The organism is Acinetobacter sp. ANC_7512, from assembly GCF_056779935.1.
This window is the reverse complement of record NZ_JBWYIX010000012.1, coordinates 57672-115342: the sequence shown is the minus strand read 5'-3', so window position 1 is coordinate 115342 and position 57671 is coordinate 57672. Positions and strand designations below refer to the sequence as shown.

General features: G+C 38.5%; 51 protein-coding genes (2 of these 51 cut by a window edge). 33 read left to right on the top strand and 18 right to left on the bottom strand.

The genetic code is table 11. The annotated features are described in order from the left end of the window. Nucleotides 1-122, top strand: the 3' end of a protein-coding gene (locus tag AC1M9H_RS12055) for a sodium-dependent transporter (protein WP_481613486.1). Its footprint begins 1363 nt before the window's first position; only the last 122 of its 1485 coding nucleotides appear in the window; its start codon lies beyond the left edge, outside the window; the stop codon is at nt 120-122. A gap of 1 nt (nt 123) precedes the next feature. Next, on the top strand, nt 124-234 hold the full coding sequence (locus AC1M9H_RS12050) for a methionine/alanine import family NSS transporter small subunit (protein WP_081403317.1): 111 nt from the start codon (nt 124-126) through the stop codon (nt 232-234). A 94-nt stretch (nt 235-328) separates the two neighbouring features. On the opposite strand, the gene rsmB is transcribed toward AC1M9H_RS12050, so the two are convergent. Both rsmB and fmt read right to left on the bottom strand, forming a co-directional pair. Next, the gene (gene rsmB, locus AC1M9H_RS12045; protein ID WP_481613485.1) at nt 329-1624 is read right to left on the bottom strand and encodes a 16S rRNA (cytosine(967)-C(5))-methyltransferase RsmB; all 1296 of its coding nucleotides are present in this window, start codon (nt 1622-1624) and stop codon (nt 329-331) included. Further along, a complete protein-coding gene (fmt, locus tag AC1M9H_RS12040; protein WP_481592125.1) occupies nt 1621-2583 on the bottom strand; it encodes a methionyl-tRNA formyltransferase in 963 nt (320 codons plus the stop codon). The genes rsmB and fmt overlap by 4 nt, the downstream gene beginning before the upstream one ends. A 381-nt stretch (nt 2584-2964) precedes the next feature. On the opposite strand from fmt, the gene ilvD reads away from it, so the two are divergent. From ilvD to AC1M9H_RS12020, 4 genes are all read left to right on the top strand, one after another. After that, nucleotides 2965-4794 (top strand): dihydroxy-acid dehydratase, encoded by a 1830-nt coding sequence (ilvD, locus tag AC1M9H_RS12035; protein WP_081403313.1) that lies wholly within the window; start codon nt 2965-2967, stop codon nt 4792-4794. 258 nt (nt 4795-5052) lie between these two features. Next, nucleotides 5053-6375 (top strand): hypothetical protein, encoded by a 1323-nt coding sequence (locus tag AC1M9H_RS12030; protein WP_180028931.1) that lies wholly within the window; start codon nt 5053-5055, stop codon nt 6373-6375. Next, nucleotides 6368-6655: a chorismate mutase gene (locus tag AC1M9H_RS12025; RefSeq protein ID WP_481613492.1), complete on the top strand. Its 288-nt coding sequence runs from the start codon at nt 6368-6370 to the stop codon at nt 6653-6655. Before AC1M9H_RS12030 ends, AC1M9H_RS12025 begins: the two co-directional genes overlap by 8 nt. A gap of 171 nt (nt 6656-6826) precedes the next feature. Then, nucleotides 6827-8530 carry a putative bifunctional diguanylate cyclase/phosphodiesterase gene (locus AC1M9H_RS12020; RefSeq protein ID WP_481613484.1) on the top strand — a complete coding sequence of 568 codons (1704 nt, stop codon included), beginning with the start codon at nt 6827-6829 and terminating at the stop codon, nt 8528-8530. A gap of 56 nt (nt 8531-8586) precedes the next feature. On the opposite strand, the gene AC1M9H_RS12015 is transcribed toward AC1M9H_RS12020, so the two are convergent. The 3 genes from AC1M9H_RS12015 to AC1M9H_RS12005 all read right to left on the bottom strand — a co-directional run bounded on the left by AC1M9H_RS12015 (nt 8587) and on the right by AC1M9H_RS12005 (nt 13610). Then, on the bottom strand, nt 8587-9882 hold the full coding sequence (locus AC1M9H_RS12015; RefSeq protein ID WP_481592128.1) for a solute carrier family 23 protein: 1296 nt from the start codon (nt 9880-9882) through the stop codon (nt 8587-8589). 303 nt (nt 9883-10185) lie between these two features. Next, on the bottom strand, nt 10186-12876 hold the full coding sequence (gene ppc / locus AC1M9H_RS12010; RefSeq protein WP_481593771.1) for a phosphoenolpyruvate carboxylase: 2691 nt from the start codon (nt 12874-12876) through the stop codon (nt 10186-10188). A 116-nt stretch (nt 12877-12992) separates the two neighbouring features. Then, nucleotides 12993-13610 (bottom strand): TetR/AcrR family transcriptional regulator, encoded by a 618-nt coding sequence (locus AC1M9H_RS12005; RefSeq protein WP_481613483.1) that lies wholly within the window; start codon nt 13608-13610, stop codon nt 12993-12995. A 142-nt stretch (nt 13611-13752) separates the two neighbouring features. Here AC1M9H_RS12005 and AC1M9H_RS12000 point away from each other — a divergent pair, with 142 nt between their 5' ends. The 4 genes from AC1M9H_RS12000 to dnaJ all read left to right on the top strand — a co-directional run bounded on the left by AC1M9H_RS12000 (nt 13753) and on the right by dnaJ (nt 19722). Continuing rightward, on the top strand, nt 13753-14868 hold the full coding sequence (locus AC1M9H_RS12000; RefSeq protein ID WP_481590647.1) for an efflux RND transporter periplasmic adaptor subunit: 1116 nt from the start codon (nt 13753-13755) through the stop codon (nt 14866-14868). Then, nucleotides 14865-17999: an efflux RND transporter permease subunit gene (locus AC1M9H_RS11995; RefSeq protein ID WP_481613482.1), complete on the top strand. Its 3135-nt coding sequence runs from the start codon at nt 14865-14867 to the stop codon at nt 17997-17999. Before AC1M9H_RS12000 ends, AC1M9H_RS11995 begins: the two co-directional genes overlap by 4 nt. A gap of 135 nt (nt 18000-18134) precedes the next feature. Beyond that, nucleotides 18135-18512: a hypothetical protein gene (locus AC1M9H_RS11990; RefSeq protein WP_481613491.1), complete on the top strand. Its 378-nt coding sequence runs from the start codon at nt 18135-18137 to the stop codon at nt 18510-18512. Between the two features lie 94 nt (nt 18513-18606). After that, entirely contained in the window at nt 18607-19722 is a 1116-nt protein-coding gene (gene dnaJ / locus AC1M9H_RS11985) for a molecular chaperone DnaJ (protein ID WP_035268804.1), read from the top strand. Nucleotides 19723-19970: 248 nt separating this feature from the next. Here dnaJ and AC1M9H_RS11980 read toward each other — a convergent pair whose 3' ends face one another. From AC1M9H_RS11980 to ubiG, 3 genes are read right to left on the bottom strand one after another with little or no spacing between them, the layout of a single operon-like run. Further along, nucleotides 19971-20717: a YciK family oxidoreductase gene (locus AC1M9H_RS11980; RefSeq protein ID WP_035268812.1), complete on the bottom strand. Its 747-nt coding sequence runs from the start codon at nt 20715-20717 to the stop codon at nt 19971-19973. 24 nt (nt 20718-20741) lie between these two features. After that, nucleotides 20742-21428 carry an HAD family hydrolase gene (locus AC1M9H_RS11975; RefSeq protein ID WP_035268813.1) on the bottom strand — a complete coding sequence of 229 codons (687 nt, stop codon included), beginning with the start codon at nt 21426-21428 and terminating at the stop codon, nt 20742-20744. Beyond that, nucleotides 21425-22141 (bottom strand): bifunctional 2-polyprenyl-6-hydroxyphenol methylase/3-demethylubiquinol 3-O-methyltransferase UbiG, encoded by a 717-nt coding sequence (gene ubiG / locus AC1M9H_RS11970; RefSeq protein ID WP_035268814.1) that lies wholly within the window; start codon nt 22139-22141, stop codon nt 21425-21427. Before ubiG ends, AC1M9H_RS11975 begins: the two co-directional genes overlap by 4 nt. 182 nt (nt 22142-22323) lie before the next feature. Here ubiG and AC1M9H_RS11965 point away from each other — a divergent pair, with 182 nt between their 5' ends. Beyond that, nucleotides 22324-22941 carry a thiol:disulfide interchange protein DsbA/DsbL gene (locus tag AC1M9H_RS11965; RefSeq protein ID WP_180000355.1) on the top strand — a complete coding sequence of 206 codons (618 nt, stop codon included), beginning with the start codon at nt 22324-22326 and terminating at the stop codon, nt 22939-22941. A 27-nt stretch (nt 22942-22968) separates the two neighbouring features. On the opposite strand, the gene AC1M9H_RS11960 is transcribed toward AC1M9H_RS11965, so the two are convergent. Then, complete coding sequence (locus AC1M9H_RS11960; protein ID WP_180000353.1) at nt 22969-23613, bottom strand: TetR family transcriptional regulator; 645 nt, start codon at nt 23611-23613, stop codon at nt 22969-22971. A 176-nt stretch (nt 23614-23789) separates the two neighbouring features. Between AC1M9H_RS11960 and AC1M9H_RS11955 the strand changes: the two genes are divergently transcribed. Both AC1M9H_RS11955 and AC1M9H_RS11950 read left to right on the top strand, forming a co-directional pair. Beyond that, nucleotides 23790-24812, top strand: coding sequence for a flavin reductase family protein (locus AC1M9H_RS11955; RefSeq protein ID WP_481613481.1), 1023 nt, complete (start codon nt 23790-23792; stop codon nt 24810-24812). Nucleotides 24813-24851: 39 nt separating this feature from the next. Continuing rightward, complete coding sequence (locus AC1M9H_RS11950; RefSeq protein ID WP_481613490.1) at nt 24852-25988, top strand: fatty acid desaturase family protein; 1137 nt, start codon at nt 24852-24854, stop codon at nt 25986-25988. A gap of 15 nt (nt 25989-26003) precedes the next feature. Here AC1M9H_RS11950 and AC1M9H_RS11945 read toward each other — a convergent pair whose 3' ends face one another. Together AC1M9H_RS11945 and AC1M9H_RS11940 are read right to left on the bottom strand one after the other, a co-directional pair. Beyond that, complete coding sequence (locus AC1M9H_RS11945; RefSeq protein WP_481613480.1) at nt 26004-26243, bottom strand: transposase; 240 nt, start codon at nt 26241-26243, stop codon at nt 26004-26006. Continuing rightward, nucleotides 26191-26586 (bottom strand): transposase family protein, encoded by a 396-nt coding sequence (locus tag AC1M9H_RS11940; RefSeq protein ID WP_481613479.1) that lies wholly within the window; start codon nt 26584-26586, stop codon nt 26191-26193. Before AC1M9H_RS11940 ends, AC1M9H_RS11945 begins: the two co-directional genes overlap by 53 nt. A gap of 142 nt (nt 26587-26728) precedes the next feature. Between AC1M9H_RS11940 and AC1M9H_RS11935 the strand changes: the two genes are divergently transcribed. The 3 genes from AC1M9H_RS11935 (at nt 26729) to AC1M9H_RS11925 (ending at nt 30769) form a co-directional block, all read left to right on the top strand. Then, entirely contained in the window at nt 26729-27307 is a 579-nt protein-coding gene (locus AC1M9H_RS11935) for a DJ-1/PfpI family protein (protein WP_481610187.1), read from the top strand. Between the two features lie 204 nt (nt 27308-27511). Further along, nucleotides 27512-28228, top strand: coding sequence for a ribonuclease PH (rph, locus tag AC1M9H_RS11930; protein WP_035270511.1), 717 nt, complete (start codon nt 27512-27514; stop codon nt 28226-28228). Nucleotides 28229-28537: 309 nt separating this feature from the next. After that, nucleotides 28538-30769: a phosphocholine-specific phospholipase C gene (locus tag AC1M9H_RS11925; protein ID WP_481613478.1), complete on the top strand. Its 2232-nt coding sequence runs from the start codon at nt 28538-28540 to the stop codon at nt 30767-30769. Nucleotides 30770-30829: 60 nt separating this feature from the next. Here the strand turns inward: AC1M9H_RS11925 and AC1M9H_RS11920 are convergent, their stop codons facing one another. Beyond that, nucleotides 30830-33160: a DUF6351 family protein gene (locus AC1M9H_RS11920; protein ID WP_481613477.1), complete on the bottom strand. Its 2331-nt coding sequence runs from the start codon at nt 33158-33160 to the stop codon at nt 30830-30832. Nucleotides 33161-33594: 434 nt separating this feature from the next. After that, complete coding sequence (nadC, locus tag AC1M9H_RS11915; protein ID WP_481613476.1) at nt 33595-34440, bottom strand: carboxylating nicotinate-nucleotide diphosphorylase; 846 nt, start codon at nt 34438-34440, stop codon at nt 33595-33597. A gap of 145 nt (nt 34441-34585) precedes the next feature. Between nadC and ampD the strand changes: the two genes are divergently transcribed. Continuing rightward, complete coding sequence (gene ampD / locus AC1M9H_RS11910; RefSeq protein ID WP_092767969.1) at nt 34586-35155, top strand: 1,6-anhydro-N-acetylmuramyl-L-alanine amidase AmpD; 570 nt, start codon at nt 34586-34588, stop codon at nt 35153-35155. A gap of 68 nt (nt 35156-35223) precedes the next feature. After that, a complete protein-coding gene (murJ, locus tag AC1M9H_RS11905; RefSeq protein WP_481613489.1) occupies nt 35224-36777 on the top strand; it encodes a murein biosynthesis integral membrane protein MurJ in 1554 nt (517 codons plus the stop codon). Nucleotides 36778-36848: 71 nt separating this feature from the next. On the opposite strand, the gene bamJ (AC1M9H_RS11900) is transcribed toward murJ, so the two are convergent. From bamJ (AC1M9H_RS11900) to AC1M9H_RS11880, 5 genes are all read right to left on the bottom strand, one after another. Next, nucleotides 36849-37538: a BamJ family beta-barrel-assembly machinery protein gene (gene bamJ, locus AC1M9H_RS11900; RefSeq protein WP_035267761.1), complete on the bottom strand. Its 690-nt coding sequence runs from the start codon at nt 37536-37538 to the stop codon at nt 36849-36851. Nucleotides 37539-37585: 47 nt separating this feature from the next. Further along, on the bottom strand, nt 37586-38293 hold the full coding sequence (gene bamJ / locus AC1M9H_RS11895; protein WP_481613475.1) for a BamJ family beta-barrel-assembly machinery protein: 708 nt from the start codon (nt 38291-38293) through the stop codon (nt 37586-37588). 182 nt (nt 38294-38475) lie between these two features. Further along, the gene (locus AC1M9H_RS11890; RefSeq protein ID WP_481613474.1) at nt 38476-40668 is read right to left on the bottom strand and encodes a polysaccharide biosynthesis tyrosine autokinase; all 2193 of its coding nucleotides are present in this window, start codon (nt 40666-40668) and stop codon (nt 38476-38478) included. Nucleotides 40669-40685: 17 nt separating this feature from the next. After that, the gene (locus AC1M9H_RS11885; RefSeq protein WP_092767959.1) at nt 40686-41114 is read right to left on the bottom strand and encodes a low molecular weight protein-tyrosine-phosphatase; all 429 of its coding nucleotides are present in this window, start codon (nt 41112-41114) and stop codon (nt 40686-40688) included. After that, complete coding sequence (locus tag AC1M9H_RS11880; RefSeq protein WP_481613473.1) at nt 41114-42217, bottom strand: polysaccharide biosynthesis/export family protein; 1104 nt, start codon at nt 42215-42217, stop codon at nt 41114-41116. The genes AC1M9H_RS11885 and AC1M9H_RS11880 overlap by 1 nt, the downstream gene beginning before the upstream one ends. Nucleotides 42218-42487: 270 nt before the next feature. On the opposite strand from AC1M9H_RS11880, the gene tviB reads away from it, so the two are divergent. The 15 genes from tviB to pgi all read left to right on the top strand — a co-directional run. Beyond that, on the top strand, nt 42488-43765 hold the full coding sequence (gene tviB / locus AC1M9H_RS11875) for a Vi polysaccharide biosynthesis UDP-N-acetylglucosamine C-6 dehydrogenase TviB (protein WP_481613472.1): 1278 nt from the start codon (nt 42488-42490) through the stop codon (nt 43763-43765). Between the two features lie 24 nt (nt 43766-43789). Continuing rightward, the gene (locus AC1M9H_RS11870) at nt 43790-44824 is read left to right on the top strand and encodes an NAD-dependent epimerase/dehydratase family protein (protein ID WP_481613471.1); all 1035 of its coding nucleotides are present in this window, start codon (nt 43790-43792) and stop codon (nt 44822-44824) included. Next, nucleotides 44808-46070 carry an oligosaccharide flippase family protein gene (locus AC1M9H_RS11865; protein ID WP_481613470.1) on the top strand — a complete coding sequence of 421 codons (1263 nt, stop codon included), beginning with the start codon at nt 44808-44810 and terminating at the stop codon, nt 46068-46070. The genes AC1M9H_RS11870 and AC1M9H_RS11865 overlap by 17 nt, the downstream gene beginning before the upstream one ends. Continuing rightward, nucleotides 46063-46572 (top strand): acyltransferase, encoded by a 510-nt coding sequence (locus AC1M9H_RS11860; protein WP_481613469.1) that lies wholly within the window; start codon nt 46063-46065, stop codon nt 46570-46572. Before AC1M9H_RS11865 ends, AC1M9H_RS11860 begins: the two co-directional genes overlap by 8 nt. Before the next feature lie 32 nt (nt 46573-46604). Beyond that, entirely contained in the window at nt 46605-47717 is a 1113-nt protein-coding gene (locus AC1M9H_RS11855) for a glycosyltransferase family 4 protein (protein ID WP_481613468.1), read from the top strand. A gap of 2 nt (nt 47718-47719) precedes the next feature. Further along, on the top strand, nt 47720-48943 hold the full coding sequence (locus AC1M9H_RS11850) for an O-antigen polymerase (RefSeq protein WP_481613467.1): 1224 nt from the start codon (nt 47720-47722) through the stop codon (nt 48941-48943). A 1-nt stretch (nt 48944) separates the two neighbouring features. Then, complete coding sequence (locus AC1M9H_RS11845) at nt 48945-50096, top strand: glycosyltransferase family 4 protein (protein WP_481613466.1); 1152 nt, start codon at nt 48945-48947, stop codon at nt 50094-50096. Between the two features lies 1 nt (nt 50097). Next, nucleotides 50098-50724, top strand: a complete 627-nt coding sequence (locus tag AC1M9H_RS11840) for a sugar transferase (RefSeq protein ID WP_481613465.1) — start codon at nt 50098-50100, stop codon at nt 50722-50724. Beyond that, entirely contained in the window at nt 50702-51235 is a 534-nt protein-coding gene (locus AC1M9H_RS11835) for a GNAT family N-acetyltransferase (protein WP_481613464.1), read from the top strand. The genes AC1M9H_RS11840 and AC1M9H_RS11835 overlap by 23 nt, the downstream gene beginning before the upstream one ends. Before the next feature lie 4 nt (nt 51236-51239). Continuing rightward, a complete protein-coding gene (locus AC1M9H_RS11830) occupies nt 51240-52247 on the top strand; it encodes an ATP-grasp domain-containing protein (protein ID WP_481613463.1) in 1008 nt (335 codons plus the stop codon). Between the two features lie 17 nt (nt 52248-52264). Further along, a complete protein-coding gene (locus tag AC1M9H_RS11825) occupies nt 52265-53440 on the top strand; it encodes a DegT/DnrJ/EryC1/StrS family aminotransferase (protein WP_481613462.1) in 1176 nt (391 codons plus the stop codon). A gap of 94 nt (nt 53441-53534) precedes the next feature. Beyond that, nucleotides 53535-55409: a polysaccharide biosynthesis protein gene (locus AC1M9H_RS11820; RefSeq protein WP_481613461.1), complete on the top strand. Its 1875-nt coding sequence runs from the start codon at nt 53535-53537 to the stop codon at nt 55407-55409. 51 nt (nt 55410-55460) lie between these two features. Next, the gene (gene galU, locus AC1M9H_RS11815; protein ID WP_481613460.1) at nt 55461-56339 is read left to right on the top strand and encodes a UTP--glucose-1-phosphate uridylyltransferase GalU; all 879 of its coding nucleotides are present in this window, start codon (nt 55461-55463) and stop codon (nt 56337-56339) included. 13 nt (nt 56340-56352) lie between these two features. Then, a complete protein-coding gene (locus AC1M9H_RS11810) occupies nt 56353-57609 on the top strand; it encodes a nucleotide sugar dehydrogenase (protein WP_481613459.1) in 1257 nt (418 codons plus the stop codon). Then, on the top strand, nt 57609-57671 hold the beginning of the coding sequence (pgi, locus tag AC1M9H_RS11805; protein ID WP_481613458.1) for a glucose-6-phosphate isomerase. Its footprint extends 1611 nt past the window's final position; only the first 63 of its 1674 coding nucleotides appear in the window; it begins with the start codon at nt 57609-57611; the stop codon falls past the right edge of the window. Before AC1M9H_RS11810 ends, pgi begins: the two co-directional genes overlap by 1 nt.

The window sequence follows — 57671 nt, the reverse complement described above, 5'->3', positions numbered from 1 at the left end:
AAGGTTATGGCGGTTATCCAATTGAGATTCTATTGCCAATTGGTGGCGGTGTAGTTGCAATCTTTGTATTCTGTGCGGTTGTTTTTAGTCGTCTAAAAGACAATGGACCTGAGGAGAAATAAGATGAATACTTCTGCTTTAATGATGCTTATTATCTCAACAGTGCTGTTATGGGGTGGTCTTATTTTAGCAATGATTCATTTGGCAAAAAACCCAGATGAGCTTGAAGATTAAACCACTTTAGATCAATATTAAAAAAGCCATGATATGAGTCATGGCTTTTTTAATATGTCGATAAATTAGAAATAAACTATCTTAAAAAATAGCATTAAATCTTTTGAATTAAACAATAATAGAATCCATCCCCATGACCTTGTTGTGGCAATAACTGACGGCCGTGGATTTGTTCAATTCCCCAATTTACATTTAATTTGATTTCTTGAGCATCTGCATGCGTGTTGAAGAAATCAATCATTTGGTGTTCATTTTCAGCTTTCAAAATCGAGCAGGTAATATAAAGCATTGACCCGCCAACTTTGAGTTGTTGCCACATATGATTCAGAATCTGTTTTTGAAGAGCAACCGTTTGTTGGATATCGGTAGATTGGCGAAGTAAACGAATATCTGGATGACGTCGTACAACTCCAATAGCAGAACACGGTGCATCAAGAATAATACAGTCAGCCTGTTCAGGTGCAGACCATACCGTAGCATCAGCAGTCAGTATTTCCACTGGTGCATACTGATTAAGAGCAAGACGCTCTAAGTTTTCACTTACGCGGCTTAAACGCTTTGTGTCGTGATCGATCGCATACAGCTTTTTAGGACGATAACACTCTAAAATATGTGCTGTTTTTCCACCTGGAGCCGCACATGCATCAATTACGATCTTATCATCAAGATTCGGCAACAAGGTCGCGCAAAGTTGAGCATGTTCATCCTGAACAGAAAAACCACCTTCTTCAAAGCCAGGGAGGTGAGGAATATGCACGGATTGATCTAAGATAATGCCTACATCGGACCATTCACATGGATGAGCATCAATCCCTTCTTCATCAAGAATATCTAAATATTCCTCACGGCTTACCTGTCGTTCATTTACACGTAGTGTCAAAGGCGCAGCCAGTTTAAGCTCAGCTGAAAGCATTTGAAGATGCTCTGGCCAATCTTTTTTCAAGCGTTTAAATAGCCAACTAGGTAAACCATGGGCTTGGTCTAATGCTTCGCCGAATTCTTCAGTTTCACGTGAAACACGACGTAGAATCGCATTCACGACGCCACTTAAAGCTTCAAAACCAAGTTGTTTGGTGGCTGTTACCGTTTCTGAGATAGCCGCATGTGCTGGAATACGCGTGCAAAGCAGTTGATATAAACCTAAATATAGGCAGCTTTCAACGGTTTCGTTGTTGAGCGGTTTAGTCAGAAGAGGGAGAGTAATTGCTTTAAGTGCATGCCATTGGCGTAAAGTGCCTAAAGTCAATTCATGAAATAAGGCCCGATCACGCTCACCAACCAATGAAAGATGTTGGGAAAGAACAGAGGTGAGGGATTGCCCATTCTGAACGGCCAGTAATGTTTTAATCACATGTCCGCGTAAATTTAAATGAGAAGATTGTTGGCTCATGCGAAGATCTGTCCTGGCTGCAATTTTTGACTTTGTAGAATTTGTGCAGCATTGAGCGCTTTACCGCCTGGCCACTGAAGTTGAGTGAGGCAAATCACTTGATGATCACCACACACAACGTGAACACCATCCTGATCGACACCGATGATTTCACCGACTTGTTGAGTTGATGGAGTGAGTGAAGAAAGTTTCGAATTCCAAATACGTAAATTGTTGGTTTCATCAATAGGAGTGAAAGCTACGGGCCAAGGATTGAAAGCACGGATATTTCGATCAATCGTCACAGCATCATTTGCCCAGTTAATTTGAGCTTCAGCCTTCGACAGTTTATGTGCATACACTGTAAGTGATTCATCTTGAACTTCACGTGTATCTAAATAATGCTTTAAAGTGTCTTCACTTTCTAAAACAGCGAGAGTGGCTTCAGCCCCTTGTTGAGCCAGTTTATCATGTAAGGTTGCGGAAGTATCTTCAGCCGTAATAGGACAGATCGTTTTAAACATCATGTCACCAGTGTCTAGACCAGCTGCCATTTTCATGATCGTAATACCTGTTTCAGTATCACCTGTCGCGATAGCACGTTGAATAGGGGCTGCACCTCGCCAGCGAGGCAATAAGGAACCATGAATATTCAAGCAGCCGTATTTAGGTGTATCTAAAACGACTTGAGGCAAGATTAAACCGTATGCTGCGACCACCATCACATCAGCATTGAAAGACTTGAGTTCAGCTTGAGCAGCCAAACCTTCCTCAGTCGACGATTTAAAATGTAAAGGTTGGTAAACAGGAATATTGTGCTCAAGCGCCAATTGCTTTACCGCTGACGCTGTTAGTTTTTGTCCACGTCCTGCTTTACGGTCTGGCTGCGTATACACAGCAACAATTTCATGAGAAGTCTTTAGCAAAGCTGCTAATGCACTCGCTGCAAATTCAGGGGTTCCCGCAAAGATGATTTTCACTCAGACACTTCCAAAACAATATAAAGAACATTATATGCCAAAAGCGATTTTCGCCCAAATAAGGTCGTAATTTGAAACGTTTTCATGTGCATTTTGTGCTTAAGGTGTGATTAATAAAATTTATGTATTTTTAAAAAAAGATTCATGAAAGTTTTGTATTACGATTTCAGATAAGGGTTTATAGTAGATCATATCTCTTACATCGATTTAGATCGTTGAGGGCAAATCAGACCTATACGAACAATTGCAAGCAATGGTTAACTGTTAATCAGAAAGCTGTCATAATAGAAGTAAGGTTCAACTGATTTAGCCTTATATTTCAGTATCATTTAGCCAGATTGAATACATATTCATCGAGCTCAGCTTAAGTTGGAAATAAAAATGCCTGACTATCGTTCGAAAACATCAACACACGGAAGAAATATGGCGGGTGCACGTGGCTTATGGCGTGCAACTGGAATGAAAGACGAAGATTTTGGCAAACCAATTATTGCAGTAGTCAACTCATTCACACAATTCGTACCGGGTCATGTGCATCTTAAAGACTTAGGTCAGCTTGTTGCACGTCAGATTGAACAAGCGGGTGGTGTAGCTAAAGAATTTAATACAATCGCAGTAGACGACGGTATTGCAATGGGTCACGACGGAATGTTGTATTCATTACCATCGCGTGACTTGATTGCTGACTCAGTTGAATACATGGTCAATGCACACTGTGCAGATGCAATGGTTTGTATCTCGAACTGCGACAAAATCACACCGGGAATGTTGATGGCAGCAATGCGCTTAAACATTCCTGTTGTGTTTGTTTCAGGCGGTCCAATGGAAGCTGGTAAAGTCCAAATTCGTGGTGGTGAACAAGCAATTGACCTTGTGGATGCCATGATTGTTGCTGCAGATGACAACTACACAGATGAAGAAGTAAAAGCATACGAACGTTCTGCATGCCCGACTTGCGGTTCATGTTCAGGGATGTTTACTGCAAACTCAATGAACTGTTTGACAGAAGCATTAGGTTTATCATTACCGGGTAATGGTTCAACACTTGCAACGCATGCCAACCGTAAAAAACTATTTGAGCGTGCGGGTCAGTTGATTGTTGAAATCACAAAACGCCATTACGAACAAAATGATTACAGCGTATTACCACGCAACATTGCCCCTAAAGCTGCTTATGAAAATGCCATGACTTTAGATATCGCGATGGGTGGTTCTACCAATACAGTACTTCACTTATTAGCGGCTGCGCATGAAGCAGAAGTTGATTTTACAATGGATGATATCGATCGTTTATCACGTAAAGTGCCTGTACTGTGTAAAGTTGCACCTGCGGTTAAAAATGTTCACATGGAAGATGTCCACCGTGCAGGCGGTATCATGTCGATCCTTGGCGAACTAGACCGTGCAGGTTTGTTAGATACTTCTGTACCAACCGTACACGAAAAAACATTAAAAGACGCTTTAGATAAGTGGGACATTATTCGTACTGAAAATGAAGAGGTATATAACTTCTATAAATCAGCACCGGGCGGTGTACCAACACAAACAGCATTCTCACAAGACCGTTACTACACACGTCTTGATGGCGACCGTGAAAATGGCGTGATTCGTAATGCAGAACATGCTTTCTCTAAAGACGGCGGTTTAGCAGTCCTTTACGGTAACATCGCACTTGATGGTTGTATCGTAAAAACGGCTGGTGTAGATGACTCGATTCTGAAATTCAACGGTACAGCACGCGTATTTGAAAGCCAAGATGATGCAGTAGAAGCAATCTTAGGCGGCAAAATCGTAGCAGGTGACGTGGTTCTGATTCGTTACGAAGGTCCACAAGGTGGTCCGGGTATGCAAGAAATGCTGTATCCAACAAGCTACTTAAAATCAAAAGGCTTAGGTAAAGACTGTGCGCTTGTGACTGATGGTCGATTCTCGGGTGGTTCATCAGGTCTTTCAATTGGTCACGTGTCTCCAGAAGCGGCTGAAGGCGGTGCAATTGCATTGGTTGAAGATGGTGACCGTATCGAAATTGATATTCCAAACCGTACGATTCACTTAGCAGTTGCTGATGATGTATTGGCTGCGCGCCGTGAAGTACAAGAAGCTAAAGGTTGGAAGCCTGCGAAAGAGCGTCCACGTAAAGTATCTAAAGCACTGAAAGCGTATGCAATGCATGCAACAAGTGCTGCAAAAGGTGCGGTACGTGACATCTAATCTAGTTATAAACTAGATCCATCATGATTCAAAAGCATCCTTCGGGATGCTTTTTTAATCACGAAAAGTTTGAATTTCATCTGAAAGCGTCAATTACATTAATGACAATATTTGATAGAAAGGTCATAAATATTGATCAATTCTCTTTGTCTTGATATAAGTTTTGCTCGCGTTCAAACTTTTTTAGTTTTAAAAAAAGCGATGAATTCGATACTTTGAGCACATAATTTACCAGTAAAATCATCTGAGGCACATCTCATGTCATTGTTACGCCGTTGGTTTGATCCGCTACGATCGAGTTGGTTTTATCAGAAACCAAATCGTCAAGAGGTCTTGTCAACTGAGCAGGGTTTAACGATCTATCTTCGTTTAGATGATGTGTATAGTTATCTTGCAGTCCAGCAATTGGCACAATTAAATGACATTTTAAAAGATGAAATTAAGCCTTTAAAAATTGTTATCTCAGATACTGCTGCTGAAGCTCCAAATGATATGAGTCCTGAAGAGTGGCAAGATTACAGTCTACGTGATGCCCAAATTTTAGCGTACCAGCATCGTTTCGGATTCGATAATGAAAAGCCTGAAATACCAAGTGCTGAAGCGATTCAACAGGCAGAAACGATTTTACGAAATACCCCATTAACAGGTGAAAATTTTCTCTATTTATTGGAAGATGTCTTCCATATGTTGTGGCAACAGCAGTATGGAAAATTACGTACTTTGTATGTCATGGCTAGTCGACATCGAAAAGAACAACAAATCGCTGAGCGAACTTTTGATCACACGCCAGTTTTAGCAAGTTTTTTTGAGCTCGGTAATCGTCGGTATCATGCGGTAGATGATTTATTAAGATTGACCCGCCGTTTAAAACAACAAAGACTCTTGACCGGTAATCCTATTTTTCTCATCAATCATATTGAGTGGCGGGAACACCTAATGAATGATGCTGAAGAATTATCTGAGATTCAGGCGATGAATCCTGAGTTGGACCTCTATATTGCATTAGAAGATCCGATCTCTTGGTTATTATTAGCTTATATTAAAGAGGAACTTGCCGATTATTACGATATCCAACTTACCGTTTATCCATTGCAATATCAGGGACGAGATTTATTTGATTGGAGTTTGGCAACGCGTTTATCTAAACGAACAGAAGTAAAATTTACGCCGTTTTGCCGACCGACTCAGCAGGCGACATATGAAATAGCACGATTGTTTTACAGTGTGCCTGAGGATCAACGCCTTGATGCAATGTATGAAATCTTGCAGGCTGTATGGAGTAAAGGTAAAGATCTATCGTATCGACCTCATATTCAAGCCTTAAAACAGAGCTTGAATATCACGACGCTCACTGAAGAGTCGATCAGTCAAAAGCTGGAAGAAAATCAATTACTCTGTGAGATGAAATCACAACCTGATTTACCAGTGCTTGAGCTTCGTATCGATGGAAAGAGTTATGTGTTTAATAGCTTATATCGTGTATGGATGATTGAAAGTATTTTCAGTAATGTGTTAGAACAAAAGTACAAAAGTGAAAATGAATCTGAACACAGGGATACCGAATCAATTGAAAATCAATAAAGAAAAATGCGAAACCCTTCAGCAAGCTCGAGCACAAATAGATTCAATTGATCAAGCTATAACAGAATTAATTGGTTTACGCCAATATTACGTAGATCAGGCAGTGCGATTTAAAAGAACTATCCAAGATGTACAGTCACCTGAACGTGTTGAAATAGTGATTGAAAAAATACGTGAATTGGCTACAAAAAATGGTGTGGATCCATTACTCATGGAAAAAATATATCGAGAGATGATTCAACACTTTATTCAAAGAGAGTTAAAAGAATTACGACCATAACAGTCGGAATTCTTAATAAGAATGAGGAACTTAGTTTCCTCTTTTATTCATTGAAATTTACAAAATATATAGCCGATTTGTGAACTGGTTCAACAAAGCTTAGTGTTACAAAAAATAATATTAAGTTAACATTTGGATACATCACTTTTTAGACTGACGGTCGAAGGCGCTATGGATACCCAGTTACAATTAGAAAAAATAGTCAAGGATCTTGAAAACTACAAAGTAGCCATTGATGCACATTCAATTGTAGCCATAACAGATGCACGTGGTGTCATTACTCATGTCAATGAGAAGTTTTGTAATATCTCACAGTATTCTTATGAAGAACTGGTCGGATCGACACATAAAATTATTAATTCAGGCTATCACCCGAGAAGTTTTTTTAAATATATGTGGAAAGCCATTTCGAGTGGAGAAATTTGGAAAGGCGAAATTTGTAACCGAGCTAAAAATGGTTCTTTATATTGGGTTGAAACCACGATTGTGCCGCTTAAAGATAATAATGGCGTTTTACAAAACTATATCTCCATTCGAACTGATATCACACAGCTAAAAAATTCCGAAGACCATGCACGTTATATGGCATTACATGATGAATTAACGGGATTGCCTAACCGCCGTTTTATGCAAGAACGCATGTTGGCGGTGATTGAATCATGTAAACAAAATGGTACACATAGTGCACTCATGATGTTGGATTTGGATAACTTCAAAAATATTAATGACACGTTAGGACACGATCGTGGAGATGACCTACTCAAAATGGTCTCGGTGCGTCTTATGGAGTGTGTGGCACAGCAGAATGCAATTGTCCGTCTTGGTGGAGACGAGTTTTTAATTATTCTTTCAGATTTAGATCCAGATGAAACGATTGCTAATCAAGCAGTGATGCAAATCGCTGATAAAGTTCGTGCTGCATTAAATGAGCCTTTCGTATTAAAGGATAATAAAATTCATACTAGCTCTAGTATCGGAATTTTTATTTTCCGTAATTCAAAATTGCCAAAAAATGAGTTGCTTAAGTACGCCGACATGGCGCTGTATCAAGCTAAAGAAAATGGTAAAAACTGCATATGTGTTTTTGATCCTGAAATGGAACAAAGTGTTATTGCTAAAGCTGCTTTATTAAATGATTTAAGATTAGCTTTATTACGAGATGAGTTCCAACTTTATTATCAGATTTTAGTAAATCGCGAAGAGGAAGTGATCGGGTATGAGGCTTTGCTACGTTGGAGTCATCCTGAACACGGTTTAATTTTACCAGGTCGATTTATTGAAGAAGTGGAGAAAACTGATCTCATACATGATGTTGGTAATCGTGTATTAGTATTAGCATGCCAACAGTTAAAAGATTGGAGCCAATACCCAGAATCTTCAAACTGGACGATTTCAGTCAATATTAGTGTCGAACAATTCCGTAAGACTGACTTTGATAAAAATGTGCTTCGGATTATTGATGAAGCAGGAATTGATCCAACATTATTACGTTTAGAACTCACTGAAAGCATGTTCTATACCGATATGCATAACTCAATTGAGAAAATGAAAAAGCTCATCGAGCGTGGATTAAGATTCTCTATGGATGATTTTGGAACAGGATATTCTTCATTGAATTACCTCAAAATGCTTCCACTGGATCAACTCAAAATTGATCGTTCATTTGTAGAAAATATTGTCGGTAATCCACGTGATATTGCTATTGTGAAAACGATTATTGATTTAGCACAAATTCTTGATCTGAATGTGGTGGCAGAGGGTGTAGAAACTGAAGAGCAGTTCCAAGTTCTAAAAGAAAATGGTTGTAATACGTTTCAAGGCTATTATTTTGGTCGACCTAAACCCATTGAAAAAAATCTTAAAATACTTAATTAGAATAAAAAATTAAAAAAGAGAGCATTAAGCTCTCTTTTTTTATATGCGATAGATTTTTAGTTAGACTTTCCACCTAAGCTAAAGAACCAATTCAGGAATAATGCAGCAAAGGTAGCCGTTCCAATACCACCTAAATTGAAGCTACCAAATTGAAGCGCAAAGTCACCAGTACCTAAGATCAGCGTGATCGCAGCAATCATGAGGTTTTTATTTTTAGAGAAATCGACACGATGTTCGATCCAAATTTTAGCACCAGCGATGGTAATTAAACCAAACACCACAATTGATGCACCTGCAAGAATCGCAGTTGGAATGGTTTGAATAATTGCACCAAATTTTGGTGATAAGCCAAGGAAAATTGCGAATACACCTGCGATGGCAAAAATAATCGTGGAATAGACACGTGTCACAGCCATCACGCCAATATTTTCCCCATAAGTGGTCATGCCTGGAGCACCTACACCACCGGCTAATGATGTTGCAACACCATCGGCTACAAACGCTTTACCAATATGTGGGTCTAGATTTTCACCAGTCATGGCAGAGACTGCTTTGATGTGACCTAAGTTTTCAGCCACTAAAATTAAAGCTACAGGAGCAATGATGAGCATCGCGTTCATACTGAACTCAGGAGCATGAAAGTTAGGCAGACCAAACCATGCAGCTTGTGTAATCGGCGTGAAGTTAATTGGAGTACCGTAACCCATGATATTCGTAATAACAAAGTATACGATATAAGACAGCACCAAACCCACAAGTAAAAGTAGGCGTTGTAGCATCCCTTTGGTGAATACTGCAATTGAAGCCATACAAATGACAGTAATCAATGCCATCCACATATTAAATGGATTACCCGCGACACTTTTTACCGTTACCGGTGCAAGATGCAGACCGATGATCATGACCACAGAACCTGTTACGACAGGAGGCATGAGCTTTTCAATCCATCGAGTACCTGTTGCCATCACCAGAAAACCAATTAAGGCATAAAGTACACCACAGGTAATAATTCCCCCAGCAGCTAATGCAATATTCGCATTTGCTCCAGCACCGGCATATCCCGTTGCCGCGATGACTACACCAATAAAAGCAAAGCTTGAGCCTAAATAACTGGGCACTCGACCGCCAGTGATGAGGAAAAATAACAGGGTACAAATACCTGACATTAATATGGCAAGATTAGGATCAAAACCCATTAATAATGGTGCTAAAACTGTCGCACCAAACATGGCAAAAGCATGTTGAATGCCAAGAACTACACTTTGCGCAGGAGGTAAATATTCGGTCGTGCCAACAGGACGCGTATCAATATCATCCGTAAAGGGACGCCATTTAGGAAACCAACTGGTCATAAAGTGAGCACTCAATAGTTAAATTGTGCACATCATACGCCTGTTTTATGAGAAATCATCTGTTTCTTGCAAAATTATTAAAACTAATGGTCTGACTTTTATTGAATTTTTACCCATCGGTAAAAAAAATATGTTTTAAAAATAAAGTAAAATCAGCCTATTGCAATTCAGCTATATCAAAAAAATCTATATCCATATTGAGTAAAAAATTTATAGGTGCTTCGTTGTCATTACTGAAAATTAGAATAAAGTCTCTAAATTGCTCAAGCCCATAAAGGTACTTGAGCATAGGCAGTCGTGAAATCAACCCGTATTACGTAATCCAGCAGCAATACCTGCAATACTTACCATTAATGCATGGTCAACCTCAGTTTGTTCGACAGTTCGTTCAGCTAAATATTCGCGACGTCTTTTCATGAGTTCTGCTTGTAACAGGTGTAATGGAAGAAGATAGGGTTTACGAATCTTCATGGCTTGATCAAGAACTTCATTAGAACTGAGTAATTTAGATTCACCTTTCATTGCCAATAAAGTTTGTACTGCGTCATGTAAGCGTTGGCGTAGTTCCGCACCCAATACTTTAAGATTTTCATCTTGGGTGAGATGAGATTCATAATACAATGCGACATTGCTATCTGATTTAGATAGCACCATCTCCAACATATCAATTAAAGTTTGGAAATAAGGCCATTGTTCTAACATTTCATCTAGCTCAGCTTTGTGACCTTCTGAAATGACTTGATTGATGGCTGCACCAGTACCTAACCATGCTGGAAGCATTAATCGAATTTGAGTCCATGCAAATACCCATGGAATTGCACGTAAGGATTCAATACCACCGCTGATTTTTCGTTTCGCTGGTCTTGAACCCAAAGGTAGCATCTGTAATTCAAGCTCTGGCGTCACGGTTCTTAAGTATTGGACAAAATGAGGGTTTTCGCGGACTGTTTGACGGTAAACATTCACAGAGAGTTCCGTCATCTTGTGCATCAACTCGCGCCATGCTGCCTTGGGTTCTGGTGGTGGGAGTAAAGTCGCTTCTAAGGTAGCTGCGGTATAAATTTCTAAATTTTGCAGTGCGATTTCTTCTAATCCAAATTTGAATCGGATCATTTCGCCTTGTTCGGTCACACGGATTGCACCTGAGATTGAGCCAGGTGGTTGTGAAAATAGTGCTTGTTGGGTTGGAGCACCACCACGACTAATTGAGCCACCACGACCATGGAACAAAGTGAGTTGTATACCATGTTGTTTGGCAATAGCTGTTAACTCTTCTTGTGCACGGTACTGAGCCCAATTCGCAGACATGAAACCTGCATCTTTTGCTGAGTCAGAGTAACCAATCATGACCTCGTGCTTGTTTTGAATATGTTGTTTGTACCAATGCATACTGAATAAAGTATTCATGGTCGAAGCTGCGCCATCTAAATCTTTTAACGTTTCAAATAATGGAACTACACGCAGAGGTTGCTTAATACCTGCTTCTTTTTGGAGTAATAGAACCGCCAAAACGTCACTTGGATATTCCGCCATTGAAATAATATAAGCACCTAGACTCTCAGCAGGTTGTTCTGCCAAAGTTCGCATGGTAGCGAATACTTCTTGAACATCAGGATGCTCAATAAGACTTTGAGCAGATTCATTAAGATGTTTAGGAAGTAAAGGGCGTTTGCTTTGCAGTTCTTGTAATAAGAAGTTTTGACGGGCTTGTTCAGTCCATGTCTCAAAATTGCCAAGTCCAAGATACTCAGTAATCGCTGAAATTGCTTGACGATGACGACCTGACTCTTGGCGAATATCTAGTTTTAATAACTCAATACCGAAACAATTCACGCGATAAATAAAATCGAGTAACTTTCCTTGAGCAATACCGGAAAGGTTTGAATCGACTAATGAGCGATAACATAACAATAATGGCTGCAACAACTCATCTTTGTGATGAATAATCTGGCTACGATCCACATCAGAATGTTGACCTTGTAATTTTGCAGTGAGCCATTCTCTTGTAATTTTTAAGCGTTCACGTGTTGTTCTTAAATATTCACGATAAGGCTCTGGATGAGGCTGACCTAAGGCAGTCTTTAGTTCATCACTGCACGCCTGAACAGAAAGCTCCCAACGTAAATCTTCAATATCTCGGAGGTAGAGATCCGCGGCTTTCCATCGAGATAACCATAAAACTTCTTGAGTCACTTTGTGTGTGACATTTGGGTTTCCATCTCGGTCACCACCCATCCAAGATGCAAACCGCACAGGTGCAATATCTAAAGGTAAAGCTTGAGAACAATGCTCTTGAACCAATTGATTCAATTCACGGACAAACTTAGGAATAGCGTTCCATAAAGTTTGCTCAATGGTAGTAAAACCCCATTTTGCTTCATCAATTGGGGTTGGACGATGTTGGCGAATTTCATCGGTTTGCCATGCTGAACAAACCAATTGTTTTAATTCAGAAAGAACTTGAGCGCGCTGTTTGGGGGTCAGCTTTTGCTGATCAAACTTAGATAAACACTCGTTGATCCCATCATATTTTTGGATCAAGGTGCGACGACTAACTTCCGTAGGATGTGCGGTGAGTACAAGCTCAATATTTAGCTCACAAATTTGTTGATAAAGGGTTTCCGCTGAAATCAGCTGTTGTTGAAATTTTTCAAAAAGGGGAATAAGGACATTTGCTGCAGCACCGTTTTCATCAAACTCATTTTGGCGACGGCTACGTACCACATGATATTGTTCTGCAATATTGGCAAAGTTCAGAAAATGTGAAAAAGCGCGTGTCAGTGGAAGAATCTCATCATCTTTTAAACTTAAAAATAAACTTTCTAATTGTTTTTCAGCTTCGCTATCACCATCACGTGCACCTTTCGCGAGTGCACGAATTTGTTCAACTTGATTAAACAAATCTTGTCCAGCTTGTTCTTTTAAAGTCTCTCCTAAAAGATTACCGAGTAAGCGTACGTCTTCACGTAATGGAGCATCAATTTGTTGAATCATTTTTTTCTCCTTTTCTTGTTCTTTTGACTATACCGCTTATTCATGACATGCCAAGCGATTGCAAAATAATTTAAAGAAAATTAGGTGAAAAATACGCCATTTAAGAATGGAGAGAGCTATTTTTTGTATTTCAGCATAAATAATTCGATGGCTTGATGAATAATTTCATCACATTCTGCTTCATTGGGAACCTGACGAACACCTAACAATACTTCATGATGTCGATGCCCTAAGAGTAAAGAAAGGAGCAAATGTGTTTGCTTTTCAGCATCATCTTTCTGGATAAATCCGTGCTCAATCGCTTGAGCAAAAAAATCAGTCCAAACCACAAATAACCGCTTATGAGATGCATTATAAAAAGGTTCAGCCAAAGGATTTTGCTCTGCTGCCAATTCTAATAATAAATGCTCAAGCTTAATGGCTTCAGGAAGATTGACAATTTGCAGCGCTAAACTACACACCTGATAGAAGTCTTCTAAAAAATTGGATTCAGGGTGTAATTGGATTCGCCGAGCATTGATTGATTCTTCGCACGTTTCTGCAATTGCATAGGTAAATAACGATTCTTTATCTTGAAAATGGTTATACACCGTCAGTTTAGTCACGCCAGCTTCTTTGGCAATTTGATTCATGCTTGAACCATGAAAGCCCTGTTTTAGAAACAAACGTTTAGCTGCCTCTAATATTTGTTTCTTTTTAACTAAATCCTTAGGACGTCCAATATTCATTTGCACAAAAAAATCCAAAAAAAACAGTTTAGGTCATACCTTGAAAAATGATTTTTAATTACTGTACCATGCGGTATATTAATTAAAAAATAATCAAATTAATATCCCTAATTTGATTTGCCTAAAAATTGACATAAGAGCAGTGCACATGAGTCCTCAAAAATTTGCCACATACAGTCTAATGCTCATTTGTAGCGTGATACTCACCGCGTGTAGTAAGGATAAACCCACAGAGGAACAAATTCCATTTGTGATGGTTGCCCAGCCGAATACCTCCCAAGATGAACTGAAAAGTTATGCAGGAGAAGTTCAGGCGAGACAGCAAACGGCATTGGCTTTTCGTGTTGGAGGACAAATTACTGAACGCTATGTTGATGTAGGGGATCGAGTCAAAGTCGGGCAAGTCTTAGCAAAATTAGATGTGAAAGATGCTCAACTGCAGCTAAATGCTTCAAAAGCTCAGTTAGAAAGCGCGCAATCTGCAGCCAAAATTGCCGAAGAAGAATACAAACGCTTTAAGCAGTTATTACCTATTAATGCGGTGAGTCGTTCGCAATATGATGCCGTAGAAAATCAATATAAATCGGCCATGTCCAATTTAAAACAAGCACAATCAAATTATGCAGTGAGTAGTAATCAGACGGGATATAACCAACTCATTGCCAATAAAAATGGCGTCATCACTGAGCGTAGTATTGAAGTTGGTCAAGTGATCGCAGCAGGGCAGGCAGCGTATCAACTGGCGATAGATGGTGATCGTGAAGTGGTGATTGGTGTGCCAGAACAAGCAGTATCAGAAATTAAAACAGGTCAAAAAGCTTGGGTTACGCTATGGTCAAAACCAGAGGAGCGTTTCGCCGCATATGTGCGTGAAATTTCACCTGCTGCCGACCAATCTAGAACATTTAGTGTCAAAGTTGCTTTGACTGAAGGGCGTTCAGCAATTCAACTTGGACAAAGTGCGCGAGTATTTTTTTCAAATACCAGTTCAAATGTGATTAATGTTCCTTTGACCAGTGTATCTGCAACAGAAGATCAGCCTTATGTTTGGGTTGTGAATCCAGATCACAGTATCCGTAAGGTGAATGTTCAAATAGGTGCTTATGGTCGTGATACGGTACCTGTGACCCAAGGTTTAAAAGCTTCTGATTGGGTCGTGGTTGGCGGTGTACACTTACTGCGAGATAAACAAAAAATTAATCCGATTGATCGTCAAAACCGCGCAGTGAATGTAAAAGCAGGACAAGTTGGAGCGAAAATATGAACTTTAACTTGTCAGAATGGGCGTTAAAAAATAAGGGACTGATCCTTTATTTCATGATTTTGATGGGAATATTGGGTGTTTATTCCTACTCAAAACTATCACAAAGTGAAGACCCTCCATTTAGTTTCAAAGTAATGGTGGTTCAAACCTATTGGCCAGGTGCGACAGCGGAAGAAGTTTCATTACAAGTAACTGATCGCATTGAAAAAGAATTAATGAGTACGGGGCTCTATGATCGTATTGCAGCCTATTCTCGTCCTGGTGAATCAATGGTGACCTTTGTTGCCAAAGACTCGCTGCGTTCCCATGAATTACCGAATGTTTGGTATCAGGTTAGAAAAAAAATTGGAGATATCAAACACCAACTTCCTAGCGGTGTTCAAGGTCCATTCTTTAACGATGAATTTGGTGACACCTTTGGGAATATTTATGTCTTAACGGGTGATGATTTTGATTATGCCGTGATGAAGGAATATGCCGATCGCTTACAGCTGCAACTACAACGTGTACAAGATGTTGGTAAGGTTGATTTAGTTGGCTTGCAAGATCAAAAAATTTGGATAGAAATTTCAAATACAAAAACCGCTCAATTGGGTATTCCAGTTTCTGCAATTCAAGAAGCACTACAAAAACAAAATACCATGGCGAGCGCAGGTTTCTTTGAAACAAGCTCAGATCGTATTCAAGTGCGTGTCAGCGGACAATTGAAATCAGTCGAAGATCTCAAGAACATGCCATTACTGGTTGGTGATAAGACCATTCAATTGGGCGATGTGGCTGAAGTTTACCGTGGCTTTAGTGAGCCAGCTCAACCACGTATGCGCTTTATGGGCAAAAATGGTATTGGTATTGCGGTGTCTATGCGTAAGGGTGGTGATATCATTGCGCTAGGGAAAAATCTAGAAAAGACCTTTAATGATCTACAACAAACTTTACCTTTAGGGATGGAACTTAAAAAAGTTTCAGATCAGCCTGTAGCGGTGCAACGCAGTATTCACGAATTTATCAAAGTGCTCGCAGAGGCCGTGATTATTGTCTTATTGGTCAGCTTCTTCTCTTTAGGTTTCCGTACAGGATTAGTGGTCGCTTTCTCTATTCCCTTGGTCTTGGCAATGACGTTCGCAGGCATGAATTTCTTTGATGTTGGACTGCACAAGATTTCTTTAGGCGCGTTAATTTTAGCACTTGGACTTTTGGTTGATGACGCTATCATTGCAGTTGAAATGATGGCCATTAAAATGGAACAAGGATATAGCAGATTAAAAGCCGCAGGTTTTGCTTGGAAGTCGACCGCATTTCCAATGTTAACGGGGACGCTGATCACTGCAGCTGGATTCTTGCCGATTGCCACTGCTGCGTCGAGCACAGGTGAATATACTCGCTCAATCTTCCAAGTTGTAACCATTGCTTTAGTGGTGTCATGGTTTGCAGCGGTACTGTTTGTTCCTTATTTAGGTGACAAATTACTGCCTGATTTTAATCAAATGAATCAGAAAGCTCCGTGGTATCAACGCTTATGGGCAAGATTACGTCAACAACCAGAGCCACAACCCGTCGTTCAACACCATGGTGAGCATCACGATCCATATCAAACTAAGATGTATCAAAAATTTAGATCTTGGGTTGAGTTATGTATTACTTATCGTAAAACCGTCATTGCTGCGACGGTTGCGATATTTGTCTTGTCAATTTTGATGTTTAAATTTGTTCCACAACAATTTTTCCCACCATCAAACCGTGCTGAAATATTAGTGGATCTAAAACTAGAGGAAGGTGCTTCTCTAACAGCGACAGAAAATGCGGTTAAAAAAGTAGAAAAATTCTTGTCGACTCAAAAAGGGATCGATAATTACGTCGCTTATGTTGGTACAGGTTCTCCACGTTTCTATTTACCACTTGATCAACAATTGCCTCAGGCGAGTTTTGCACAATTTGTGGTTTTGGCTTCCTCATTAGATGAGCGAGATGAGATTAGAAAGAATCTGAGTGAAGAAATTAGTAAGTTATTGCCTGAAGTACGGACACGTGTATCGCTATTGGAAAATGGGCCACCAGTCGGTTATCCAATTCAATACCGTGTTTCTGGTGAAGATTTAAATACTGTTCGCCAACGAGCACAATTAGTGTCACAAGCAATCAGTGAAAATCCAAATACCGCCAATGTTCATTTAGATTGGGGTGAGCCGAGTAAAATTATTTCACTTGAAATTGATCAAGATCGTGCGCGTCAGTTAGGCGTATCTAGCTTAGATTTGGCGAATTTCTTAAATAGTTCAATAACAGGCGCTGCGATTAATCAGTATCGTGAGAAACGGGAGTTAATTGATATTCGTTTACGTGGCGATCAAGCGGAACGTGTTGATGTAGCATCGTTACAAAGTCTCGCTGTACCGACGAGTCAAGGTACAACAGTTCCATTGGCACAGATTGCGAATATCCAATATAAGTTTGAAGATGGTCTGATTTGGCATCGTAACCGTTTGCCGACGATTACTGTACGCGCAGATATTCGGACTAAACTCCAACCAGCTACTGTGGTTGGTGAATTAACTGAATCTATTGAGAAAATTCGTGCCGAACTTCCAAGTGGTTATCTGGTAGAAGTGGGAGGCACTGTGGAGGAATCTGCACGTGGGCAAACTTCAGTAAATGCTGGCATGCCGTTATTTTTGGCTGTGGTCTTTACCTTGCTCATGATTCAGCTCAAGAGTATTTCACGTTCGTTTATTGTTTTCTTGACCGCGCCTTTGGGTTTAATTGGCGTGGTATTGTTCCTGTTAATATTCAATAAGCCTTTCGGGTTTGTGGCGATGCTAGGTACCATTGCTTTATCTGGAATGATTATGCGTAATTCGCTTATCTTGATTGATCAGATCGAGCAAGATATCAAAGCGGGTCATTCTCAATGGGAAGCGATTTTAGAAGCGACAGTACGCCGTGCCCGTCCAATTATTTTGACTGCATTGGCTGCTGTGTTGGCGATGATTCCGCTTTCACGCAGTATCTTCTTTGGTCCAATGGCGGTAGCAATTATGGGTGGACTCATTATCGCAACATTATTAACGCTGTTCTTCTTGCCAGCACTCTATGCGGCATGGTTTAAAGTAAAAAAAGAGTCAAAAACCGCGTAGTTTTATGTGAATACTAGGTGCGAAGCATTGAAAAATTCAATATAGTAGTCCCTAGTTTTTAACACAAAATAACACAGTGGGCTGAGTACATAAAAAAACTGAATGTGCACTCGGTTGAGGTATAAAAAAGCATCCATGGGGCGAGACAATTTAACAAGACATCGTCGATTAATTACGATGTCTTATGTATTCATGTTTCTTGCATTGTTCACTGGTATCAGTGCTGCAATCGCCTATTTTTTAGCGCAAAAAGTGGCTCAAGCGCAAGACGCTGAAGTCTGGATCCATGCTCAAGCATTATGGATTGCACGAAATGTTGTGCTATTCATGATGATGGCCGCATTTGCTGCTCTTTGGTTTATTCCTGCCTGCTTTATCTATTGGGATAGTGTGTTATGGGTGAAAGGGTGTACGGTGATTGGTGTCATTTTTACCACAATTGCATGGCTATTTCTCCTAAATGCATGGCTTAAAGGCTTAGTTAAGTATATCCAGAAAAAAGCCGCTTTTTAAAATAATGATTTAATTTACTTGTAATCTCGGAATATGACCCCAACATATTCCGCAGAGAAGTCATATCAAATTTTTTTGTGGAGCATCGCCAGACATGGCTAAACGTGATTATTATGAGGTTTTAGGGGTTTCTAAAACAGCTAGTGATGATGAAATTAAAAAAGCCTACCGTAAGTTGGCGATGAAATATCATCCAGACCGTAACCCTGATAATGCTGAAGCAGAAGAAAAATTCAAAGAAGCTGCTGAAGCGTATGAAGTTTTATCTGATAGTGAAAAACGCAGCATGTATGACCGCATGGGACATAATGCGTTTGAAGGCGGCTTCGGTGGCGGCGGCGGTGGTTTCGGTGGCGGTTTTAGCGCTGAAGACATTTTTAGTCAGTTTGGTGACATTTTCGGTGGCGCGTTTGGTGGCGGCGGTCGCCAACAGCGTCAAAGACGTGGTTCAGACTTACGTTATGTGCTTGAGCTCAGCTTAGAAGAAGCTGTACGTGGCGTAAAGAAAACAATTACTTTTACTGCGCCAGCACCATGTGAAGTGTGTGATGGTAAAGGTTCTAAAAACCCGAATGATGTTGAAACCTGTAAAACTTGTCACGGGGCTGGCCAAGTCCGTATGCAACAAGGTTTCTTCTCAGTTCAGCAAACGTGTAGCACTTGTCGCGGACAAGGTAAGATTATTAAAAATCCTTGTGGCACTTGTCATGGTTCAGGTGTTAAAGATCGTCAACAGACACTTGAAGTTACCATTCCTGCAGGCGTAGATAATGGCGATCGCGTTCGTTTAACTGGAAAAGGTGAAGCGATTCGTGATGGTCAATCAGGTGATCTATACGTAGAAGTTAATGTTCGTGAACATGAAATCTTCCAACGTGATGGCGCGGACTTGTATATGGATGTGCCGATTAGTATCGCTGATGCTGCATTGGGTAAAGAAATTGAGATTCCAACCCTTGATGGTCGTGTGAACTTGAAAGTACCTGAGGGAACACAAACAGGTAAAATGTTCCGTCTACGTGGCAAGGGTGTAAAACCAGTACGCACAAGTATGCAAGGTGATTTACTTTGCCGTATCGTGATTGAAACACCAGTCAACTTAACTGCACGTCAACGTGAACTTTTAAAAGAGTTACAAGAATCTTTAGATGGTGCGGACAGTAAATCTTCACCTAAAAAGAAATCATTCTTCGATCGTTTATTTGACTGATCAGAATGAAATAAAAGCCCGACATTATTGTCGGGTTTTTATTAAGTTATAAATACTTAAGATGCTTAAAGCAAAGTAAGTGATACTACCATTAGATAATTTCTTAGTTTATGGGTGTATTCAAAAGTTGTTGAGACTTATTTGTTTAAGCTTTTAAAATCTAAAGGTAAATTTTTTAATAGGTTTTGTTAGAACTATAATTTAAAAAAAGAGGATCTGACGATCCTCATCATGTAATTTTGAAAAAACTAATCCTGAGCATCAATACTCTGACCATTCATACCTATACTGTCTTCGCCCATTAAATATAAATAAGCTGGCATGATTTGTTCAGGCGTTGCCAATACTTTCGGATCTTCATCAGGATATGCTTTAGCACGCATAGCTGTTCGTGTTGCACCAGGATTAATGCAGTTATAACGGATATTTGGATAGACATTTTCTTTTGCAAAAATTTGACTGACCGCTTCAATGGCAATTTTTGAAACTGAGTATGCGCCCCATTTCGCACGTGCTTCACGACCGACACCTGAGCTTGCAAAAACAACAGAGGCATTTTGAGATTTTTCTAATAATGGAAGTAAATGTTGAGTAAGAACAAAAGGTGCTCTTAAATTTACAGCCATTACATCATCCCACACTTCAGCAGGGTAGTGGGCCAATTCAACGCGCTCACCTAAAATCCCAGCATTGTGCAAAATCCCATCTAAACGACCAAATTGTTGGTCAAGCGTTTCCACAAGACGTTCGTAATCATATGCTGTTGCAGTAGAAAGTTGCAGTGGCAAAATTGCAGGTTGAGGAGCACCTAAACTTTCAATTTCGTCATAGATCACTTCTAACTTGTTCAGCGTTCTACCATGAAGAACGACGGTCGCACCATGTAAAGCATAGCTCAACGCTGCTGCGCGTCCAATGCCATCACCTGCACCCGTAATTAAAATTACTTTATCTTTTAATAAGTCTGGGCGAGGTTGATATTCTGAATATTTCATTTGCGACCTCCTTCATTGTTCTAATTAAGCTGTTTTTTGGTGAGATTCGATCAATTCGATTAAGTGTTGATGTAATTCTTGTACATCATTCACTATACAATCTGCCTGCCAAGAATCTAAGTCATCTTTGTGTTCTAATGGTAAATATCCGTAAGCAGCCAAAATCGTGTACATATTTGCGCTTCGACCTGCATCAATATCACGTGGATGATCACCAACATAAATGCATTGTTCAGCTGGAACATTAATTTGTTGAGCAGCGAGATACATTGGTTCTGGGTCAGGTTTAGTGTGCTTAACATCTTCTGGGCATACGAGAACGGCACAACGTTCAGTTAAGTTTAAGGCTTGAAGTAGTGCCTCACTCAGCCAACGAGGTTTGTTTGTCACAATTCCCCATGGAATATCCCGTTGTTCCAAGTCCTCAATTAAAGGATACATTCCTGCAAAAAGGTCTGTATCCACAGCAATATCAGCACCATAGATATCTAGAAAGCGCTGACGATGTGCAAGGAAAATAGGATCATCAACCTGTAATTCAGGATAAACCAATTTCACCATCGCCCGAGCCCCCTCGGAGACCTGAGTTCGGATCAGGGCTGCATCTACGATCTCTCGACCTTCTTCACGACACATTGCTTGAATAATACGAATAAAATCCGCAGCAGTGTCAATTAAAGTCCCATCTAGGTCGAAAAGTACGGCCTTCATTCATTCACCTCATTATGGGTGTAAACCATATAGTTCACATCGACATTTGGGGCTAACCAATAATGTTTAGTTAATGGGTTGTAATGTAAGCCTGTCATATCTTTAAGTTTTAAACCTGCGTTACGAATATCATGCGCTAATTCAGAAGGTTTAATAAATTTATGATAGTCATGAGTTCCTTTTTTCAAAAGACGTAACACATACTCTGCACCGATAATCGCAAATAAATATGATTTTGGATTACGGTTAATTGTGGAGAAGAATACATGACCGTTTGGTTTCACCAGTTTTTGGCATGCTTGAATGATTGACGCTGGATCTGGTACATGTTCCAACATTTCCATACAAGTTACGACATCGTATTGACCAGCTTGTTCTTCAGCCAATTGCTCAACTGGAATTTGACGATATTCGATATTGGTGACATTTTCTTGTTCTGCATGCAGACGTGCGACATTTAATGGTGCTGCGCCCATATCGATACCGAGGACATCGGCACCACGGCGTGCCATACTTTCAGCCAAAATGCCGCCGCCACAGCCCACATCTAGGACTTTTTTGCCACTAAGACCACCTGCATGTTCATCAATCCAATTCAATCGTAATGGATTGATTTGATGGAGAGGGCGAAACTCAGAGTGTTGATCCCACCATACTGCAGCAAGTGCTTCAAATTTAGCAATTTCTTGTGGGTCAACATTCAGTTGAGTCATTACAGCCACCTTAGCAAAGTTCGTTTTAATGGGTAGAATTTATATCAGATCTTAGTGTATCGCTAATTCCAAAAAAAGCGATAAATCTTGTAAAAAAGTTCACAGAATCAAAACGATTTTCTCATATTTGTTTTATAGTGAAACCATATGCTAATCAGAATGATTTAGAGGATAAAAACTTAATGAAAAAGGTGGTTTTTAGTGGCGTTGCCGCTGCGGTGCTGATGGCACTTTCAACAGGTGCAATGGCGAACTTTGTTGAAGGCAAAGATTATACGGTCGTGCAAAACCCAGGAAAGGTTGATGTCGCTGGTAAATTGGAAGTACGTGAGTTCTTTTGGTATGGCTGTGGTCATTGCTTTACTTTAGAACCTCATATGCAATCTTGGTTACGTAAAATTCCAAAAGATGTGAATTTTGTCCGTACACCTGCTGCAATGAACAAAGTATGGGAACAGAATGCACGTGGCTACTACGTTTCTGAAGCACTTGGTGTTCGTAAACGTACCCATTTGCCTTTATTCCACGCGATCCATGACAAAGGTCAGCAGATTTTTGACCAAAAATCACAAGCGCAATTCTTTACGAAGTATGGTATCCCAGAAGCGAAATTCAATAGTTTATATAATTCTTTCGCAATTACTGCCAAAGTCTCTCAAGCAAATAAATTAGCACAACAATATCAATTGACGGGTGTGCCAGCTGTTGTAGTAAATGGGAAGTATGTCGTACAAGGTGATAATGGCCGTGTGTTACAAGTGGTTGATTATCTATTGGATAAAGAGCGCAAAGCTAAATAATAGAAAACCCGCATTGAGCGGGTTTTTTTATGCCTCAGTAGTATTCCAATTCAAAATCCCTTTAAAGATTAATCGTATTTGGGTAATGGACTGTTTTTTGAGTACCAGTTTTTGTAATTCAAGCTCCATACCTGAATATTGACGGCCCAAGCTAATCCAAGACATTGCCCATGTGAAACATAAATTAATTAAAATATTCGACAACATTTTTAGATCATCAGCTTGATGAAAATTTTGTACGATTTCGAATTTTTGTAGGTCATTGGCCAAATCAGAATTTAGAAACTCAATTTCACGAGCAATCGCACGTCTTACCACTTCAGACCCCCCCCAGCGCTCTGCGATCATAAAAATCCAAGGTTGGGTATTTAAATCGATGGCTTCAAAAAAAAGTTCCATGCTGGTTTCGGCTTTCGCATCAGGGTGGGCTAAACCTTGACCGAGCTGATGAAGTACGGTTTTCAAATATAACGCGACTTGATCCACTAACTCTTGGCCTAATTCATCCATATCTTGAAAATGTCGATAAAAGGCTGTTGGGACCAAACCAACCTCACGTGCAACTTCACGCAGACTAATACTGCTAAATGAACGGCCAGATGTGCTTAAACGCAAAGCGGCATCTAGTAAAGCCTGACGACTTTGTTGTTTACGTTCATCGCGTATAGACATCTTAAAACCTGAGAAGTGAAGTCGAGATGAGTCTATCAAAAAAATATAAAAATTAAACGACGAATGTCAGTGAACATGTGTTGACTCAATTTCAAAATCAATATAGTGTACACATGTTCACTATTAGAACACTTGTTCACTCAATTAAATTGAAATACAAAAGAGGAACGTTTGAGATGAGTAGTTATCTGTCATATCGTCCTGAATGGATTCGAGAAGATTTCGTCGATTTTATCGCTGAAAAAATACATCCCACTTTGGCTTGGAAAAAAGTCAAAGCATCGCTCGTGAGTCGTCAGGCACTTAGTCACGATTTCTATGAGATTCATTTATGTCCAAATCACAATTTCGATTTTCAACAGATTGAGGCAGGGCAAAGTGTTTTAGTCACAGTCGTAGTTGCAGGCGTGCGTCTACAACGTAGTTATTCGATTGTGGAAATTTCTGCGACAGGTAATCTGGTGATTGCTGTCCGAGCTCAAGGAGTAGTGTCGAATTGTTTAAGCCAATTGGAGATAGGTTCTGTCGTGGAAATTTCTCAAGCGCAAGGTGAATTTACGCTTGAGCCGACTCAACAGCCAATTGTGTTATTGGCGTCGGGGAGTGGCATTACCGCCATTTATGCATTGCTTACGAAGGCTTTAAACACATTATCTGTACATATCTATTTGATTTATTTCTGTCGAGATGACGCGTTCCACGTGAAACTACAACACCTCGCTTCAAAACATGATCATTTTAATTATCACTATTTTAATACACGCCAACATAAACAATATCTGACATTGGCGTTGTTAGAGCAGTTAATGCCAAGTTTTAGGCAAGCACAGATTTATGCATGCGGTGCAACTTCGATGATGCAAGCTGTAAATCAAATTTGTCATGAAGAGGGGATCAGCAATCAGCTCAAACAAGAGTTTTTTCAAATCCGTGTAGATGAAGAAATTGAAAAACAATCTGTCACGTTTATCCGCAGTCAGAAATCGTTTGAAGCTCAAAAAAGTTTATTGGTGAGTGCTGAAGAGGCTGGATTAAGACCCGCTCATGGATGCCGAATGGGTATTTGTAATGCATGTGTCTGTAACAAAGTGAGTGGCGCTACTAAAAATATGCTCACAGGTGAAATTGAACATGAGCCAAATCGACAAATTAAATTATGTATTAGTCAGGCAGTAAGCCCTGTTGTGATTAATTTGTAATTTAACGGTATCGTATAAGACTGGAGAAAAATAATGAATATGTCACTTAATACAACATGGCAATCAAAATCTAAACATCTGACCGCTGAGCAAATTGAAGCATTTGGACAACGCGTTGAGCAGATCCGTCTCAGTATTATGAATAATTTGGGTGAACAAGATGCCAAATATATTTATAAGATTCGCAACTTTGTTCGCTATAGCGAGATTGGCTCACGTGCATTGCTGATGTTTGGTGGTTGGATTCCACCTGTTTGGTTGGTAGGTACAGGATTACTGGGCGTGTCCAAAATTGTTGAAAATATGGAACTTGGACATAATGTGATGCATGGTCAATTTGACTGGTTGAATGATCCTAGTTTAAACGGTGCGACATATGACTGGGACACCATCTCAACAGGCGATGACTGGAAATATACCCATAACTATGTACATCACACCTATACCAATATTGTGGGGATGGATCATGATGTAGGTTATGGTCTACTTCGTGTTTCAGCATCTCAACCTTGGGAACCAAGATTTTTGTTTAATATTCCATTAGCGATTCAATTGATGGTGTTTTTTGAATGGTATGTCGGTGTTCAAAACCTACACTTGGAAGACGCGCTTGTTTATAAAACCAAATCTTGGAAACAAGTGTGGAAAGATGCTGAAAAATTAAGAAAAAAAGTAAGACGTCAGGTGGTGAAGGATTATGTCTTTTTCCCGATTATCGCTGGTCCAAATGCGCTTCCTGTCTTCGCAGGAAATGCAGTTGCAAATGTGATTAGAAGTTTATGGTCATCTGCAGTGATTTTTAATGGTCATTTTACTGAAGATGCAGAAACATTTGAGATGGATAATACCGAAAATGAAACGCGAGCAGAATGGTATTTACGTCAAATTCGAGGTTCAAGTAACTTTACGGGAACATCATGGCTGCATATTTTGAGTGGTAATTTGAGTCATCAAATCGAGCATCATTTATTCCCTGATATGCCTGCAAATCGCTATGCAGAAGCTGCGCCAAAAATTAAAGCATTATGTGAGGAATATGGCATTCACTATAATGAAGCTAACTTTATGAAACAATTCTGGAGCGTTTGGGTTCGTTTAGCTAAATGTTCTTTACCAAATGATAAGACAGCTAAAATTTCTCAATCTATAAGAAAATTAAGAGGAATATTTGCTTGAGTACCACTATTTAGTTTAATTCATGAAAGGCATGGAGCATTGATCTGCAAGAATAAAAGCACCTTTAGGAATCTGATTCAGGTTGCGTTTGAAAAGCTCGAAATCATGTACAGCACCACAACTCGTGCATAAACTCAGAACTTGCTGTGTTCTATAATGGATAAGGGCTTGTACTTTGAAAGTATGAGCTTTCTTCTTACCACTATAGCTTTTCTTCTGTTTTTTTAGGTCTTTGTATTGGAATTTCTGTAGCATCTACGATCACCACATTCCAGTCGATACCTTCGCCTTCAGGCAAACTCTTGGGTAAATTAAATAGATTGGACTTGATCAGGCAATCCTCTACGTGGCGGACGATTCTTGAAGCAGTAGGCTCTGATACACCATAACTCGTTGCGACATGAAACAATGTTCGATATTCACGCCAATAGCTTAAGCACAGAAGGATTTGATCTTCTACACTTAACTTAGATAGTCTACCTTTAGCAGGTACAAGCATTTTTAGCTGTTCAGCCATCAAATCAAAGGTTGACCATGAGATGCCTGTATATCGCTTAAACTGTGTTTCAGAAAGCTTATTTGAGTCGATGTATTTCATTCGCAAATTATGCATGAATATTTAAAATTATTCGGTATAAATAGTCAGCAAGGGATAGATCTTTTTTTGATTTATGAAAGAGATCTAGTATCTTATTTCTGAGTACTATTATTTCGAAAATTAAAAGTATAGATGTGAAAAAATGAATATTGGAATTTTATTATTTGATGAGGTTGAGGTCTTAGATTTTGCAGGGCCCTATGAAGTCTTTGCTATTACTACAGATAATCATAATAAAAAGCTTTTTAATGTGTTTACTGTGGCACAAAAACATGAAATTAAAGCAAGAAATGGTCTTGCAGTAAGAAGTGATTACCTCTTAGACAACTGTCCATCTATAGACATTCTCGTGATCCCTGGAGGATATGGTGCTGAAACAGTCGAGCTATATAATACTCATCTATTGAATTGGATAAAATTAAAACACGAAACGTCAAATATCACATTCTCTATTTGCACAGGAGCATTCATCTTAGCGGAGGCAGGGCTACTAGATGGGCTAAATGCTACTACTCATTGGATGGATATTTCACGTTTAGAGGCTGAATACCCTAAAATTACAGTTATGAAAGATGTTAGGTTTGTAGATGAAAATAAGATAATAACTTCTGCTGGGATATCATCAGGGATCAATGCTTCTCTATATATCGTATCTAAAGTAACGAATAGAGATGTTGCATTGAATACAGCAAGAAGAATGGAATTTGAAACTGACTTATAGATTTTCTAAAATTAAAATAAGACACCTTATGCGAAGTTGGATTAAATCGCTTTTTCTTTTGCTCTCAATGAGCTTTTAGGTATGACTTAATTCTTTCAAAATTTAAGTTTGTCAGATTTAAAACACGGACTTATAACAAAGTTAGATGCCATCAATCTGCTATAATGTGCCTAATCTTTTTTTAAGTAAAAATTAGGACGTATTATGCGTATTGACCAGCGTGCATTAGACCAGTTACGTGACGTTAAAATTACTCGAAACTATACACGTTATGCAGAAGGTTCAGTTTTAGTTGAATTTGGTCATACCAAAGTTCTTTGTACTGCCAGTGTTGATAATTCAGTACCGCGCTTCTTGAAAGGAAAAGGCCAAGGTTGGGTGACTGCTGAATATGGTATGTTGCCACGTTCAACCCATACACGCAGTGACCGTGAGGCAGCTCGTGGTAAACAAAGTGGACGTACTCAAGAAATTCAACGCTTAATCGGTCGTAGCTTACGTGCTATGGTGGATTTGAAGAAATTGGGTGAAAACACGATTACAATCGACTGTGATGTTATTCAAGCCGATGGTGGTACACGTACAGCGTCTATTACAGGTGCTGCGGTAGCCTTGATTGATGCTATGAATTCATTACTTGAGAAAAAGAAAATCAAACAAGATCCACTCAAAGGTTTGGTGGCTGCAATTTCTGTTGGTATTTATCAAGACGAAGTACTACTCGACTTATGTTATGAAGAAGATTCAAACTGCCAAACAGACTTGAATGTGGTGATGACTCAGGCGGGTGAGTTTATTGAAATTCAAGGTACTGCAGAAGATAAACCGTTCACGCGCACGCAATGTAACGCAATGCTTGAAATGGCTGAGAAAGGCATTCAAGAGTTAATTCAAAAGCAACAACAAGCACTAGGCTGGTAATTCGCATTTGATTGCATGCGTTGATTGTAAAAAAGCACCTTGATAGAGGTGCTTTTTTTTATTTCATAGATTTGCAATTGAAGCTTCATTGCAGCGTCACGAAAAAAGCGTATCACTGAGTTCGCATAAAACGAGAAGGATAACTACATGCGAGCTTATTTTTTTATACTCATCCTTACACCGAGTATTTTGTTAACAGCTTGTGGGGGAGATGATGATAACCAAACATCCAAACCGCAACCTTCAGATCCAAGCTGTGAAATCCACTGTGCTCCATAACCATAACAAGAATAAAAACAGGATAATTGTATGAACCGTCGTGACTTTATTTTAAATTCGACCAAGACATTATTGGGTGCATCTGCATTAGCGAGTTTTCCGCTGAGTATTCAAAAAGCTTTAGCAATTAATGCAAAAGTCGAAACTGGCACTATTCAAGATGTGAAACATGTGGTGATTTTGACTCAAGAAAATCGTTCTTTTGATAACTATTTTGGAACATTCAAAGGAGTACGTGGTTTTGGTGATCGATTCACCATTCCATTGAGTGGCAAAAGAGCGGTGTGGGAACAGTATGATGCCAACAAAAATAAAATTTTGCCTTATCACCTAGACAGTTCATTGGGCAATGCTCAACGTGTTTCGGGCACACCTCATTCATGGAAGGATGGTCAAGCCGCTTGGGATTGTGGGCGTATGGGCAATTGGGTGGAACATAAACAACCCCAATCCATGGGCTATTTTAAGAAACAAGAGCTCGAGTTCCAGTTTGCACTAGCAGAAGCATTTACTTTATGTGATGCCTACCATTGCGCTATGCACGCGGGAACTAATCCCAATCGTAAATTTATTTGGACAGGGACCAACGGGCCAACTGCTGCAGGTGTCGCGAGTGTAGTCAACGAGTTTGATAGTATTGGCTCATCAATGATCGGCTACGACTGGACCACGTATCCTGAACGATTACAGCAAGCTGGGATCAGTTGGAAGGTTTATCAAAATATGCCCGATAATTTTACGGATAATCCTTTGGCTGGATTTAAGCAATATCGCAAAGCCAATGAATTATCTGGTAAGCTGGTTAGCCATGCCAATATTTTGTCGCCTGAATATGATGAGCGTATTGATCAACGACAACCTCTCTATAAGGGTATTGCCAATACGATGCCTAAGGATGGCGGTTTATTAGGACAATTTAAACAAGATATCTTAGAGGATAAATTGCCACAGGTGAGCTGGGTGGTCGCACCGGCAGCGTATAGTGAACATCCGGGACCATCAAGTCCTGTTCAAGGCGCGTGGTACATTCAAGAACTGTTAAACACTTTAACGGCAGATCCAGAGTTATGGAGTCAGACGGTTTTACTGGTCAATTTTGATGAAAATGATGGTTTCTTTGATCATGTACCATCGCCATCTGCACCATCAAGAGAAATCAATGAAGTAGGTGATATCGTTAAAGTTCATGGTAAAACCACGTTATCAGAACAAGAGATATCATATGAATATTTCAATCACCCACGTGTATCAGGTTCGACAGCACAGCCTGAATTAAAATTTAAAAATGGTAAGAATGAAAACTTCTGGCATGGTGTGTATGGTCCAGGAGTACGTGTTCCTATGTATATCATTTCACCATGGAGTCGTGGGGGATGGGTCAACTCTCAGGTATTTGATCATACTTCAATTATTCAATTTCTTGAGCAACGTTTTGGCGTGCAAGAGCCTAATATTAGCCCTTATCGTAGAGCGGTCTGTGGTGACCTTACGTCGGCGTTTGACTTTAAGACACCTAACTTTAATATTCTGCCAACACTCAATGGGCAAAGAACAAAACAAGAAGCTGACAATACGCGTCATTCGCAAGAGCAACTTAGCAAGGTTCCAGTCCCAGCAAATCAACAATTTCCTATGCAAGATTCTGGAATACGTCATTCTCGAGCATTACCTTATTTATTACATACCAGCGCGCGCGTACAGGTTGCAACCCGAAACATACAATTGATTTTCGCAAATGGTGGAGAACAAGGTGCGGTTTTCCATGTCTATGACAAACTAGATTTAAATGCCATTCCTCGACGTTTTATGGTGGAGGCAGGCAAACAGCTTGAGGATGTTTGGGAGCTAGTAGATGATCAATATGATCTTTGGGTACTTGGACCAAATGGTTATCATCGAGCATTTAAAGGAAATCTTCACCATCAAATTGAAAGAGATCATTTGCCAGAAATTCGAATTTGCTATGAAGCCTGTCAACCTAAAATAATTTTAAAAATACGGCATGATGGTGCTGAAGCCATTGAGATGATGGTCAAGGACAATGCGTACTACAATCAAAAAATGTGGACTGTCAAAACTCAAGCGAATGAGGCTGAACTTCATCTAGATTTAACGGAGTCTTGGGGATGGTATGATTTTAATGTGGTAATCGCCCAACAGCAGGGAGAGCAGGCTTATGAACGTCGTTTTGCTGGACGTATTGAAACAGGGCAGCATACATGTACCGATCCTATGATGGGATTATTGCAACCTAAATCTTAAACACGAAGTAAAAAAGCCGTGAATGTTCACGGCTTTTTTCAGAATTGAAAAATTCAGGTATTAAGACAGTCGAAATGAATTAGAGATCCAACCTTTCGGAAGTTGAGGCATTATAAGCTCCTCAGGGCGATTTGGATCTTCATCCAGTTGCTTACCACCATAAATGACATCATTGATCTGTCCATTTTGATTTTGATAGGTTAACCAAGGATAGGTTTTACCAAACCCAACAGGATCTTGGGTGTAATCACAAACACCATCTGGAAAAACTTTTTGTAATCGAGCCCATTGCTCATCTGTAAAGTTAATATTGGGGTAAAGACGACGTGTGAGTGGTTGTAGTTTACATTTATTGGCGTAGGTACTAATTTGATCACCTGCTACCATTCGCGGTGTTTTATAGACCGGTACACGAAGGTTATTGCAGAACCCAGATCTTCGAATCGTTCCTAATGTGATACATGAGTCGTTAAGATTTACTTTATTGCGAGTGAGTTTCTGTGGCAGAGGTAAATTGCTTGTATCATTTTTTACGCGATCCAACCATTGGTTCATATCATCGAAACTGATTTCTAAACATTTAAGATCGCCAATCATAATGGTATCACCTCCATAAAGAAGCTGATTGTTATGATGACCGTGTGCTTTGTCTAAACGTGCTCTAATCGCGAATGCTCGGTAAGCATCATGGAATATCGCTGGATCTGGACCACGACAATCAATAATCGCCACTTGATCTAAATTATTGGCAACATTGATTAAACCAGTTCGATAAGCATTTTTTAAACCTTGCTCCGTGGCATATAACCGTTCGGGAATTGGATTAATATCAATATCAACTCCACCGAGGCGTTCATTTAATAAAACAAATTTTTCAGCATTGATCACACCATCAAATAAGGTTTGAAGCCCGTATTGCACACCGACATTATCAATTGGTAGGTTAGCAAACCCAATATTTCGCTGGTTTTCGACAGGACTCCAAATTTGTCTAAGCTGTTGTGTATTTGGATCAACTTCAGTTGGATTTCTGAGACCCAACAAATTTACAGCAGCCTCTTGAATTGAACAGCGTGTCCCATTCGGATTTGAGGTGGCATTGTACAGTTGTGTTTCTGATATTCCGCTACAAATTGTATTTGGTCGAGCAACATCGAATTGCGCAAGTTCACTGACATAACCATTAATCTCAGAAATATGACCTTGAATATGGTTAATTTGATGAGGGAGGAAAGAGCGGCCTTCTGCTGTTTTAAAATAATTGATCATAATATGATAATCAGCAAACTGAGATGCTGTACTCCATGCATCAGGGAAGGAGCAAGTTACTAACAAACCTTGGTATACACCTGGATAAGCGTTAGCTACCCATTGAGATGCGAGCGCGCCACCTGAGCAGCCTTGTCCAATCGTGTAGTCTAAAGTGCCGTATTGTTCGATAAAACGTTCTTTGGCCATAATGATTGATTCAGCTTGAACCGCCAAATTACAGTTATGTCCACTGTTGGATAGCGCCGTAGACATGACGCCATAACCTTTGCCCAAAGCCTTGATGGTAATATCTGGCAAAATAGAAGTTGATGTCGCAACCACGGTAGGTGCAGTTGCAGACTGATAATCATTTCCGCAACTTTGCCCATGGGTTACTAACAGCTTATTATTAAATTGGGGTTGTGGATTCAGCGCAGTCCAAGGCTGATTAGGATTAAACAATACAGCAAACCGATATTCATCACGATTTTGATAGCCGACTTCTTCTCGAATGATAAATGGTACTTCTACGCCTGTATCGGTCTTAATTTTGGAAATTAGACCCGCCGAAGGTGGTTTCTCAGGATTATAGGTTTGTAAAGTTCCGACTAAATTCCGATAGTAGTAATTATATTGAACAGGTTTACGGCAAAATAAATCAGTCGAGCCGTTGGTACAGGTCCATGGATTAATTTGAGGTCCAGATAAAAGAGGGCCTGTGGTACTGAAATTTTTTAAATATAAATTTTGAATTTCATTTGGTGTTTCAATTTTAAGTAGATTTTCCCCTAACTGTAATCCATCTAATAGCACTCTATTCTGAGCATTAGAAAAGCGAGATTTGATGTCCTGTCCATTTAAGTGAATGCTTATATTTGCGTCATTAAAATTAATAGATGGGTCTAATTCGATTAATACATCATTATCTGTCACAAGATCGGGGCGAGTTGATAAAACAGTCACGAATTCTTTTTCAAGTTTATTCGTTGGATTGTCAGGATCAGTTGGATTGGTCGGAGTTGGCTGTGATCCATTACCACCGCCTGAATTCCCCCCAGATTCGCTGGAGCTTTTACAACCGACGAGTAAGCTGCTACTAATCGCGACGCTTAAAAGCGTATAGATCATTTGCGTTTTCATGTGATTTCCCTAATGTACAACATGGTGGATGCAATCGATCCGATGACTGCATTTCTTTTTATTTATTCACTGACATTCAGCATGGTCTATGCGTTGACACCCTCCTATTATTTAGACAATGCGAACTCATGGTTTAATTGTATTTATTGGCTTCACTATGAATGAAAATTAGGCAGCATTCCATGACAGAAAATTGAATAATTGTAAAATTAAGGCGAATAAATAGTTGAAATTTAATGATTTACTTTGCATTCTATGGATTTAGCATGATTTTGATTAAAAAATAATCTTAAAGCGTGGAAGGTATCAACTAGGACCATATAAATTCAAATTTTTTTGTATTATTGCGATAAAGTTAATGTAGCATCACAGTTTTAAGCAAATAAAAAAAGGAGCAAAGCCCCTTTTTTTATTGAGAGATAGGAATGAATCAATTAAGCGTTAAAGCGCATAGATAAATCGATGGCTTTGACATCTTTGGTGAGTACACCCATTGAAATAAAGTCGACGCCTGAAGTAGCAACTTCACGTAAGTTGTCGATGGTAATATTACCTGATGCTTCTAATTTACAACGACCAGCCACATGCTTGACTGCATCAATCATTTGTTGTTGGCTGAAATTGTCCAACATGACGATATCGGCACCAGCATCTAAAGCTTGGTTTAACTCATCCCAAGTTTCAACTTCGACTTCTACAGGTTTACCTGGTGCAATGGCATGTGCTTTGTCGATTGCTTGCTGAATGCCTCCTGCAGCCATAATATGGTTTTCTTTAATTAAGAAAGCATCGAATAAACCTAAACGATGGTTTTGACCACCACCTACACCCACCGCATATTTTTGCGCAATACGTAAGCCAGGTAATGTTTTACGTGTATCCAGTAGTTTGGTATTTAAACCTTCTAAATGTTTCACATATTCAGCCGTTTTTGTAGCAACAGCAGAAAGGGTTTGTATAAAATTAAGTGCTGGGCGTTCAACGGTTAACAGACTGCGTGCTGAGCCGGCAAGTTTTAAAAATGCCTCATTGGCTTGAACTTGATCGCCATCTTGCTTTAACCAAATCACATCAACGCTTGGATCATAGGCTTTAATTAAAGCATTCACCCACGGTTGCCCTGCAAGAATCATCGTTTCGCGACTGATAATGGTTGCTGTTGCTTGTTCATCTTCAGGTGTCAGCAATGCGGTGATATCACGCTCACCAATATCTTCTTGCAATGCTTGTTGGATATTGATTTGAATTGATTGTTCAAGCAAAGATTGCGGTATGCTCATAAAATCCCTATTGTAGGCACCAGAAAAATGAGCAATATATTACCATTGCACCTCAAGTAATGGTGCTGTTTTTTTCGTCCAAGTCTTTTCCAAAGATGAGCGTGGATGAATTGTCATAAGTTGCAAACACGGATTGAGATCACACATGTCGAATGTACCCAAGCTTCAAGTGGTAGATGGTGTATTACAAGGTGCAAGATTTATTGCTTCACCAAATTTTAATCAAAGACCAGACCATACTGACATTCAACTGGTGGTCATCCACAATATTAGCTTACCGCCCTCACAGTTTGGAGGAGGCTATATTGAGCAGTTTTTCCAAAATAAATTAGATTGGAATGCACACCCTTATTTTAAAACCATTGAAGGGATGCAGGTCTCAGCACATTTATTGATTTTAAGGTCAGGCGAAATTTTACAGTTTGTTAATTTTAAAGACCGTGCTTGGCATGCGGGACGCTCTACGTACATGGCAAATCCAGAATGCAATGATTATTCTATTGGCATTGAACTCGAGGGTAGTGATGATCAAGATTTTACGGAACAACAATATCAAGCTTTAGTTGAGGTCGTGGCAACACTTCAACACGCTTATCCTAAAATTAAAAGTCATATCGCAGGGCATTCAGATATTGCACCTGGACGAAAGACCGATCCAGGACCGCATTTTCAATGGTCTTATTTTAGAGATCAATTAAAACAACGAAAAATATGATGCTTTATCGAATGAAATAACAATTTAAAAGCGAAGTTTTATTACAATATCGTCAATCTTTTTAAGTGGTGAATATGATGGCGCTTTGGCGATCCACCTTTATTGTGAGTGCAATGACCATGTTGTCTCGTGTCATGGGGCTTATTCGAGACATGGTGCTGTTAAATGTGTTCGGGGCAAGTAAAGACTTCGATACTTTTGTCGTAGCGTTTCGTATTCCCAACTTTTTTAGGCGTCTTTTTGCCGAAGGTGCATTTTCCCAAGCATTTATTCCTGTTCTCACAGAATATAAAACCACCAAACTCCATGCTGAAGTTCAGATCCTAATTAGTCGGGTATTTGGATGTTTGCTTACCGTGATGACTGCATTAACTTTGCTGTGTATGATTGTTGCACCTGCGATATTGTATGTTTATGCGCCAGGATTTCATGCCGATGCAGCCAAATTTGATTTATCAGTCGACTTATTCCGTCTCACCATTCCCTACCTGATGTTTATGTCGCTGACGGCATTTGCCAGCAGTATCTTAAACAGCTATGGCTCATTTACCACACCCGCATTTGCGCCAGTATTGTTGAATATTGCAATGATTGCAGGGGCTTTGTGGCTGTCTCCACATATGGAAACACCCATTATGGCATTGGGTTGGGCAGTGGTGTTTGCTGGCATTTTGCAATTAGCCCTACAAATTCCGGAACTGTGGCGCAAAAAACTCCTGATCCCACCCAAAGTTGATTTTAAGCACGAAGGTGTCGAGCGCATTTTAAAATTAATGTTGCCTGCACTGTTTGGGGTTTCAGTCACACAAATTAATTTGCTGCTCAATACCATTTGGGCGTCTTTTATGCAAAATGGTTCTGTGTCATGGCTTTATACAGCAGAACGGATGACCGAATTGCCTTTAGGCTTAATTGGTGTAGCCATCGGAACGGTGATTCTGCCTGCACTCTCTGCGCGTAAAGCTGAACAGGATCAAACTAAATTCAAGGCCATGTTAGATTGGGCTGCACGTGTCATCGTATTTGCTGGTATCCCAGCCAGTATCGCTTTATTTATGTTGTCTACACCCATTATTCAAGCGCTGTTCCAACACGGTGCTTTTGATGCACGAGCGACAGAAATGACCGCTTTGGCATTACAATGTATGAGTGGTGGTGTCTTGGCATTTATGTTGATTAAAGTCTTTGCTCCTGGATTTTATGCGATTCAAGATACCAAAACCCCAGTACGTGTTGGCCTAATGGCAGTTGCAGCCAATGCCATCCTCAATGTAGTTTTTATTGGTATCTTCAAATGGATGGGCTGGGAAGAACTCCATATGGCATTGGCGTTGTCATCTACAGGTTCTGCTTTAGTCAATGCCGGGATGCTATATTTCTATTTACACAAACGTGAAATATTCCGATTTGGTCCGCATTGGAAAAAGTTATTTTTCCAATTTATGGTGGGCAACGCCGTGATGATCGCAGCCCTATGGTATGGCCTAAGCTGGTATAACCCAGATGTAGCGCCCTGGATTCGTGTATTTGAAGTGCTTGCTCTTTGTGTATTAGGTGTGGTTGCCTATGTATTGGGTTTATTTGCGACTGGCTTTAGACCAAGACAATTAAAACATGGCTAGTGCTTTAAACAGACCCTAAATAATACAAAAAAACATCGCTTCCGCGATGTTTTTTATAAATTATGTGAACCTTAAGGCAAAACTTTTAAAAGTTCGACATCAAAGATTAAGGTGCTGTTCGGCTCAATCGCATCGCCCGAACCGATCTCACCATAGGCCAAATCAGCAGGAATAAAGAAGCGGTATTTAGCACCTTCCTTCATGAGTTGTAAGCCTTCAGTCCAACCCGGAATGACTTGACTCACTTGGAATTCAACCGCTTGATTACGCGCGATCGAACTATCGAATACCGTCCCATCGATCAAACGCCCTTCATAATGAACTTTCACTTTTGACGTCGCTTTAGGCGTTTTGCCTTGACCTTGCTGAATCACTTGATATTGCAGACCTGTTGGTCGTGTGACGATACCTGCTTTCTTGGCATTCTCTTGTAAAAACTGCTGCCCAGATTTTAAATTTTCTGCAGCCAATTTTTGAAATTCGATCAGCTGTTTGGATTCACTCTGCTTTTTGTATTTGGTTAAAGCCTGCGCCATTTCTTGATCGGTTAAACTCGATTTTTGACCTGTTGAGCCTTGTTTCAATCCTTCAATAAAGGCATCCAAGTTAATATCTTTCAATGTATCCGCATTAGTGCGTCCCATCACATAGCCATAGCTATATCCGAGCTGATCTTTCTCAGTACTTTTATTGCTTATGTTTGCCGCAAATGAGGCAGAGCTGAGGATCAGCAGACTACTTAATATAGAGATTTTTTTCATCATTCAAATCCAAAAAAGGAGAGCTGAGGGCTCTCCTTTTGATTAACTTATTTGACTTCGATTAATTCAACATCAAAAATGAGCGTGCTGTTTGGTGGAATAGTACCAGGAACACCCTGTTCACCATAAGCCAGATTTGATGGAATATATAAGGTTGCTTTACCGCCTTCCTTCATCAATTGTAGGCCTTCGGTCCAACCAGGGATGACCTGATTCAACGGAAATTCAATCGGTTCACCACGTTCAACCGAGCTATCAAAGACTTTGCCATCAAGTAATTTACCGGTGTAATGCACTTTAACCACAGAGTTTGCAGCAGGTTGTTTTCCTGTACCTTCTTTGCTGACGAGATACTGCAAACCAGAAGTAGTTGTTTTAACATTCGGTTTTTTTGCATTTTCAGCAAGGAAGCTATTGCTTTGTGCATTGGCAGCTTTAGAGTCTTCGACTTTCTTTTCTTCTAATTCTTTTTGTAAAGCCACATAAGCAGTTTGTAGTTCTTCATCGGTATAGGCACGTTCTTTTTTAGCATGCGCTTCACGGACACCGACAATAAACGGATCAATGGCAACTTCAGGAGGAGTTTGGCTGGCAACTTCATAACCCAGTGCATAACTGATTTTATCAATCGGTTTTGCATCAGCAGTCATGCTAGAAACTGTCGCAGATGTTGGATATTGACTTGCATAATAAACAGGGACGAGCGCAGCACCGCCTAAAACGACAGCAACAGCGATGGGTAAAGCTTTACTCATGAGATTTCCAATTTTTTTCAATTATATGTGCGACATTCTAAAATCGCGGAACCGAAACAGCATAGCGTCAATTCACTTTCAGCGATATAGAATTTCAATGAAATCAACAAAATTTCACAAATATACAGTGCGTGAAAGGCATAAAAAAAGCCTGAATAGATCAGGCTTTTATTCGACAATAATTAATCATTGTCTTTCGAAGCTTTATACGCATAAGCATAGTTATAGCCATATCCGTAACCATAACCGCCAGCACTACGTTGAATGTCATTTAGAATAAAGCCATTCACTTTAACACCGGCTTGTTCAAAACGATTGACTGTGATTTCGAGTTCTTTCATTTGTGTCTTCGCATAGCGAGCAATGACCAGATTTACACCTGCATATTGCGAAATGATAATACCGTCAGTCACTGCAAGTACAGGTGGCGTATCAATGATCACATGATCAAACTGTGTTGCAAGCTGTTCAAGCAACTGTTTGAATTTTTCAGAACTCAACATCTCAGATGGATTGCTCGGACTCTTACCACGGGTGATCACACTTAAACCAGCGACTTCAGTGTCTCGAATAATATTTTGTAGAGAGTGCTGATCTGTCATGTAATCAGTCAAACCTGGCTGTGTTTCAATATTGAAATATTTGTGTAGATAACCACGACGTAAGTCAGCATCAATAATCAAAACACGTTTGTCGGCTTGCGCCAATATTGTTGCTAAATTGGTTGAAATAAATGATTTACCCACTTCAGGTGCAGGACCAGAAATCATAATCACATTATTTCGAGCTGAACTCAGCGCAAAATGAATCGCCGTGCGCATACTGCGTAAACTTTCAATCGCAATATCATCGCTATTCTTAATCGCCAGAATTGGGATTTTCTTATGCTTTTTCAGCATCTTAATTCGGCTTTCTTGTACTGACGAACGCGGTACTGTTGCATACACTGGCAGATCCAATTCATTTTCAATTTGACTTGAGTCTTTAATGCCTGAGCGCATCATATTACGTAACAGCGCCAGAAGTGTCCCGAGGAAACCACCAAGGAAGATCGACAAAATTAGGATCTGTAATTTTTTAGGTTTAATCGGTTCAATCGGCTCTACAGCAGTATCAACAATACGAACATTGCCAATTTCCCCTGCTTTCGCAATACGAAGTTGTTGGTACGAATTGAGCAAAGCTGTATATAACTGTTGTTTGACTTCAACTTCGCGGAATAACTGTAGATAGCGACGTTGCAAGTCAGGGAGTTGTTTTAATGTGCCATCCAATTCATTAATTTTTTTATTGATCGCACCAAGTTGAGCGTTCATTTGTTGCATGATTGGATGTTCATTGGTGTATTTCGCACCCGCTTCAGCGACTTTTTGCTCAAGTTCTGCTTTTTGTGTTTCTAAGGCAACACTTTGCGTTAAATACAATTCAGATTCTTTGGTTACATCAACCGTATTAAAGCCTTGACGGAATTTGTTAAATTCACGTTCGGCGACATCAAGTTGTTGTTTTAGTTCTGGGAGTTGTTCATCCAAGAATTTCAACGTTTGCGCAGTTTCGGCAGAGCGACGTTCTACATTTTGCTGACTATACGCATTTAAAATCGTATTCAGGACTTTTGTAATATGCTCTTTATCTTGACCTTGATAGTTTAATCCTAAAACACCAGTCATTTTCCCTTTTTCAGCCACAGAATAGTTGGCCAAAAGTGATTTCATTGCAGCAGGCAAAGACTGTTTAGTTATGATATAGCGGTCATTTAATTGATCTTGTGTGCGAATCTCAACTTTCCATACGCCATCACGCGTAGAGATTTGATTGAGTTGGTTTATTGAACCTTTCAGGACCACTTCTTCGGTTTTTATATCCGTAAGGGTAAATTGTTTCTCAGTAAAATTAAGTTCTAATGCACGGTCACGAAATTTTTGAGGAACATGGAAATGGGGAATAGCAAAAGATTTTTCGTCATCGTTAAAAATCACAGATTGACGTGAATAACTGGTCGAATAGTCATGTGGTGAAAATAAACGATCAAAGAAAGAGTTTTGCGTACCAGACACTCTAAGATCTAAATTTAAACTCTCAATCACTGAACCGAGGACTAATCGAGATTTCAAGATTTCAATTTCTGCTTGAGCTGGCTGTTTCTGCTCAATCATGCTTGAAAGATCACCCAAAAGCGCAGTTGAAGTCCCTTTATTTTCTTCAACTTGGACTAAAGCATCGACAGCGTAGGTATCCGGCGTTGTACGCAAGTAGAGTAGGGCACAGACCAAACTCAGAATTACACACAGGGCAATCAATTTCCATTGTGAGATTAATGAAAAAAATAATTCTTTTAAATCAATTGTATCTTCGGTATTCGCGGTTTGACTCATAATCTTTATTCAAAATATTAAAGGTGTTTTTTCCAATCAGCGATACAATCCTGAATCAACTGACAGGTGTCATTAAAGAATGCTTGATCGTGTTGGTAAGGATCCGCAATATTTTTTTCGCGCCAGTGACCCAAGCGAAAAGTTTTTCCTTTTGCGTAGGGCCATGTTTGTTCGATATGCTTCTGTTGATTCTGGCTCATGACAAGAATCAAATCCGCATTTTTGACCAATTCAGCATTCAGTTTGCGCGCCACATGATCTTGCATATTTATACCGAAATTTTGCATACATTGTAATGCTTTATCATCTGCAGGATGGCCAACTAGACCAGAAATACCAGCAGAATGAATTTTTCGATCAGGGTATGCATCTTTTAGGAAATATTCTGCCATGGGACTTCGACAGATATTTCCAATACAGACAACTAAGATATTTTTAAAATTCATCAATTCCCCAAACGATCTAAATTATATAAAGCATTGGAGAAAGGAATCACCTGGTTAACCACACGTTGCCAGCGCGTTAGACCGGTTGCATCAACATAGACGATATCATTACTTTGCATTTTAAACTGATTGGCGAGGCCAAAATTGGCAATGCTAGATAGATCCATATGGAAGATTTCAGTCATCGGAGAGTCTGCTTGACTTCTGACGACGTAAATCTTACTACTGCTTGCAGACAATGGATTCAGGCCTAAACTTTCCCCAATCACATCACTTAAAGTCATGCCCTGATCACGCATCGGCAGGGACTGGTTTTTACCTGACTCACCCATGACATAGATTTTTTGATTTTCGCGCGAGTTGACGTAAATCGTATCGTTGGCTTGAACCAAAAGATTGTGTAGTGAAAACCCTGCTTTCTCCAGCTCAATCGAATTTAAATTATAAGTTTGACCATTGCGAACGAGGCTAATCGATGTATTTGCACCAAATTGTGTATTGACACCACCGGCTAAACCAAGCGCAGTATAGATACTGGTGGGTTGGTCATTCAGTGAATATTGACCACCTTTCATGACATTGCCTTGTACTGAATAGCGTTGACCTTGGTAAGACAAAACGCGGGCGATGACATCTGGGGTTTTTAAATAGCGGGCAAGTAATTGTCGAAGTTCTTGATTGACTTGATCTAAACTTTTGCCAGCCGCCTTGTAACGTCCAATGATCGGAAATTGAATATAGCCACGAGAATCGATTTGATAGCCGTTGGATTTAATGGCTTCTTCATTACTAATGGTGTTGGTGGGTGGTGTAATTTCTGGATATGCCCATAGATAAATGGATAATACGTCACCAGCACTGAGTAGATATTGTTTTTGATTTTGTACAAACAAATGTCCCAAATCTTGGTGAACATTGACTTGTGCAGGTTGAACAGCAAAAAGGGACTCTTGAGTGAGTTTGATGACATTGACTTGAGTCCCCAAATCCGTCTGAAAAACACCTTCTTCAGGTAAGTCATAGGTTTGAAGACCTGAAGTTACAGCGCAACCTGTAAAACTTAAGCTGAGTGCTAATAATAAACTATAGCGGTAGTAACTCACTCGAATTCCTATCATTTTTTAATTAGTAGAATATTTAAAATAGATTCAAAAATCTAAGCTGATATTTGTTGAGCTATATTATAGGAATAAACCTATAACGCCTAGCGTCAATATGAATATAAAACCTTTTTTTGTTGCTTGATTGTGATAAAGATCATGGAATTATGTAATGAATTTTTTCAATTATGCTTATTTTACATCAATATTTAATTGGGGATCTGTTATATTAGGCGCCGTTAAATTGATATTAAATACTATAAGGTATAACGGATGCTGAATGTATCGAATTTAAAAATAGCAGTGATTGGTTTAGGTTATGTGGGCTTACCACTTGCAGTTGAATTTGGGAAAAAAGTACCTGTAGTCGGTTTTGATATTCATCAAAAACGTATCGATGAACTTAAAAGTGGTCAAGACCATACTCTAGAAGTATCATCAGAAGAATTAGCACAATCTACTCATTTAAGTTATACCGCAAACTTAGAAGACCTAAAACAATGTAATTTTTTTATTGTCACGGTACCAACACCGATTGATGAGTTTAAGCAACCTGATTTAAGCCCACTGGTAAAAGCATCACAGAGTATTGGTCAAGTACTGAAAAAAGGTGATGTTGTCGTTTATGAATCAACGGTTTATCCTGGTGCAACTGAAGAAAGTTGTATTCCTGTCTTAGAAAAAGTCTCTGGTCTGAAATTTAATCAAGACTTCTTTGCGGGATATAGCCCTGAACGTATTAACCCAGGGGATAAACTGCACCGTGTAACCAATATTTTAAAAATCACCTCAGGTTCTACCCCTGACGTAGCTGACTTTGTAGATCAAGTTTACAACTTAATTATTGAAGCAGGTACGCATAAAGCCGAAAGTATCAAGGTTGCAGAAGCGGCCAAAGTGATTGAAAACACCCAGCGTGATGTAAACATTGCTTTAATTAATGAACTGGCAGTGATCTTTAATAAGATGGGAATTGATACCGAAGCGGTGTTAAAAGCTGCAGGTACGAAGTGGAATTTCTTACCATTCCGTCCTGGTTTAGTGGGTGGTCACTGTATTGGTGTAGACCCGTACTACCTTACTCATAAAGCCCAAGCCATTGGTTACCACCCAGAAATTATTTTGGCGGGTCGTCGTTTAAACGACGGTATGGGTGCTTATGTCGTCACTCAGCTAGTTAAAGGTATGATTAAGAAAAAAATTCAAGTCGAAGGTGCTAAAGTTTTAGTGCTTGGTTTGAGTTTTAAAGAAAACTGTCCAGATATTCGTAATACTAAAATTATTGATATTGTGCATGAATTGCAAGAATACCATATTCAAGCCGATGTCTATGATCCTTGGGTAGATGTAACTGAAGCAGAGCACGAATATAGCATCACTCCAGTACAGCAGTTACAACAGGGTCAATATGATGCTGTGATTTTAGCAGTTGCACATGAGCAGTTTAAGGCGATGGGTGCTGCACAAATTCGTGCATTAGGTAAAGCTGAACATATTTTATATGACTTAAAATATGTACTTGACCAGTCTGAGTCTGACATCCGTTTATAATTTTTTAAGTAAGGAATATAAAGAATGAGCCGATATGAAATTGTATGTGAGCAATTACAACAAAATCCTAAAACTTGGTTAGTGACAGGGGTTGCTGGTTTTATTGGCTCTAATCTTTTGGAAACCTTATTGAAACTCAATCAAACTGTTGTGGGTTTGGATAACTTTGCAACAGGGCACCAACATAATTTAGACGAAGTACAAAGCTTGGTGACTGCTGAGCAATGGAAGAAGTTTAGCTTTATACAAGGTGATATTCGTGAGTTTGCAGACTGTCAAAAAGCCTGCCAAGGTGTGGACTATGTGTTACACCAAGCAGCCCTTGGTTCTGTACCGCGTTCAATTGCCGATCCAATCACCACCAATGCCACCAATATTAGTGGTTTTTTAAATATGCTGACCGCAGCACGTGATGCACAAGTTTCAAGTTTTACTTATGCAGCCAGTAGTTCAACTTATGGTGATCATCCTGCTTTACCTAAAGTAGAAGAAAATATTGGTAATCCTTTATCGCCATATGCAGTGACCAAGTATGTAAATGAATTGTATGCCGATGTATTTGCCCGTAGTTACGGTTTTAAGGCCATTGGTTTACGTTATTTTAATGTATTTGGTCAGCGCCAAGATCCAAATGGTGCCTATGCTGCCGTGATTCCAAAATGGACAGCAGCTATGATTGCGGGTGATGATGTATTTATTAATGGCGATGGTGAAACCAGCCGTGATTTCTGTTTTATTGATAATACGGTACAAGCCAATATTTTAGCGGCAACAGCGCAAGATGAAGCTAAAAACCAAGTCTATAATGTAGCTGTAGGTGACCGCACTACGTTAAATGATTTATTTAATGCCATTAAAGCATCATTAAATGCAAATGGTGTGACGTATTCAAAACAACCTGTATATCGTGACTTTAGAGCAGGTGATGTACGTCATTCTCAAGCAAGTATTGAAAAGATTAAAAACCATCTTGGATATAATCCTAAGTTTGTCATTTCACAGGGTATTCAAAGAACAATGTCTTGGTATGTTGAGGTTCTCTTTGAACAAGAAAAATGAATTTCAATTGATAAAAAATAATTTTTTATCTTTTGGCTTAATTAGAATATTTGATTATATTTTCCCTCTTATGCTCTTACCTTTAATGGTAAGAGTATTGGGCATAGAAAATTATGGGGCATATGTAATTGCTGGTTCAATTGTAGCAATTGCAAGAATATTTATATCTTTTGGATTTGACCTAACAGGATCTAAAGATTTAGCACTTGCAAGAGAAGACCGTAAGAAAGTTATAGAATACTTTAATAGTATTCAATACGTTAAGGTTTTGATATTTTTTATATTAAGTTTACTATTATTATCAGGAATTTTATTAACGACAGTTTTTGATTTTAAAGTTGAATATTGGTTATTTATATTTCTTTTTATTGCTGTCTTTGGAGATGAGGTTTTATATTCAAATTGGTTTTACTATGGAATGCAAAAAGCAAAAGAATTAGCACTATTTAAAATTTCTCAAAGGTTTTTATTGTTATTGGTGGTATTTAGTGTTTCTTTGTTAGATGTTGTTGAGAAATTTAAAACAATCGTTTTTTTTGAAATGATTTTAGCTTTAGTTTTTGGCACGCTATCATTTTTAACATTGGTTAAGAATAATAAATTAAAAATATCAATTCCTGAAACAAAAATGGTATTTGCTTCTATTAAAAATGGATATCATGTTTTTTTGTCTAATATTTCTGTTTATATGTATTCGTCTTTAAATATTCTCATTATAGGGGGAGTGCTTGGGGTGAAGTTCTCAGGAATTTATGCAATATGTGAGAAAATATATATGGCTGTACGCTCTGCATTAGAGCCATTTACACAAGCAGTTTATCCTTACCTAAATAGATTATATAGTAGTGATAAAAATGGCTTTTTTAAAACCGCTAATAAAATTATTTTAGTGTATTTTTTAATTTTAATTTCTGCCGCATTATTTATTAATGTCTTTAAGGGGAAAATATTATTTTTGGTGACAAACACTAATGATTTAATCGCAGAAAATATTTTAGTTTTGTTTTCAATTGCGTTGCCACTTGCTTTAGGTGGTATGTTATCTAAATTGCTCATAGTTCAAAATAAATCGAACTATTTGTTTCGAATCACTTTTATGGCAATGTGTTTAAACCTAATAATTATCTACCCATTTGTTAAATATATTGGCATATATGGAGCAGTTTTTTCTTTCCTTCTAGTACAAGCTTTTCAGTTGTTTTTACAATTTAAGTTTTATTTTCAAGCAGGTAAATATAATGTTTAGAAAAATATATTTAAGAATTGCTTATTATTTTTTGTCAAATCATAAGTTTGCAAAGTTATCTGGTGTGGTAATGGGTAAAAACTGCAAAATTGGAACAAAAAAATTAGGAAGTGAGCCATATTTGATAACCATAGGTGATGATTTCTATACATCCAGTAATATCCAATTTATAACACATGATGGTTCAGTGAACGTTTTAAGAAACTCATATCCTGAGCATAAAACTGCTGATCTATTTGGCAGAATTAAAATAGGTAATAATGTTTTTATAGGTTATGGTTGTACAATACTTCCTGGAAGCATTATTGGAGATAATGTAATTGTTGGAGCTAATACAGTTGTAAAGGGTTTTTTAAAAAGTAATTCAGTATATGCAGGTGTTCCTGCTAGATATATCTGTAGCTTAGATGAATATAAACAAAAAATCCAAAGCAAGTTAGTTCCGACGAAAGGAATGAGTGCTGAGGATAAAATGAATTATATTAAAAAAAATATAATTTGATCTTGTTAGCTTGAATTTGAAGTGAAAAGTAAGTGAAAAAAGTTGTACATGTAATTATTGGATTAAATGTTGGGGGCGCTGAACTAATGCTAAAAAGACTAGTTTTACATAGCCAACAGAAGGGGGAATTTTATCACGAGGTAATTTCCTTAACGGATTTGGGTTTAATAGGCAAAAATTTAAGAGAAGCAGGCATTTGTGTATATACGTTAAATATGTCATCTGTATTATCTCTTTTTTCAATATATTTTTCTTTAAGAAAATTACTGAAAGAGATAAAACCTGATATCGTTCAAACTTGGATGTATCATGCAGATTTTATTGGTGGAATTGCAGCAAAAAGTTTGGGAATAAAAAAAATAGTATGGGGCATACGTACGACTGATGTGAGCCAGGGGGGATTAAAACTAACGATTATATTGCGTAGTATTTGTGCAAAGCTTTCATACAGCGTACCCACTGATATCGTCTGTGCTGCACATGTTTCTAAAGATGTTCATATTAAAGTTGGTTATGATGCAAGTAAAATGCATGTAATTCCAAATGGGTTTGAGTTGGATAAATTGGTCGCTACAGAAGAAGATCGGGAGAGAGTTCGCCAAGAATTTAATATTCCTAAAGAAGCTATTGTAATAGGTTCAGTCGGTCGTTTTAATGTTGTTAAAAACCAAAAAATATTTATAGAAACAGCTAAGCATTTAGTAAGTTTATATCCAAATTTAATTTTTATGTTGGTGGGTAGAGGCAATACTTCAGAAAATAATGAACTTATGGCTTGGCTGAATGAAAATAACATAGCTGACAATTTTAGGTTATTAGGGCAAAGAGCTGATATACCAGCTTGTTTAAAAGCAATGGATTTATTTTGTTTACATTCAAAAACAGAAGGGTTTCCTAATGTTCTTGGAGAGGCTATGGCACTAGGTATACTTTGTGTAGCAACAAATGTAGGGGATGTTGAATTTTTACTTGAACAACAAGATATAGTAAAAAAATATAATAGCCTTGCAATTGCAGAAAAAATACAGAGCACTCTACAAAAAACACCTGAGGAGATTAAGGAAAAAGTTCTAATACATAAGCAGAAAATTAATAATTTTGGTATGAAACAAGTATTAGACAAATTTGAACAGGTCTATGAATAATTATGTTAAGCATTCAGTACGTTTTTTTTGTAGTGGGAGCTATTTTCTGTATAGGCTTAATTAGTTTTCAGAAAAGATTTTTCGATTTTCTATCTATTTATGTAATTGTACTGTTTTTATACACTTCACCTTTATTTTTTGGTGTGGTGATAGATGTGTATACATTAGAATTTGTTGCAGCTAATCCAGACATATACATTGCCATGGGATGTGTTTATTATGTGACTTGCTTGTTTTTAATTAAAAATAATAACTATCCAAAATATAATTATGAAATATCAAAAATAGATGAAAAGCTTTATTTAAATATACTACTCCTAGTTTCTATTTTAGGTTTTTTATTACATTTACCTTCGATTTTAATTTCATCATCTAAAGTTGAGTTATTGGAAAATTCAAATATTTTTTACTCCATTATTTATAGTACTTTCCCTGTTGTTGGTTTTTTATTAGCACTTAAAGTTAAAAATAAAAAATATATAATTTTATATTCGTTTCTATTGGTAGTGCTTTTTACTTTTGGTACGCGTAGATCTATTGCTTTAGCTGTTATGTGCTCATTTATTATTCTTATGCAATATAAGCCGCTTAGGCTGGTTGAAAAGTATACTTATATTTTCTGGGGTATTGTTTCTTTAATTTTAGTGGTATTAAGTAAAACTTTATATGGCTCTATTTTAAATAGTGGAGTTATAAATGGCTTTTCGAATTGGTTTAATAATTTTGAAATCAAATTTCTTCTAACTGGTAGTGAGTTTATTGGGCGTAGTAGTTTGCTAAATGCTGTCTTAGATAATGATTTTAAAACTGATAAGTGGATGTACTTTTATTCATTTTTAGCAATACTTCCCATTCCTCTTAGTTTTTTTGATTATTCATCTTCATATTTTAATGATATGTTTCAACCTGTACTGTTTCCAGGTATTCATTATGGAATGGCATATAACCCTTGGGCAGAAGTTTATTCAGCATTTGGGCTTATAGGCGTAATTGTATTAGCAGGTAGTGTTCCTTTTGTTTTAAATTATTTATGGAGGGTTTATTGCCGTTCTAATGTAGTCCTTTCTGTTATTATCTTATTTATTGGTGCAATTTTAGCTTTTTGGTTGCAAAGAAACTCGCTCGCTACCATTTTGGCATATATTAGGAATGTAATATATCCACTTATCCTTGTTTATTTTTTTGTTGAAATATTAAAAGCTATAGTGGTGAAACGGAAAAAATGATATGAGATTTTTATTAATAGCTAGCTCACCTACTTCAGTTTTAAATTTTAGATCAAAACTTTTAGAGATTATTGGCCGTCTTGATCATGAAGTGCATGTTGTTATTCCGTTTACGGAATCATTTTATGAGCAAAAAGAAAAATTAAATGAGTTAGGGTTTTATGTACATAAGCTATCTATGCAGCGTACAGGTATTAATCCTTTTTATGATATACAAACTCTTGTACAATTGTTCTTTATTATAAATAAGGTGAAGCCTAATACAGTTTTATCCTACACAATTAAACCTGTAATTTATGGTTCTATAGCTGCAAAAATTGCTGGTGTTAAAAATATCTACTCACTTATTACAGGTCTGGGATATGCTTTTATTAGTTTAGAAAATCCTAATCATAAATTAACAAGTTTACAGAAAGTTGTGTTTAATTTATATAAAATGGCATTATTCTGTTCCAATAAGGTGATTTTTCAAAATTCAGATGATGCTGAACTATTTGAAAAAATGAATTTAGTAAATAATAAAAAGATTAATATTGTGAATGGGTCTGGAGTAGATTTAAGTCATTACAATTATGATTTAACTATTTTAGAAGAATATGCTCCTGAGCAACCTATTAAGTTTTTAATGTTAGGTCGTATTATTGGTGATAAAGGTATACGTGAGTATGTCGCTGCAGCCACAGAGTTAAAGAAAAAATATAGCACTAAAGTTATTTTTCAATTGGGTGGAGGGTTAGATACGAATCCAACTGCAATAAAAAAAGAAGAATTAGAAGAATGGATTAGTAAAGGTATTATTGAGTATTTGGGTAAACTTACAGATGTTAGACCGGCGATTACAAATAGTCATATATTTATATTACCTTCATATAGAGAAGGTACTTCAAGATCAATTTTAGAGGCTATGTCTATTGGTAGACCTATCATAACAACTAATGTTGCTGGCTGTAGGCAGTTAGTTGAAGTTGGGCGTAATGGATATTTAGCAGAAGCTAAATCTGTAGATAGCTTGGTTGAAGCTATCGAAAAAATTTTAAAACTATCTTCTAGTGATTTAGTAGATATGGGTGCTTTTTCACGTAAAATAGTAGAAGAGAGATATGATGTTCATAAAGTAAATGAACATATGCTAGCTATTATGGATATTAAGTAAGATGTATAGAGTATTTGGTAAGAGGCTCTTAGACTTAGTGGTAGCGTCAATAGGTTTTATTGTGCTTACTCCTATATTTTTATTAGTGCTCATCTTACTTTTTATTGCAAATAAAGGTTCTCCCTTCTTTTTCCAAAAAAGACCAGGCAAAGATGAAAAAATATTTAGTATTATTAAGTTTAAAACAATGAATGATGCTAAAGATGGACAAGGTAATCTATTGTCAGATGCAGAACGTCTAACAAAAATAGGTGCTTTCATCCGTAGAACATCTTTAGATGAAATACCTCAACTTATTAATGTGATTAAAGGTGATATGTCGTTAATAGGTCCTCGCCCTCTACTAGTTTCTTATTTAGATTTATATGATGATTTTGAAAAACAGAGACACAAGGTAAGACCAGGTATCACAGGATGGGCTCAGGTGAATGGACGTAATGCAATTGACTGGGAAACTAAATTTAAATTAGATGTCTACTATGTTGAAAATTTATCATTATGGCTAGACATTAAAATTATATTTAAAACGATTAAGAATGTCTTGCTGTCTAAAGATATTAGTATACAACCAGTGAAAAAATTAGTAGATGAAAAGCGAGAGAAAAATGAAAGTTCAAAAAATAAATGAACAACATTTAGAAGCTAGATTTCAATGGTTAAATAATCCAAAAATATATAATCATATGAATATGAAATTTCCTATTTCATTTGCTGAAGTTAAAGATTGGTATAATCGTATTTACAATAAAAATGATAGAGTTGATCTGGTTTTTTCAGAAAATAATCAAATTGTAGCTATGACAGGTATAACAGCTATAAATAGTGTAGATGGAATAGCTGAATTTTATATAATGGTATCTCCTGACTACCAATCTAAAGGTTATGGTGAAAAGTCCACAATATACACAATTAATCATGCTTTTTTGAATTTTAATATTCATAAAATTTATCTTTATACCAATAACTTTAATGAGAAAGCTAATGGTCTATATGAGAAATTGGGTTTTTCTTTAGAAGGTGTATTGAAAAAACATAAATTTAAAGATGGTGAGCATATTGATCGTTGTATATATGGTCTTTTAAAAGATGATTGGAAAAATAGTGTAAACTATTCAAAAGATATATTATTAGAGTTTTAATAAGATGAATATTTTATTTACTTGTGCTGGTCGTCGAAATTATTTAATTAATTATTGTAAACAAGCACTAAATGGTAAAGGCAAAGTTTTAGCAACAGATATGAGCCAACTAGCACCCGCTATGTCAGATGCTGATATTAGTTTAGTTGTTCCATCTATTTATAGTGAAGACTATATTCCAAAGCTGTATGAGATTGTAAAAGATTACCAAGTTACTGCGATTGTTTCTTTGAATGATTTGGAGCTGCCGCTGTTAGCTCAACACAAAGAAGAATTTTCTAATATTGGTGCGGAAGTCATTGTATCTGATTCATCCGTTATTGATATTTGTTTTGATAAAGTCAAAACTCGAGATTTTTTAGAATCCATCAACTTAAAAACACCATTAACGTACACCTGTTATAGCGATGCACTCGTTGCGATTAGAAATGGGGAATTGAAATTTCCTTTAGTTCTTAAGCCACGTTGGGGGAGTGCTTCGATTGGTATTGAGTTTCCAGAAAGTGTCGAAGAGTTTGAAATAGCTTATAAACTGTTAAACATTAAGTTAAAGAAGACGATCTTATTTGAAGCAAGTAAAGAAGATATCAATGCTGCTATTCTAATTCAGCAAAAATTAGATGGCCCAGAATATGGTATGGATATTGTGAATGATCTAGAAGGAAACTATTTCACTACAGTTGTACGCAAAAAAATATCTATGCGTGCTGGTGAAACTGATAAAGCAATTTCTGTTATTGATGCAAAGTTTTCCGAAATTGGACAAAGAATTGCAGAACACCTCAAACATATAGGTAATTTAGATTGTGATGTTTTCGAACATAACAATGAATTATATGTTTTAGAATTAAATCCACGCTTTGGTGGTGGTTATCCATTCTCACATGAAGCGGGTATGAATACCATCCAAGCTTATTTAAGTTGGTTAAATGGTGAAAAAATGGATAAATCTTTTAGCTCATATGAAGCTAATCTCGTATTTTCTAAATGCGATCGTCTTATCCGTATTTAAATTTAAGGTAATTAGAAATGTTAAACACAGCATTTGAACCATGGCCAAGCTTTAGTCAACAAGAAGCACATGCTGTATCGCAAGTCTTACTCTCGAATAAAGTCAATTATTGGACGGGGCAAGAATGCCGTGAGTTTGAAAAAGAGTTTGCACAATTTGCTGAGACTCAATATGCAGTGGCACTTGCAAACGGTACCGTCGCGCTCGATGTTGCTTTAAAAGCATTAGGCCTCGGGGCAGGGGATGATGTGATTGTGACTTCACGTACGTTCTTAGCATCTGCGAGCTCTATTGTGACAGCTGGTGCAAATCCAATTTTTGCCGATGTTGAGCTAGATTCACAAAATATCTCACGCCGCACCATTGAAGCAGTACTCACCCCAAATACGAAAGCCATTATTTGTGTGCACTTGGCAGGTTGGATGTGTGATATGGATCCAATTATGCAATTAGCTCAGGAGAAAGGTCTTTTCGTGATTGAGGACTGCGCACAGGCGCATGGTGCGAAGTACAAAGGTAAATCTGCGGGTTCAATCGGGCATATTGGTGCTTGGTCATTCTGCCAAGATAAAATCATGACCACAGGTGGCGAAGGTGGCATGGTGACGACCAATGATGAAGCGCTTTGGAAAAAAATGTGGTCATATAAAGACCACGGTAAAAACTTCGATAGTATTTACAACAAACAACACCCACCAGGTTTCCGTTGGTTACATGATTCATTTGGCACCAACTGGCGTATGATGGAGATGCAAGCGGTCATTGGTCGTCTACAGTTAAAGCAAATGCCACAATGGACTGCAAAACGTACGGCAAATATGCAAAAAATTTATAGTGCTTTTGCCAACAGTCCTTACTTTACTGTGCATCAGCCCTCAGAAGACTATCTACATGCAGCCTATAAGTGCTATGTACAAGTCAATCTCGATGTTCTACCTGAAGGATGGTCACGTGATCGAATTATGCAGGAGATCAATACACTGGGTGTGCCGTGCTTTAGTGGTTCATGTTCTGAGGTGTATTTGGAGCATGCATTTGATGATACACCGTGGCGCCCTGAGACTCGATTAGAAAATGCGAAGAAGCTAGGTGAAACGAGCTTAATGTTCTTGGTACATCCAACCTTGAGTGAGGATAGTATGGCCAAAACAGTAAATGCGATTAAAGACGTGATTAAAAAAATATCGGGATAAAAGTGATATTGTAATATCTAAATTTGAAGGAATGGAGGGATATTCTCAATACCCCTCCTAAATAGCGATCATATAGAGTGATAAGATCTAGACTGTGAAATCAACGATTATAAATTTAGCATCAGCGCCAAGGGGGACCAAACAACTTTTTCTAGTCTGTTTGGATTTTTTAGTATTTCCAATTCTGATTTGGCTGTGTTACGCCATTCGCCAATTTGACTTGGGTGCTGAAGTTGTGCCGAATCTGTCTTTTGGTTCTCTTTGGGTATCTTTGATTGCAGTTTGTGCACTCGGTTTAGCGCGCATTTACAGTTTTATTGTGAGAGCCTTTAACGAAGCCTTCATTTTTCAGTTAGGTTTAGCGACGACACTCACGGTATTGGCGCTTTATGCACTCGCTTACTTCACTCATGCATTTATTCCGACCTCAATTCCGTTGATGTTTGGGTTTATGATGTTTGCATGGATTTGGCTCAGTCGAGGGATCATTAGAGCTCTAGTCAAATATGTATTACATGCAGATATTCCGCGTAAAAGAATTGCGATTTATGGAGCTGGTTTTGCGGGGCAACAAGTCGCAGCTATGCTGAACAATTCTGATGAACACTTACCTGTGCTATTTTTAGATGATGATATTACACTTGCCGCGAAGAATATTGGTGGATTAAAAGTCTATCATGCAGCGGATGCACAAAAAGTGCTGAACAAGCATCAAGTTAATGAAATTTTGATTGCTTTGCCTTCGGTGGGGCGTCAACGTAAAACAGAAATTATTAAAAATTTAGAACCCGCACATTTAAAAATTACTGAGATTCCAGGCTTAACAAAATTGGTTGATGGTGAAATACGACTGTCGGATATTCAAGAAGTCGATATTATCGACTTGCTCGGTCGTGATCCTGTGCCTCCTATCGCCCATTTACTTTCAAAAAATATCACCAATAAAATTGTGATGGTTACTGGTGCGGGTGGATCGATTGGGTCTGAACTGTGTCGTCAAATTATCAAAAACCAACCTAAGCTGTTGGTGTTATATGAACTGACAGAATTTGCACTGTATAGCATCGATAAAGAATTACGCCAAAAAACAGAGTTAACTATTATTCCGATTCTCGGTACGGTTCTAGATCAGCAGAAGCTCGAGCGTGTCATCGCACAATATCAAGTACAAACTGTTTATCATGCAGCAGCTTACAAACATGTCCCTTTGGTAGAATGTAATCCGATTGCAGGTGTAAAAAATAATGCAGTCGGTACGGCCTTTAGTCTAAATGCTGCTGTACGAAATCAAGTGGAAACATTTGTGCTAATTTCAACGGATAAAGCGGTTCGCCCAACCAATGTGATGGGGGCAACTAAGCGTATGGCAGAGCTGTATTGTCAAGCGATGGCAGAGGCTCAAGATCATACTCAGGTGAGTATCGTGCGTTTTGGCAATGTGCTCGGTTCATCGGGTTCAGTTGTTCCGCTTTTCAAGCAACAGATTGCGAAGGGTGGTCCAATTACAGTGACGCATCCTGATGTTACGCGATACTTTATGACCATTCCAGAAGCTTCTCAATTGGTGATTCAAGCCGGTGCTTTAGGTGAGGGTGGAGACGTATTCTTGTTGGATATGGGGGAGCCAGTCCGTATCCAAGATTTGGCGCGACAAATGATTTCACTCAGTGGATTAACCGTCCGTGAAGAAGGATCACAAACAGGTGATATTGCGATTCAGTATTCTGGTTTACGTCCGGGTGAAAAACTATATGAAGAACTATTGATCGATCAAGAGGATACACAGATTACCGAGCATAGTCGGATTCTAAGATCATTTGAAAAATCGTATCCGTTGGATGAAATTTTACCCATATTTGACCGTTTCTATGATTTAACCGCAACACATGAGGATGTTGATTGGGTGTTGTCTCAACTAGAATACTATGTAGATGGATATCAACGCGGTGCCGAAATTCGCGTTAACTAAAATAATTGCAAATTGACATTTGCAATTATCAAAATTTTGAAGAGTTGTATTATGTCAATTAAGAAAGCAATTTTGCCTGTAGCCGGTCTTGGTACACGTTTTTTACCCGCTAGCAAGTCGATCCCTAAAGAAATGGTCACTGTGGTTGATCGTCCTGCGATTGAATATGTGGTCAAAGAAGCGATTGCTGCGGGCATTGAACAAATTATTTTAGTCACTCACGCTTCAAAAGGATCGATTGAAAATTATTTTGATCGTAGTTTTGAGCTGGAAACGACCTTAGAACAAAAAAAGAAATTTGATTTACTCAAAGAAATTACCGAAATTTTGCCCGCGCATGTGAGCGTGATCAGTGTGCGTCAGCCACAACCTTTAGGTTTAGGACATGCCGTACTCTGTGCAAAAGATGTAGTAGGTGATGATGATTTTGCAGTGCTACTCCCTGATGTGTTAGTAAAAGATACAGCTGAAACCAATGACTTGAGCTTGATGATTCAGCGTTATAACGAATCAAAAGCATCACAAATTATGGTTGAAGCTGTCCCTGACCAGATGGTCGATCAATATGGAATTGTGGATGTTGCTGAGTCACCGCTTGAGGGACAAAGTATCCAAATGCAAGGGATTGTAGAAAAACCTGCAGTGGGTACAGCACCATCGAACTTATCTGTGGTAGGACGTTATATTTTGCCTGCGAAAATCATGCAATTGCTTGAACAAACACCAAAAGGTGCGGGCAATGAAATCCAACTCACCGATGCGATCGCGATGCTTCAACAAACAGACGTGGTAGAAGCCTATCGTATGAAGGGTCAAACTTTTGATTGTGGAAGTAAGTTGGGTTATTTAAAAGCGGTATTGCATTACGGTATGGATCACCCAAGTTTAGGTGAAGCTTTCAAAGTCATGATTAAAGACTTAAAACTTTAAAACGAGTATCGCTATGAATATTGCAGTATTTGGTCAGACCTTGTATGCAGGGGTTATGGCAGCATTGTTGGCTGAATATGGCCATCAAGTCTTCTGGTGTGATCTTTTAAAAAAAACAGCATCGGAACAGGTATATGCTCAAGATCAATCTGTACAACAGCTGCTTGAGAAATTACATCAGTCTGGTGCAATAAAATACTGCACATTTGCAGCGATTCCCTTTGATGTGGATGCCTATTTTTTTAGTTTTAATCCGACTGAGCAATTGCAAGGCATTCAAATACTCAAAGCGCTCAAACAACGCACAATCAGTCATCCTAAATTAATGATTAATGCATCCACATTGGGTTTACATGGAACCCAAAAGTTTGCTGAATTGTTGCCTGAAGATGATTGGGTGTATGTACCAGATGTAATCCAAGAGGGCAATGCATTACGTAGCCTGACTCAAACCTCACAACTGGTCGTTGGTTGTGAGAGTGATCGTGCTAAGCGTGTATTACAAGAGTTATTACGACCGCTCTTTCCACGTGAGCAACAGTATTTATTTATGCCAATGTTAGATGCGGAATTTACCAAGTTAAGCGTATCTGGCATGCTGGCGACCAGAATCAGTTATATCAATGATTTAGCTGTTGTCGCTGAGAAGTTAGGCATTGATATCGAGCATGTACGCCAAGGCTTGGCGGCAGATAGTCGTATTGGTCCTTCTTATTTATACCCAAGTGCAGGGTTTGGCGGGGAAAATTTCTCTCATGATGTACAGACATTGGCCAGTACTGTTTCTGGTACCGGGGTTAAGAGTCAGCTCTTAGCACAAGTCTGGGAGATTAATGAACAACAAAAGGAAATCCTCTTTCGAAAATTATGGAATCATTTTCAAGGGGATCTTAAGGGCAAAGTCGTGACGATTTGGGGGGCTTCTTTTAAAGAAAATACGGCTAGTATTCAACAATCCCCGATTCATGCCATGTTAAAAGCTTTATGGGCACAAGGGGTGATCGTGAAACTTCATGATCCACAAGCCTTGAGTGAAATTGAAAAGGTATATGGTCAGCGCGATGATTTAATTTATTGCCAAGATCAATATGAAGCAGTAAATGATGCGCATGCGCTTTGTATCCTCACAGCCTGGAAACAGTATTGGTGTCCAAACTATCAAATCCTTAAGAAAACTATGCAACATGCTTTAATTCTAGACGGTCGTAATATTTTAAATCCTGAATATTTGAAGTCGCAGGGCTTTGCTTATAAAGGAGTAGGGCGTTAATGGAACAGCCAAATCAGGAATATAATTCAGTCGCTGTTGAACAAGCGCTTTCTAATCTAGAG

Coding starts and splice junctions, on each gene's coding strand:
- AC1M9H_RS11950 (WP_481613490.1), top strand. CDS start 24,852: ATGTCACTTAATACAACATGGCAATCAAAATCTAAACATCTGACCGCT.
- ppc (WP_481593771.1), bottom strand. CDS start 12,876: ATGATTCAACAAATTGATGCTCCATTACGTGAAGACGTACGCTTACTC.
- AC1M9H_RS11810 (WP_481613459.1), top strand. CDS start 56,353: ATGAATATTGCAGTATTTGGTCAGACCTTGTATGCAGGGGTTATGGCA.
- AC1M9H_RS11835 (WP_481613464.1), top strand. CDS start 50,702: ATGAAAGTTCAAAAAATAAATGAACAACATTTAGAAGCTAGATTTCAA.
- AC1M9H_RS11845 (WP_481613466.1), top strand. CDS start 48,945: ATGAGATTTTTATTAATAGCTAGCTCACCTACTTCAGTTTTAAATTTT.
- AC1M9H_RS11995 (WP_481613482.1), top strand. CDS start 14,865: ATGAACTTTAACTTGTCAGAATGGGCGTTAAAAAATAAGGGACTGATC.
- AC1M9H_RS12020 (WP_481613484.1), top strand. CDS start 6,827: ATGGATACCCAGTTACAATTAGAAAAAATAGTCAAGGATCTTGAAAAC.
- AC1M9H_RS11840 (WP_481613465.1), top strand. CDS start 50,098: ATGTATAGAGTATTTGGTAAGAGGCTCTTAGACTTAGTGGTAGCGTCA.
- AC1M9H_RS11925 (WP_481613478.1), top strand. CDS start 28,538: ATGAACCGTCGTGACTTTATTTTAAATTCGACCAAGACATTATTGGGT.
- AC1M9H_RS11870 (WP_481613471.1), top strand. CDS start 43,790: ATGAGCCGATATGAAATTGTATGTGAGCAATTACAACAAAATCCTAAA.
- AC1M9H_RS11825 (WP_481613462.1), top strand. CDS start 52,265: ATGTTAAACACAGCATTTGAACCATGGCCAAGCTTTAGTCAACAAGAA.
- AC1M9H_RS11975 (WP_035268813.1), bottom strand. CDS start 21,428: ATGAAGGCCGTACTTTTCGACCTAGATGGGACTTTAATTGACACTGCT.
- AC1M9H_RS11945 (WP_481613480.1), bottom strand. CDS start 26,243: ATGCTACAGAAATTCCAATACAAAGACCTAAAAAAACAGAAGAAAAGC.
- ubiG (WP_035268814.1), bottom strand. CDS start 22,141: ATGACTCAACTGAATGTTGACCCACAAGAAATTGCTAAATTTGAAGCA.
- dnaJ (WP_035268804.1), top strand. CDS start 18,607: ATGGCTAAACGTGATTATTATGAGGTTTTAGGGGTTTCTAAAACAGCT.
- AC1M9H_RS11890 (WP_481613474.1), bottom strand. CDS start 40,668: ATGAGTCAAACCGCGAATACCGAAGATACAATTGATTTAAAAGAATTA.
- AC1M9H_RS12015 (WP_481592128.1), bottom strand. CDS start 9,882: ATGACCAGTTGGTTTCCTAAATGGCGTCCCTTTACGGATGATATTGAT.
- AC1M9H_RS11990 (WP_481613491.1), top strand. CDS start 18,135: ATGGGGCGAGACAATTTAACAAGACATCGTCGATTAATTACGATGTCT.
- AC1M9H_RS12050 (WP_081403317.1), top strand. CDS start 124: ATGAATACTTCTGCTTTAATGATGCTTATTATCTCAACAGTGCTGTTA.
- AC1M9H_RS11860 (WP_481613469.1), top strand. CDS start 46,063: ATGTTTAGAAAAATATATTTAAGAATTGCTTATTATTTTTTGTCAAAT.
- AC1M9H_RS11885 (WP_092767959.1), bottom strand. CDS start 41,114: ATGAATTTTAAAAATATCTTAGTTGTCTGTATTGGAAATATCTGTCGA.
- AC1M9H_RS11940 (WP_481613479.1), bottom strand. CDS start 26,586: ATGAAATACATCGACTCAAATAAGCTTTCTGAAACACAGTTTAAGCGA.
- ilvD (WP_081403313.1), top strand. CDS start 2,965: ATGCCTGACTATCGTTCGAAAACATCAACACACGGAAGAAATATGGCG.
- AC1M9H_RS12000 (WP_481590647.1), top strand. CDS start 13,753: ATGAGTCCTCAAAAATTTGCCACATACAGTCTAATGCTCATTTGTAGC.
- AC1M9H_RS11980 (WP_035268812.1), bottom strand. CDS start 20,717: ATGAAATATTCAGAATATCAACCTCGCCCAGACTTATTAAAAGATAAA.
- ampD (WP_092767969.1), top strand. CDS start 34,586: ATGTCGAATGTACCCAAGCTTCAAGTGGTAGATGGTGTATTACAAGGT.
- nadC (WP_481613476.1), bottom strand. CDS start 34,440: ATGAGCATACCGCAATCTTTGCTTGAACAATCAATTCAAATCAATATC.
- rph (WP_035270511.1), top strand. CDS start 27,512: ATGCGTATTGACCAGCGTGCATTAGACCAGTTACGTGACGTTAAAATT.
- galU (WP_481613460.1), top strand. CDS start 55,461: ATGTCAATTAAGAAAGCAATTTTGCCTGTAGCCGGTCTTGGTACACGT.
- bamJ (WP_035267761.1), bottom strand. CDS start 37,538: ATGAAAAAAATCTCTATATTAAGTAGTCTGCTGATCCTCAGCTCTGCC.
- AC1M9H_RS11850 (WP_481613467.1), top strand. CDS start 47,720: ATGTTAAGCATTCAGTACGTTTTTTTTGTAGTGGGAGCTATTTTCTGT.
- tviB (WP_481613472.1), top strand. CDS start 42,488: ATGCTGAATGTATCGAATTTAAAAATAGCAGTGATTGGTTTAGGTTAT.
- AC1M9H_RS12030 (WP_180028931.1), top strand. CDS start 5,053: ATGTCATTGTTACGCCGTTGGTTTGATCCGCTACGATCGAGTTGGTTT.
- AC1M9H_RS11955 (WP_481613481.1), top strand. CDS start 23,790: ATGAGTAGTTATCTGTCATATCGTCCTGAATGGATTCGAGAAGATTTC.
- AC1M9H_RS11935 (WP_481610187.1), top strand. CDS start 26,729: ATGAATATTGGAATTTTATTATTTGATGAGGTTGAGGTCTTAGATTTT.
- rsmB (WP_481613485.1), bottom strand. CDS start 1,624: ATGAGCCAACAATCTTCTCATTTAAATTTACGCGGACATGTGATTAAA.
- bamJ (WP_481613475.1), bottom strand. CDS start 38,293: ATGAGTAAAGCTTTACCCATCGCTGTTGCTGTCGTTTTAGGCGGTGCT.
- AC1M9H_RS11965 (WP_180000355.1), top strand. CDS start 22,324: ATGAAAAAGGTGGTTTTTAGTGGCGTTGCCGCTGCGGTGCTGATGGCA.
- AC1M9H_RS11960 (WP_180000353.1), bottom strand. CDS start 23,613: ATGTCTATACGCGATGAACGTAAACAACAAAGTCGTCAGGCTTTACTA.
- AC1M9H_RS11920 (WP_481613477.1), bottom strand. CDS start 33,160: ATGAAAACGCAAATGATCTATACGCTTTTAAGCGTCGCGATTAGTAGC.
- AC1M9H_RS11830 (WP_481613463.1), top strand. CDS start 51,240: ATGAATATTTTATTTACTTGTGCTGGTCGTCGAAATTATTTAATTAAT.